Here is a 40,872-nt window from a genome sequence, read left to right on the forward strand (position 1 = left end):
TTTTCTTATTCTTTCAGCGCCGCGCGCGCCGCGGCGGCCTTCGCGCTTGCCGCCGGCCTTCTGACAGGCTCCCAAGCGTTTGCGGCTCCGCCCGCGCTAAATCCGGGCTGGAAGCTCTGTAAGTCGACCAATCCCGACGAGCGCATCGCGGGCTGCACGCAGGTCATCGCCGAGATCGCCAAGGAACCGAAGAAAAATCAGCTTGCCGCCTATGTGAACCGCGCCGGCGCCTATCAGGCGAAGGGCGATTATGCCCATGCGATCGAAGACTATGGCAAGGCGCTGGAGGTCGAGGCTTCCGCCGTCGTCCTGTTCGCGCGCGGCGCCGCGGAGCACGCAAAGGGCGACCTCGACGCGGCCATCGCCGATTATGGCAAAGCCATCGAGAAGGACAAGAAAAACGCCGCCGCCTTCATGGCCCGCGCGTCCGCCTGGCGCGTGAAAGGGGAGGCGGAAAAGGCGCTTGCCGACATCGAAGAAGCGCTCAAGCTCGACAAAAAATCCCCGGCCCCGCTCGCGGCGCGCGCCAATTACTATCATGCCAAGGGCGACCACGACCACGCGATCGCCGATTATTCCGAGGCGCTGAAACGCGATCCCAAGCTCGTCGCCGCTCTGATCGGGCGCGGCGGCTGCTATTACGCGAAGGCCGAATACGACAAAGCGCTCGCCGATTTCGACGCGGCTGTGAAAGCCGACGCCAGGAACGCCGTTGCCCTCCTCGACCGCGCCAACGCCTGGCGCGCCAAGAAGGAGTTCGAACGCGCCAAGGCCGATTATGACGCGGCGCTGGCGGTGAAGCCGGACCTCGCCGCGGCGAAGAAGGGCTCGGACGATGTAGCGAAAATCCTCGCCAGGAAGGCCGCCGGCGCCGCGCCGGCCGACGCCGCGCCGGCGGGCGCGGAGCATGAGCATAACTGACGATCTAGCCGGAAGCGTCGTTTCCGGCTGACCCCCTCCCTGTCCCTCCCCCGCTTCGCGGGAGAGGGGACGCTCACGATCGACATTGCTGATGAAGGCCGCCATCTGCTCCCTCTCCCGCGAAGCGGGGGAGGGTTGGGGAGGGGGCCCTTAGGTCGTCGATCTGCGAGGGGGCTACAGCCCCTGCGCCGCCGCCAGCACCGCCTCGGCGTGGCCCGGCACTTTCACCTTGCGCCAGATTTTCGCGATCTTGCCATCCGCGCCGATGAGGAAGGTCGAGCGTTCGACGCCCATATATTTCCGGCCGTACATGCTCTTTTCGACCCACACGCCATAGGCGGAGAGCGTCTCCTTGGTCTCGTCGGCGGCGAGCGGGAAGGCGAGCTCATATTTGGTGCGGAATTTGTCGTGGCTTTTGGCCGAATCTGGCGACATCCCGACAATACTCGCGCCGGCCTTGGCGAATTTGTCGCGCAGCGCATTGAACTCGATCGCCTCCTTGGTGCAGCCGGAGGTGTCGTCCTTGGGATAGAAGTAAAGAACGATCTTCTTGCCCGACAGCGCCGCGAGCGACAGCGTCTCGCCGCCGGCGCCGGGCAGCGTGAAGGCGGGCGCCGAATCGCCTTCTTTTAGTAGGATAAGAGAGGCCGCCGGAGCCGGGGCCGTCTTCGGCGCCGGCGCCTCCTTGGCGGGCTTTGCAGCCGTCGCTTTGGGGGTTGTGGCCTTCTCCGCCGGCTTTTTCTCTGTGGATTTAGCCGCCGCAGGTTTCGTCGTCGACGCTTTCGTCGCCATTGCGCCTTCCTTTCGTCGCAAGCGCATTTAGAATCCGGTTTGACAATGCAGAGACGGCGCCGGTCGGGCAAGTGCGCATCTCGAGGGGACGCGCCATTTTTCAGCGCGTCGAAATGACAGGGCGAAGCGAGGGTATTTGAGCGACCAGACAGGGCGCGAGCATCGCGACGATCGGCCGGCTGTCCAACGGCCGCCGAAACGGCGCCGGCGCGTGCGCGTCCCGCGGGCGGTTCGGACCGGGGCCTCCTGCGGGCTCGGCGGATTGGCGCTCGTTTGTCTCGCCATCGGCGCCTTCTTCCTGGCGCTGTCGCATGGGCCGATCGACTTTGGCTGGCTCACGCCGCGCATCGTCGCCGCGCTGGACGAACGCTTCGCGGGGCAGTTCGCCTTCCAGCTCGCGGGCGTCTCTCTGGCCAACTCGGACCATGGTCCGACCCTGACCGTCGACGGCCTCGTCGTAAAATCAGGCGACCGGGCCATTCTCGCGGCGCCGCGCGCCGAGCTCTCCCTCGATTGGCCGTCGATCTTGCTCGGCCGTCTCCAGCCCCGCCGTCTGGAGGCGCTCGACCTCGACGTGCGCCTTTCCGTCCAGGCGGACGGCGCCATCGCGGTTTCGGCGGGCGGAGACCCCGTGGCGACGGCCAGGGTCGCTCCACCGCCTGGGGTCCCGCAAAGCCCCAATGATTCACCGCTCCAGCCAAATCCGGACGCGCCGGCGCCGGTCGAACGCGTGGCCCTGCTGAAATCCGCCGCCGGCGCCCTGCGCGCCCTAATGGACCTCGCGATAAGTCCGGACAGCCCGATCGGCGGCTTCGACAAGCTCGGCGTGCTGCATGGGCGGCTGACCATCGACGACCGCACTATCGACCGCACGATCCAATACAAGGATGTTTCGCTGAGCCTCGCAAAGGCCCAGGGCAGCATGCGGTTCAGCCTGGCCGCGACGGGACCGTCACAGCGCTGGAGCGTGACGGCGGCGGCGAAAGGCGCGCCGGGCCGCAACCGCGCCCTCGTGGCCAAGCTGCGCAACATCACAATCGACGAAATCTCTCTCGTCGCGGGCGCCCGCAATCTTCATTTCGACACGGACTCGCCCCTCGGCGTCGATCTGAGCTTCTCGCTCTCGCCCGACGGCATCGTGCTCGAAGCGACCGGCGGCCTGGAGATCGGCAAGGGCTTCTTCCGTTTAGAGGAGCCCGACTATGAGCCGGTCATGGTCCAGCGCATCGCGGCCCAGGCCCGCTGGAGCCGACGCGAGCGCAAGCTCGTCGTCGCGCCTTTCGAACTCAAGGCCGGCGGTTTCGATCTGGCCCTTGCCGGATCGGCCGAGGCGCCGGCGGAGCTTCCTCCCGGCGCCGATCCGGGGGCCGACGCCTGGCTGATCAACGCCAAACTGGTGAAGCCCTCTCAAATCGCGCCGGATCGCGCCGGGGAGAAAAGCGTCCTTATCGAGGAGGCCGCGCTCCAGGCGCGCCTGATGCACGGTCAGGGGCGCTTGCTGCTCGACCGCTTGGCTGTCTCCGGCCCGGACTTGCACGCATCCGCGAGCGTTGCGGCGACCTATCGCGGGGCGCCGCGCGTGATCTATACGCTCGACGTCGACGACGTCGAGGCGCGCGCCCTCATGCGGCTTTGGCCGACCCATGTCGCGGCGCCCGTGCGCGCATGGTTTATCGACCACATTCCTGTCGGCGTGGTGAAACATGCGCATGCCACTGGCGACTTCGACGACGACGCGATTACCGCCATGCGCTACGAGCGTCCGCCGCCGGAGAAGTCCCTCGAGATCGTCGGCGACGTCGCGAATTGCACATTGATCGACGTCTTGCCAGGCTTGGCGCCGATGACCGGCGTCGCGGGGAAGCTCCGCGTCACCGGCCGGACCTCCGCCTTCGATGCGACATCCGGCATGATGGAGACCGCTCCGGGACATCGCCTCACTCTCTCCGAGGGGCGTTTCTCCGTCGCCGATAATGCGCTGCTGCCGACTCCCGCCGTGCTCGATCTCAAGGTTGCGGGCAACATCGAAGCCGCCGCCGATATTCTCTCCATGCCCATCGTCGCGGCGCATGCGACCGTTCCCGTCGACGGCGCAACGCTCAAAGGGCAGATCGACGGCCGCGTCAGGGTCGATTTCGAAATCGGCGACACGGCGCGCGGGGACCGCACTACCTTTGGCGTCGACGCGAACACGACCAATCTCGTCGTCGAGAAACTCATCGGCAAGGAGCGGCTCGAGGGCGCGGCCTTACATGTGCTCTCCGATCGCAGCGGCCTGCGCGTCAATGGGACGGGGCGGCTCTATGGCGCGCCGGCGACGCTCGAACTCAGGCGCGGCTTCGGCGAAAAGGGGCCGGCGCAGGCGCAATTGACACTGACCTTTGACGACGCCGCGCGGCAGCGGGCGGGCTATGCCGTCGCGGGGGTGAGCGGGCCGGTCTCGGCGATCGTGAAAACGCAGCTTCCTGTCGCCGACGACCTCAACGCCCATGTCGAACTCGACCTGACGCGCGCCAGCTTCGACAATCCCATTCCCGGCGTCGCGAAGCCGGTCGGCAAGGCCGCCAAAGCCACCTTTCTCGCGGTGAAGCGCGGCGAGTCCATTGCGCTCGATCAGTTCAGCTTCGACGCCAACCCCATGCAGGCGCAGGGCGTGATCGAACTCGCCAAAGAAGGCGGCTTCCGCAGCGCCCGGCTCGCTCCGGTGCGGCTCTCCACCGGCGACGACATGAAAGTCGATGTCTCGCGCAGCGGGGAGGCGACGAAGATTGTCGTGCGCGGCGCAAATTTCGACGCGCGGCCGATGCTTGCGTCGCTTATCCGCTCAGGGAGCGGCGGCGGCGCCGACAAGCCCTCGGGAAGCCAGAAGAGCGCGGGCGACGACGTCAGCGTCGACGTAAAACTGCCGATCGTCACCGGCCACGGGAAGCAAATTCTCTCGGGCGTCGTCTTCGAATATGAATCGCGTGGCGGGCGCCCGCGCACTGTGGCGCTCACGGGCAATTTCGGCCACGAGGACCTCGCCGTCGCGATGACGCGCGGTCAAAACGGCGCGCAGCAGCTCGACATATCGACGAATGACGCCGGCTCCTTCCTGGCTTTCCTCGATCTCTACCGCAAGATGGAGAACGGCGTCCTGAGCGCCAATGTCGCGCTCGGCCAGAACCGCGCCGACGGCGCCATCCGCATCCGTGATTTCTTTGTCAAAGGCGAGCCGACGATGCGTCAGCTCATGGCGCAGGGCGGGACGGCGCGCGCCGACGACCGCGGCAATCTGCGCTTCGATCCCGATCTTGTGCGCGTTGGCCGGCTACAATCCAATTTCACATGGAGCGGCGGGCGCCTGTCGGTGCGCGAGGGGGTGATGTCCGGCCCCGAGATCGGCCTCACCTTCGACGGCTTCATCGACTTCCCGCGCGACCGGCTCGACCTTTCCGGCTCTTACGTGCCCGCCTATGCGCTGAACAGCCTGCTCTCCAATATTCCGGTGCTCAATCTGGTCATCACCGGCGGGCAGAATGAGGGGATTTTTGCGCTGAACTACCGCGTGGCGGGGGCGCTTTCAGCGCCTGTCGTCAGCGTCAATCCGCTGTCGGCGATCGCGCCCGGCCTGATGCGCAAGATCATGGGCGTGCTGGATGGAACGGCGCGGATGCCGGAGACGCGGTAGCCGAGAACCGGCGCCATTCCCGACGCTCGCGCCGTTTGGACACACAGGAAATCACCGCCGTCATTGCGAGGAGGCGGAGCCGACGAAGCAATCCAGGGCCGCATCGCCGCCCTGGATTGCTTCGCTTCGCTCGCAATGACGGGCTCTGGGCAAAACCTGCGCTTTTTGTGGGTCTGGATCCCCGGTCGGGCCTTCGGCCCGCCGGGAATGACAGGCGCCAATGCGAGTTGTTCAAACGGAAATTATCGGAACATCGTCGAATCGAGCTCCACATTGATCGAGCCGACGACGCGCGAGTCGCACCAGTCGGAATAGCCCTGGCCCCAGACCGCCGCGGCGAAATTGCCGGCGGGATTGGCGACGTTGGTGAAGCAGCCGCGGCGCGTCAGCGTATTGTCGTGATAGCGGACGTCGAGAGTGATCGCTTTCCATTTATAGGAGGCGCCGATGTTCCAGGTGTTGTAGCTCGACAGCTTGAAGCCTTGGATGCCCTTGACGCCCGGCTGAATATAGCTCGGCCCATAGGTGGGATCGCCCATGCCGATGAAATAATGGCCGAAGGCGCCCGAGATCGACGCGCCCGTGCCGGGCAGGCTGAGCCTGGCGTTGCCGCCCGAATAGAGCGCATGGGCGTTGTAATTCGCCCAGCTCGGATCGTAGCCGATCTCGGCGCCGATGGTCAGGTAGTCGTTGAGCGCCCAGCTCGGCTTGGCGTAAATCTCCACGAAACTCTGGTCGAAGGGCGTCGTCGGCATGCCGCCGGGCGTCCAGTACGTGAGAACCGGCGACAGGCCGCCGAGGAAATATTGCTGCTGATTGCCCGGGCGGCCGTGATAGACGGCGCCGAAATCGAGCGTCAGCGGCCCCCAGTTCGGGCGCAGGCCGCCGTAAATGTCGAGCTGCGCGGCCGGCGACGTCGGCAGCGTGACGTTCAGCACATCGCCGCCGAGATAGAACCAGCCCTTGCCGATCTCGCCATAGGCCATCGCGCCGGGGCGGTGGTTGGTGATCGAAATGCCGCGCCAGATATTCTCCGACATGAAGGTGACGCCGGCTTTATATTGGAAAGGGCCGCCCAGAACGTCGAAATTGGGTTGCGGAAGCGCGAGAAGCGGGGAGGGGGAGAGGCTTGGCGCGGCCTCGGGGGCGGGCGCAGGGGCGCGGACCGCGCGGGCCATCGCTTCCGGCGCGGCGACGACGGCGGCAACGCCCAGAACATAAATCCACTTTTTCATTAGATAACTCCCGAATCGGATTCCCGACGCGGGAGAGAGTTAGCGGCAGCTCTGCCGTTGGATAATGGCGAAAGTCATGCCCGCAGCCGTTTTACACGGGGATTCGCGGCGTCATTCCCGACGCTCGCATGAGCGAGCAATCGGGAATCCAGAGTAAAACGCGCGCTTTTGTGGCTCTGGAATCCCGATCGGGCCTTCGGCCCCTCGGGAATGACAAGCGTCAATGCGAGCTATTCGCGCAAGTTTACTTAGTCGCGGGTCAGCAGCACGTGCTTCTTCTTGCCGAGCGAAAGTTTCGCCACGCCGTCCTTCTCGAAGTCCTTCTGCGAGAGCGTCGCGCGTTCGTCGGTCACGACGGCGTCATTCAAACGCAGGCCGCCGCCTTTGATCTGCCGCCGCGCTTCGCCGGTCGACGCGACGAGGCCGGCCTTCACGAAGGCGGAGAGCACGCCGAGCCCGGCGGCGATCTCCTCGGCCGAGACGGGAACCTTCGGGAGCGACAAAGCCAGCGCGCCCTCTTCAAAGGTCGCGCGCGCGGTTTCCGCCGCTTGTTCGGCGGCCTCGCGGCCGTGAACCAGCGCGGTCGCCTCCGTGGCGAGGGTTTTCTTGGCTTCGTTGATCTCAGCGCCGCCGAGCGCCGCCAGCCGGGCGACCTCGTCCATCGGCAGGAAGGTGAAGAGCTTCAGGAAGCGCGCGACGTCGGCGTCCTCGGTGTTGCGCCAGAATTGCCAGTAATCGTACGGCGACAGCATGTCGGCGTTGAGCCACACGGCGCCCGCCGCCGTCTTGCCCATTTTGGCGCCGGAAGCCGTCGTCAGCAGCGGCGAGGTCAGCGCGTAAAGCTGCGGCGTTCCCATGCGGCGCCCGAGATCGAGGCCGGTGACGATATTGCCCCATTGGTCGGAGCCGCCCATCTGCAGCAGCGCGCCATAGCGGCGGTTGATCTCGACGAAATCATAGGCCTGCAAGCACATGTAGTTGAATTCGATGAAGGAGAGTTCGTGCTCACGCTCGAGCCGCAGCTTCACCGAGTCCATCGTGAGCATGCGATTGACGGAGAAATGGCGGCCGACGTCGCGCAGGAAGTCAATGTAATTGAGCCCGGCGAGCCAGTCGGCGTTATCGAGCATCGAGGCGTCGGTCGGCCCGTCGCCGAAGGTCAGGAAGCGCTCGAAAACGCGCCTGATCGACGCCTTGTTGGCGTCGATCTGCTCGATCGTCAAAAGCTTGCGGCTTTCATCCTTGCCCGAAGGATCGCCGACGCGGGTGGTGCCGCCGCCCATGAGCGGCAAGGGCTTGCCGCCGGTGCGCTGGAGCCAGGCGAGCAGCATGATCGGCAGAAGCGAGCCGACATGAAGCGAAGAGGCCGTGCAGTCGAAACCGATATAGGCGGCGAGTCCGCCGGCAGCCGCCTTCTCGTCTAGCCCCTCGAAGTCGGAGCACTGATGCACGAAGCCGCGCTCCAGAAGAACGCGCAGAAAGTCGGATTTGGGGGAGAATGCGTCGGCCATAGGGCAGGGTGATAGGGTCTGGGGCGCATACGCGCAAGACGGGTCCTGTGGGTGGGCGGCAAATAGGCACAAGCAGAGACTTCCGCCTCGGTCGGCGAGTGTGTAAAAATGAAAGGAGAGCTTAGCTATAAGAGGAGAAAAATAATTTGAGACTGGAGCCCCGACTTTCGAATTTTCTCGACGGCGGCCGCTGGCTCTTCGCCTTTGTCGTCTTGATCGGGCACGAAACGCCGCTCTTCAATCGTTTTAGCGGTATGATGATTACGCCTCAGAGCGCGATCAATTACATTTGGTGGTTTGTCAGCCACTTTCAGTTCGCGCATTTTGCGGTCATCGGCTTTTTTGTCATTTCGGGTTTTCTCGTTGGCGGCAACGCTTTGACCGCGATCTTGCAAGAGAAATCCTTTTTGAAAAGCTATCTCATCAATCGTGTGACGCGCATTTACGTCGTCTTGATCCCGGCTTTATTGGTAACCTTCACTTTCGACACGCTCGGCCGCGCGCTGTTCCGCAAGTCTTTCTACGAGAACAAGCTCTTCGATGGGCATTTCGGCCTGAACCTGATTCCTCCTAATCTCTTGAACCTGCAGGAGATCTATTCGCCCTTTTATGGCACGAGCGCCCCTTTGTGGTCGCTGGCCTGCGAATTTTGGAGCTACATCGTTTTCCCGCTGCTGCTTTTGCCCCTGCATCGCGGGCTGAGCTGGCGGGCGAAAACCGCGGCTTTCACGGCGGGGGTCGCCCTATTTGCGGCGCTTTGCGCGCCGCAGACGCTGTTCGCTTTCTATTTCCTGATCTGGGTCATGGGCGCCGTCGCCCGCGTCGCGACACGTCCGCTCATTGGGAACTACAAGCTGGCGCTGGCGATTCTCATCGTATCGGTCGTGGTTACGCGTCTGACGGTGAGGGGACCGGCGCTGGAGGCGGTCCCTCAGCTTCAACAATTCGTCGATGTGCTCAACGCTTTCCTCTTCGCCAATGTGATCGTCGCCCTGCGTTTCGACCGATCTCCATTCCAGGAGGGCCGCGCGGCGGAGATCAATCGCAAGCTCGCGGATTTTTCCTATTCTCTCTATGCGGTTCACAATCCCGTCGTCTTCCTGGGCGCTGGCGCAATCCGTGGTTTCGCTGGCGAGGAATGGATGCCCCACGACTGCCCGGGGTCGCTGCAAATCCTTTCCTTTGCCTGCCTGACCGGGCTCGCCGTGGCCTTTGCATATGGCTTCTCGCGATTGACGGAGGCGCGGACGGAGGATGCGCGTCGCGCCTTGCGCGGGCTGGTCGACAGGGTGAGCGCGACGCACGGGCAAAGGATGGCGGACAAGATGGCGGTTCGGGAGACCGTGCTTTAGGCGTTGAGCGGCGCGTCCCAATAGCCTTCTTCGCGGGCGATGCGGGCATATTGGGCGCGCACCAGCGCCGGATTATAGATGCGCTCCAGGCGGCGCACCGCAAAATGGCCGCGCGCCAGCGTCTGAAAATGCTCGGTGAAGGCCAGATTGATCGCTGCGCCGCTGACCGCGCCGATGATCGGCACCGCCTGGGCGGCGACTTTCTGCGAGACGACGACGCCGAAGCGCGCCGAGAGCTGTCCGACAAGCCGCACCAGCGCGGGCGCGGCCTCCTGCGAGACCCCGCGCGTCGCAACATATCGCGCCGCATCGCTGACGGACTTGGCGAGCAGGCCGCGGACGGCGAGATAACCGCCTTCGAGCATATTGTCGCCGGCATGGCCGCCCAGCGCGAAGACCTCGAGACAGGCGAGCCCCGTCTCAGGGTTGCGCAGATTTTCGCCATGACTACGCGCGATGTCGGCGATCGAGCGCAGCATGATGGTGGTCGAAAGAGGCAGCTCCACAGGGAGGCTCGCCAGGCCGACCGCGCCGCCGACGCCGCCTGTGAGCGCAGCGAGGCGGCGGTGAAACCGCGTGGTGTCGCCTGGCGGCGCGCCTTCGAGGCTCGACAGCGCCACTCGCAAGGCGGTCGTCAGCGCCTTCTGCGCGGCCAATCCAGCCATTTCCTGGAGCTGCGGGGGCAGGGGACGGCTGACGAGCCCCATGCGCCGGCCGGCAAGGCGCGCGACGCGTCCGGCAAAGCTCTGGCGCTCCAGTGCGGCGACGGCCGCGCGCAACGCCTCGATGTCGGCGCTCGAAAGCTGTGATTCATACAAAACAGGGAGTTGCGCGCTCATCGCTCCGTCTCCGCCGCCGCGTCCAAGCGCCGCATAACAGGCCGCGTTGGCTTACCTCAAGATCGCCCGCCCGATCGCCGTTTGCAAGGGGCTGCAATCAAAGGGATTACTGGCGCGATCGTCGCTGCGTGCGACGCCGCACGTTCGAAATGGCGCCGTTCTCGTTACCACTGTAGCGATCCAGCCGGTTGTCATATACTGCGCCTTATGCGTAGCATTCTGCTGAAGTTTGCGATCGCGGTAAGAGCTTTAACGGCTCGAAGAGAAAAAGAGGAGGAGTTCTATGTCTATCCGTTTCAAACTGAGCCACGCGCTCGGCGGCGCCGCGATTTTGGCGCTTCTGGCTCCGGCAGCCGCTCTCGCCGACGGCCGCGTTGGCACGCTTCAGTGCAGGCTGCTGGGCAACGATCTGAGCGTCATCGTCGAAAACCAGCAGATCGACTGCGCCTATAGCGACGACGAGGAAGGCGCCCTCCCGGTCCATTACGTCGGCACGCTGACCAAGGTCGGCCCGAACATCACCGTGAACGGCCAGGGCGAGCTTGCCTGGGGCGTGATCGCGGCCACCGGCAAGGTCGGCCCCGGCGCGCTGGCCGGCAATTATGTCGGCCCGGGCGTTTCCGCCAAGATCGGCGTCGGCGGCGGCGGCGCGGTCCTCGTCGGCGGCTCGGACAACACCTTCTCGCTGCAGCCCTTCCAGATCGAAGCGGGCGCGGGTCTTGGCTGGAACGCGGGCGTCGAGAGCCTCACGCTCGCCTATGTCGCGGCGCCGGCGCCCGTGTTCCATAGGCATCACCACGGTCATCACCACCACCACCACCACCATCACCATCATCACCATCACTGATGGCCAAGCGCGGGGGCGACCCCGCGCTTTTCACGCCGGCGGGCGGAAGTCCATCAGCCGGTCGGTGGGGAAGTCATAGAGCCTCCCGGTCTCGCGCCAGTCGGGCGCCAGCAGCGGGAGGCATTTTTTTGCAAAATCCTCAGGCGCCGGCAGCGTCATGGGGTCTTCGCCCGGCATGGCCTGGGCGCGCATGCGGGTGCGTAACGGGCCCGGATTGGCGATCATCACCGTGACGCCGTCATTCTTCACCTCCGCCGCGTAGGTGCGCGCCATGGCGTCGAGCGCGGCTTTGGAGATGGCGTAGGGCCCCCAGAAGGGCTTCGCCTTGTGCGCTGCGCCCGAGGTGACGAAAAGGACGCGCCCAGCGCGAGACGCCCGTAGCAGCGGATCGAGCGAACGAATGAGCCGCCAATTGGCGGTGACATTCACCGCTACGACGCGGTTCCAATCCTTGACGTCCACATGGGCGAGCGGCGACAGCGGGCCGAGCACGCCGGCGTTGCCGACGAAGACGTCGAGCTTGCCCCAGCGCTCGAAGAGCGCCGCGCCGAGACGGTCGAGCGCGTCGAAATCCGTGACGTCGCAGGGCACGAGCGTCGCTTGCCCGCCGAGCGCCCGGATGTCGTCGTCGAGCTCCTCCAGCGCGCCCTGCGTGCGGGCAAGCGCCACAATATGCGCGCCCTGGCGCGCGAGTTCGAGAGAGATGGCGCGGCCGACGCCGCGGGAGGCGCCGGTGACGAGAGCGATGGTGGGAGAGGCTTCCAACTGATAATCCGGTTAGGGGAAGATGTCGGCGATCTCGATGGAGAGACCGGGTGGGATCAGCGCGATCGCGCCTTCCGTGACGAAGGCGACGGCGATCCGATCGCCGTCGCGGGAATAATGCAGGACGAGACGCCGTTTGGAGTCGACCACCAAATAATGCGCAATGGTCGGCACGCGAAAATAGTCCGAGAGCTTTGCGTTGGTGTCGAGACTTCGCGAGGAAGGCGAGATCACCTCGACAACGACAACCGGCGAAGTTGCGAGAAGTGAATCGGGCGCGACGGCGTCGCCGCAGTTCACCAGGGCGTCGGGCTCATAGACAGTGTAATCGTCGACCGCCACGCCGAGGCTATCGATAAAAGCCTCGCAGTTTGCGCCTGTGCGTTCGACGGCGTCGGCGAGCGCGCGCCAGATCCGCGCCTTGATCCGGCTGTGATCCGCGCGCTCCGGCGCCATAGCGATGACCTCGCCGCGGACCAGCTCGCAGCGCTTGCGCTCCGTCTCCTGCGCCCATTGGAGAAATTCGGCCGCCGTCATCGGCTTTTTTGCGGGTGCGGCCATGAGTTTGCCTCTGTCGATAAAAAGGCCTCAGCTCGCCTCCGCCAGCAGCGAGAGCTGCGCGCGGTTCTCCTCCACGAGGTCCGTCAGCGACGTCGGATAGTCGCCCGTGAAGCAATGGTCGGTAAATTGCGGATGCGTCTTGTCGCGACCCTCGAAGCCCATGGCGCGATAGATGCCGTCGACCGAGAGGAAAGACAGCGAATCGCAGCCGATATAGGCGCGCATCTCCTCCAGCGAATGCGTCGCGGCGAGGAGCTTTTCCTTCTGCGGCGTGTCGATGCCGTAATAGTCCGGATGGGTGATGGGCGGCGAGGAGATGAGGAAATGCACCTCGGTGGCGCCCGCGTCGCGCATCATCTGCACGATCTTCACCGAGGTCGTGCCGCGCACGATCGAATCGTCGATGAGGATGACGCGCTTGCCCTCGACCACGCAGCGATTGGCGCTGTGCTTCATGCGCACGCCGACCTCGCGCACCGATTGCGTGGGCTGAATGAAAGTTCGGCCGACGTAATGGTTGCGGATGATGCCCAGCTCGAACGGAATGCCCGACTCGCGCGAATAACCGATCGCCGCCGGAACGCCCGAGTCCGGCACCGGCACCACGACATCGGCGGCGATATTCTGCTCGCGCGCCAATTCGCGGCCCATGGCCTTGCGGACCTCATAGACGGGGCGACCCTGAACAAGAGAGTCCGGCCGAGCGAAGTAAATGAATTCGAAGATGCAGGGCCGCGCCACCCGAGCGGGGAAGGGTTCGATGCTCTCGATCCCCGACTCCGAGATGATGACGATTTCGCCGTTCTTGACGTCGCGCACGAAGCGCGCGCCAATGATGTCGAGCGCGCAGGTTTCCGAGGCCAGGATATATTTGCCGTCCAGCTCGCCGATCACGAGGGGGCGGATGCCGAGCGGATCGCGCGCGCCGATAAGCTTCTTGTTTGTCAGGGCGACGAGCGAATAGGCGCCTTCAATGGCGCGCAGCGCCTCGATGAAGCGGTCGATAAGCTGCGGCTTGCGGCTGCGCGCCACAAGGTGGAGGATGACCTCGGTGTCGGAGGTCGACTGAAAGATCGAGCCTTCCTTGATGAGGTCGCGGCGCAGCGCCTGCGCATTGGTGAGATTGCCGTTATGCGCGACGGCGAAGCCGCCCGTGTTGAGCTCGGCGAAAAGCGGCTGAACATTGCGTAAAATGGTTTCGCCGGTCGTCGCATAACGGACATGGCCGATCGCGGCGGAGCCGGGGAGGCGCTTGATCGTGCTTTCCTTGGAGAAGTGATCGCCGACAAGCCCGAGGCGCCGCTCGGCGTGGAATCGCCCGCCCGCGTCATAGGTGACGATGCCGGCGGCTTCCTGGCCGCGATGCTGGAGCGCGTGAAGGCCGAGAGCGGTGATGGCCGCGGCGTCCTCGAAATCGAAGACGCCGAAAACGCCGCAATATTCGCGCAGACGATCGCCGTCGAGATCGTCGGTGGTTTCGATCGGGCCGGCAATGGATTGGCTGTCTGTCATTGCGCTGTCTCCCCTATCGAAGCGCGGTGCTGCGCTCTAGCATCATCTTTGCCAATCGACGCGGACGCCGGCAAGTTTTTCGGCCCTTTGCGCGTCATCCCTCTTACTGCTTCTCGCCCGACGGCAGCGCCTTCTCGAGCTCGGATTCGGCGGGCGGGGTCTCTTCGACAGGCGCGCCGCCCTTCTTGGCTTTGATCTTGGCGACGATGCTGTCCATGTCGTCGGGAAGCCATTCGCGCAGCTTCTCGCCGCCCGCCTGTAGCAGCGGCTTGGCGCGGGCGCTGCGGACCCATTCCGGCTGATTGGGGTCGGGCACCAGCCAGCCGTAGAAAAGGAAGGCGACAACCGCGAGAAGCATGCCGCGGACGGCGCCGAAGACGAAGCCCAGCGAACGGTCGAGCGCGCCGATCTTGGAGTCCAGGATCACGTCGGAAAGCTTCACGGTGAAAATCGACACCAGCACCAGCGCCACGAAGAAAACGGCCGCGACCGACGCGGCGAGCGCGAGCTCGTCCTTGGCGAGGTATGGTTTTACATAGGGCAGCGCCATGGGGTGCAGATAGTAAGCCGCGAAGGCCGCCGCCACCCATGAGAGGATCGCCAGCACTTCGCGGGTGAATCCGCGCAGCAAGGCGAGCATGCCGGAGACCAAAACGATAATAATAACTGCCAGATCAAGGTACGACGGCATCGAAGTCCTCTTCGTTTCGCCCTGACGCTCGGAAATCCCAACGCTTCGCCGGCGCGCTTCGCGCGCGCGTCACGCCATTCGCTTTCGCAAGCGCGCTCTGCTGATCGAAGGCGGCTGGGTCGATGGCCGCGGGAACGTACGACGGCTTGCTTCTAGCGCAACTCAGCCGTCGGCGGGAAGTAGAAAGCTTAAATTTCAGCCTTAACGTGCCCGGGGCGCAGTTTGCGCAATCGCCGCGACGAGCTGGGCGACGTCGGCGCAGGGCCGCAAGATCAGCCCGGCGCGCCGCTCGTCGTCGTTGATCTGCTGGCTTTGCGCCAGCACCGCCTGGTGAAAGCCGAGCTTGGCGGCCTCGCGCAGCCGCATCCCGGCGTGGATGACGGGCCTGATGGCGCCGGACAGGCCGATTTCTCCGAAAAACGCCTGATCGGCGGGGAGGACGGCGCCCGTCAGCGAGGATACGAGCGCCGCCGCGGCGGCGAGATCGCCCGCCGGCTCGTCGGCGCGCAGGCCGCCAGCGACATTGAGATAAACATCGTGCATCCCGAGCTTCAAACCGCCATGCGCCTCCAGCACGGCGAGAATCATCGACAGGCGATTCTGGTCGAAACCAACGACAGCGCGCCGCGGCGTGCCCAGCGAGGTCGGCGCGACGAGCGCCTGGATTTCGATCAGCATGGGGCGCTGGCCTTCCATGCCGGCGAAGACCGCCGCGCCCGGCGCGGAGGCGTCGCGTCCCGCAAGGAAGATCGCCGAGGGGTTGGCCACCTCGGCTAATCCGAGCCCGGTCATTTCGAAGACGCCGATTTCGCCGGTCGCGCCGAAACGGTTTTTCGAGGCCCGCAACATGCGAAAGTGATGCGCCGCATCGCCCTCGAACGACAGCACTGCATCGACCATATGTTCGACGACGCGCGGTCCGGCGACCTGACCGTCCTTGGTGACGTGGCCGACAAGGATGATCGTCGAGCCGCTGGTCTTGGCGTGGCGGAGCAGCGCCTGCGCGCTCGCCCGCACTTGTGTGACCGTGCCGGGAGCCGAGGGCGCGACTTCCGTGTGCATGGTCTGAATGGAATCGATGACGATCAGCGCAGCGCGTTTGCCCGTCGCGCAGGTGGCGAGAATATCCTCGACCTGCGTGGCCGAGGCGAGTTCGACCGGCGCGTCGGCAAGGCTGAGGCGGGCCGCGCGCAGCCGCACTTGCGCCACGGCCTCTTCGCCGGAAATGTAAATGACCCGCTCCCCGCGCCGCGCGAGCGCCGCGCAGGCCTGGATGAGCAGGGTCGATTTGCCGATGCCGGGCTCGCCCCCGAGCAGCAGGACCGAGCCCGGCACGAATCCGCCGCCCGTCACCCGGTCGAATTCGTCGATCCCGGTGACGATGCGTGCGGCCGGCCGATCCGACCCGGCGAGCCCTTCGAGCTCGATCGCGCGCCCGCGCGTTACGCGCAGCGCCGTCGGACCCGGATCGCTTTCCTCGGCGATCGAGTTCCATTCGCCGCAAGATTCGCAGCGTCCCTGCCAGCGCGCGGCGACGGCGCCGCAGTTTTGGCAGACGAAGAAAGAACGGGACTTGGCCATAGGCGCTTGGCGCATGCGCCGGGAAGTCTTGTCAAGAGGCGCTTGCGCCCTCGCCGTCGCGAGGCGTCAGACCGTTCTCTCGTTCGGGGGGCTTTTCCCATTCGGCTTCGGGGCTTGGCCATTCTTGCCGGGCAAGGCCGCCGGCTCCTCCAAACCATTGTTGATGCGCGCGCGCAGCACGTTGGAGGGCTTGAAGGTCACGACCAGCCGCGCCGTAATTTTCGCCGACTCTCCCGTCTTGGGATTGCGGCCCTGCCGCTCCCGCTTGGCGCGAACGAGAAAAGCGCCGAAGGACGACAGTTTGACGTCTTCCCGCGAGACGATGCTTTCGAAAATCTCGTCGAGCACCATTTCGACATATTTGGAGGCTTCACTGCGGCCTAGACCAGTATGCTGATAAACTGCCTCGGCGAGATCCGCGCGCGTCGTCGTTCTGATCGATTGGTCGCCGTAGACAAAAGCGCTAGCGCCATCGCCGTTCGGCAAGAGGATTTGCTCCTGGGACATTTGGAACCTTGTAATTCTTCGTTGCAAAAATATTGGAGGCGGAGATAGTTTGCGCGGATAGTTGCTTTTACTGCAATCGGTCGGAGCGCAATCAGCAAATACCGCCAAAGAACCATTAGCCGTCGCCGAAGCCCGGCTCGCTCATCCGTTGTCGGAATTATTCAGAATTGCAGCAAAAAATCAAGCGCAAGTTGCAGCGCCCGAGCGTGAATCGGGCGCATTTCGGGGCCGAAAACAATTGCGTTGTCGTTTCGCCGACTTACCAGCGGATCAAAGCCGATCCCCAGGTGAATCCGCCGCCGACGGCCTCCAGCATGACGAGATCGCCCTGCTTGATGCGGCCGTCCGCCGCCGCGACCGAAAGGGCGAGGGGAATGCTGGCGGCCGAGGTGTTGCCGTGCAGATGGACGGTGGCGACGATCTTTTCCGGCGCGATGCCGAGCTTTTGCGCCGACATGTCGATGATCCGCCGGTTGGCCTGATGCGGCACGAACCAATCGAGCTCCGCGGCCGAGAGGCCCGTCGCGGCGAAAGCGTCGACGACGACGTCCGTCACCTTGCCGACGGCGAATTTGAAGACTTCCTGACCGGACATGCGGAGATGGCCGACCGTCTGCGTGGCGGAAGGACCGCCGTCGACATAGAGCTTCGTCCGATGCCGGCCGTCGGAGCGCAAATGCGTCGTCAGCACGCCGCGCTCGCTCAAGGCGCCGCTGGAGGGCCGGGCCTCCAGCACCATCGCGCCGGCGCCGTCGCCGAAGAGGACGCAGGTCGTGCGGTCTTCCCAGTTGAGGATGCGAGAGAATGTCTCCGCGCCGATGACGAGGGCGCGCTTGTGCGAGCCCGAGCGCAGGAATTTATCGGCGGTCGAGAGCGCGAAAACGAAGCCCGAGCAAACAGCCTGAAGATCGAAGGCGACGCCATGGGCGACGCCGAGGGCCGCCTGAATTTGCGTCGCGGTCGAGGGGAAGGTCCAGTCGGGAGTGGAGGTGCCGACGATGATCAGGTCGATGTCGTCGGGGGTGAGGCCGGCGTTCGCGAGCGCCGCGCGCGCCGCTTTCTCGCCGAGCATCGAGGTGGTTTCGCCCTCGGCGGCGATATGGCGCTCCTTGATGCCCGTGCGCTGGAAAATCCACTCGTCGCTGGTGTCGACGATCTTGGCGAGGTCGTCATTGGTCAGCGTCTTGGCGGGCAGATAGGAGCCCACGCCGAGAACGACGGAGCGGAGCAGGGGATGTGACGTCACTGAGCGGTTTCCTGCGACGGGCTGGCCGGATCGGCGGCGCCGCTTTCGAATTGGTGGGCGATCGCGACCGTGTCGCGAATGCGGTTCATGAGATCGTTCTTGGCCATTTCGTAGCCGATCTCGATCGCGCGGGCGAAGCCCACAGAGTCCGTTCCGCCGTGACTCTTGATGACGATGCCTTCGAGGCCGAGAAATACGCCGCCGTTGACGGCGCGCGTGTCCATCTTGCCCTTGAGCTCGGCGAAGGCGCCGCGGGCGAAGAGATAGCCGATTTTGGCGAAGAGCGAGCCGCTCATGGCGGCTTTGAGATAGGCCGCGATCTGCTTCGCCGTGCCTTCGGCGGTCTTGAGCGTGATATTGCCCGTGAAGCCTTCCGTCACGACGACGTCCACGGCGCCCATGCCGATGCCGTCGCCCTCGACGAAGCCCGCATATTCGAGGCCAGGAAGGTCGGATTCGCGCAGGATGGCGGCGGCGGCCTTGACCTCCTCGACGCCCTTGATCTCCTCGGTGCCGACATTGAGCAGGCCAACGGTCGGCCGCTCCAGGCCGAGGATGATGCGCGCCATCGCCGAGCCCATGATGGCGAGATCGACGAGGTGGCTGGCGTTGGCGCCAATCGAGGCGCCGACGTCGAGAACGATGGACTGGCCGCGCAGCGTCGGCCACAGGCAGGCGAGCGCCGGCCGGTCGACGCGGGCCATGGTGCGCAGACAGATTTTCGACATGGCCATCAGCGCGCCGGTGTTGCCGGCGGAGATTGCGGCGTCGGCCTCGCCCTTCTTGACCGCTTCGATCGCCATCCACATCGAGGAGACGCGCCGCCCATAGCGCAAAGCCTGGCTTGGCTTGTCATCCATGCGGATGTTGACGCTCGAGTGGCGGATTTCGGCGCGCTCGGCGAGGCGCGGATGGTTCGCGAGCTCGGCGCGGATCGCCGTCTCGTCGCCAAAGAGCAGAAACTGGCTGCCGGGCATGCGTTCGAGGGCGAGGGCGCAGCCGGGGATCGTCACCGACGGGCCGAAATCGCCGCCCATCGCGTCGACCGCGATCCGAACTTTCTCCGCCATTGCTTCCTGTTTCCCTCGCATGCCGGCGATACGCCGGCGCGCCCGCGGACAGCAGGCGAATGATCAGCTCGCGGGCGCGAGACTGTGACCGGCGACGCCATCTGGCCGAACCGACGATTCCGCCATGGCTCCGCGTTCTGCGCGGGTGATTGCCATTTGCTGCGCGGCCGCGCAAGTGCCACGTCGCGGCGCTTGCTTGACCGGGGCTACGCGTACAGAGGTTTCAAGCGCGCCTGAAGGCTCGCGGTCCGGGCGCCGCAGAGGACCGCGGGCCTTCAGGCCCGCGGCATACTACTTCCCCGCGGGTCGCAACTTCGCGAAAGGCGAAACCACGCCGCCTTCCTCCTCCGCCTCGGGAGCGGGCTCGATAAATTCGGCGCCGGGCTTACGCGGATAAGGATCGAGCGTCAAAGTGAGGAACTCCGAGACGACCGCTCCGAGATCGACGGCGCCGCCGATCAGCGGGTCGGGCGGATCGTCGTCGAGCATATTCTGTTCGATCGCCTCCGGCTCGGGCTCGTGGCGGCGCGAGCGGGGCTTGGGGGCCTCCTTTGGCGGCGCGAAGCGCAGCTCGATGGGCTCGACGACCTCGGAGTCGAATTCATCGAGCGTGACGACGCAGGTCTGGCGCACATGAGCGCGCAGCTCGCCGGCGACCTCCAGCCCGTCGCTGCGCCAGCGCCGTGCGCGGAGCGCCGCTTCCAGCGAAAGAACGGCGGGCAGGCCGTTCATCTGCGCAAGCGCCGCGCGCTCGGCGTCCGTGGCGGCGATTTTTATCTCGAGACCTTCCGGCGGAACTTCGGTCAGGGTCAGCGGGCGCGAGAATGGCGGCTTCTCGCCGAGGGCCATATTATGTTCGTCAATCATTTTGCCCTCTTTTCTCTCCTTCAGGCGCATTCATGGCTTTTAGATACGTTGGCCGCCTCATTGGCGCCAGTTCTCTGATCTATCCGGCCACGATCGTCTTGCTTTCGCGCCAATCGAAGGCTAGGCAAGCCGAATTGCGATGCAGGATACCGGCGCGCGTCGCGTCGCCGGCGGGAAAGTAGCTTGGAGATCGATATGGCGGGGCTGGGCTTGCGCGGTTTTTCGAGGGGCTGTTTCGGTTCGTCGGCCGTGAGAATGTTGGCGGCCTTTGGCGTCGCGGCCTCGCTCTCCGGCTGCCTGGGCTATGATGGCGTCATCAATCGCGGCGCGGTGATCGACTCGCGCAAGGCCATGCAGGTGAAGCCGGGCATGGCGGCGCCGCAGGTCATGCAACTGCTCGGCACGCCTTCCACGACGTCCACGATCGGCGGCGACGCCTGGTATTACGTCAGCCAGCGAGTCGAGCGCTCCATGGCGTTCATGCCGCAAAACATCACGGATCAGCATGTGCTCGCCGTCTACTTCGACAAATCGAGGAAAGTGACCCGCATCGCGGACTATGGGATGGAAGACGGCAAGCCCGTCGATTTCCTGGCGCGCACGACCCCTGTCGCCGGCCCGGATTATCATTTGATTCAGGCGTTGCTCTCCAAGGTGCCGTTCTGACAAGGAAGCGCCTGCCGGTTTGATGGCGCAAATAAGGCCGCACGCGCGTTGTCGCACCTAAAGCGTCCGGAACACACGGGTTTTTGCTGAATTTTCTCCAGCCCGCCGCCGCGCCGAATATGGCGCGGGGGTGGCGCGCGCCGTCGCTCTTTCGCCGTTCCTTCTGCGTAACTTCTTGTTAAGGCCGCTGTTGCGGCGCAGGGAGCCGACGAGAAGAATGACGGATTATTCGCAGCCCGCATTGGGGTCCGCGCCCGGCATGAGTTTGGGCGACCGCTGGGCGTCGATCCTTGAAGGCCGCGCTTTCCCGATCATTCTTCGCACGGCTTGTGTCGGCGTCATCCTTTCGACGCTCGCGGCGCTGAGCTTCTCGGTCAAGCGCGTGGCGGCGCCCCGCTATGAGCGCGTCGCCCGCGCCGCGAAGCCGCACGCGCCCCCGACGCCTTTCATGCAATTGACGCGGGGTGACGACGAGGCCGCGCTCGACAGCGACTTCTCGCTCGAGCAGGCGGCGCTGACCTGGGCGCATCGCCTCGGCGCGGAGGGCGAGACCGCCTCCGACGCGCCCGGCGTGATGCGCTTCGGTTCGGTGAAGGTGCACAAGTCGATCGTCGAGCGCGTCGTGAAGGCCGCGAACCAGACCGAGATGGACCCGGCGCTGCTCATGGCCATCGCCGACAAGGAATCCGCCTTCTCGACCACCGCCAAGGCGCGCACCTCCTCGGCGAGCGGGCTCTTTCAATTCGTCGAGAAGACCTGGCTTCAGGCGGTCAAGAATTTCGGTCATCTCTACGGCCGCGAGGAGGAGGCGAACGCCATCGCCGACGGCGCAGACGCCATCGGGCGCGTCGCGCCGCAGCAGCGCGCCAAAATCCTCAGCCTGCGCAACGATCCCTATCTTTCGGCGGCGCTGGCGGCGCAGATGCTGAAGAAGGACGGCTCCAAGATCGCCGAGAAGATCGGCCGCCAGCTCACGCCGGGCGAGACCTATCTCATCCACTTCCTCGGGCCGGAGGACACCGAACGCTTCATGCAGGCGCTGATCGAGAAGCCGACGATGTCGGCCGCCGCTTTGCTGCCCAAGCCCGCCCGCGCCAACAGGCCGATCTTCTACGCCCAGCAAGGCCGCAAGCTCAAAGCCAAATCGGTGAGCGAGGTGCACGAGGCCTTCGAGACCATGATGGGCACGCGCACCAGCCGCTACGAGGATGTGGCGCAGAAGCTGCCGGCGGGCGTGACGGCCTATACGGAATGAACATGATGCGCGCCTGAAGGCGCGCGGTCCGGACGCGGCCATGGACCGCGGGCCTTCAGGCCCGCTTGCCGCCGCCGATCCATCAGATCGAGACTCTGCACCGCCGCGCCTGACGCGCGCTTGCCGAGATTGTCGAAACGCGCAACCAGCACGGCATGGCGCCGCGGCTCATTGGCGAAGACGAAAACCTCCATGTCGTCGGTGCCATTAGGGAGTGATGCCCGTGCGCGCCTGAAGGCGCGCGGTCCGGACGCCGCCATGGACCGCGGGCCTTCAGGCCCGCTTGCCGCCGCCGATCATCAGATCGAGATTTTGCACCGCCGCGCCTGACGCGCCCTTGCCGAGATTGTCGAGACGCGCAACCAGCACGGCGTGGCGCCGCGGCTCATTGGCGAAGACGAAAACATCCACGTCGTGATGCCCGTGCGCGCCTGAAGGCGCGCGGTCCGGACGCCGCCATGGACCGCGGGCCTTCAGGCCCGCTTGCCGCCGCCGATCATCAGATCGAGATTTTGCACCGCCGCGCCCGACGCGCCCTTGCCGAGATTGTCGAGACGCGCGACCAGCACGGCGTGACGCCGCGCCTCATTGGCGATGACGAAAACCTCCATGTCGTCGGTGCCGTTGAGCGCGAGCGCGTCAAGGCGGCCGGCCGCCGGCGGCGGCACGACGCGCACATGCGGCGCGCCCTCGTAATGGCGCCGATAGGCGGCCTCGACATCCGCCGCCTCGGGCTTGCCCGGCAAAGCGTCGAGCGCCAGCGGGATCGACACAAGCATGCCCTGGCGGAAATTGCCGACTGACGGCACGAACAGCGGGCGCACGGAGAGCTTCGCATAGGCCATGATCTCGGGCAGATGCTTGTGCTCAAGAGAAAGCCCGTAAAGCTCGAAGGCCGGAGCCTCGCCCTTCTCGTAAGACTCGATCATCTGCCGTCCGCCGCCCGAATAGCCGGAGACTGCGTTGATCGTAAGTTGCTGGTCGGGCTGAATAAGGCCGGCGTCGACGAGCGGGCGCAGCAGCGCGATGGAGCCAGTGGCGTAGCAGCCGACATTGGCGACGCGCGCCGCTTTGGCGATCGCCTCCGGCTGGCCGGCGCAGAGCTCCGGAAAGCCATAGACCCAGCCGGGCGCGACGCGATGCGCGGTCGAGGCGTCGAGCAGGCGCGGGGCCTTGTCGCCGAGCGCGTCGCAAAGGGCGACCGTCTCCTTGGCGGCGTCGTCGGGTAGGCAGAGAATGGCGATGTCGACGGCGGCGAGGATGGCGCGCTTGGCCTCGACATCCTTGCGCTTTTCGGCGGGAATCGCGACGATTTCGATGTCGGCGCGGCCAGCGAGCCGCTCACGGATTTCGAGGCCCGTTGTGCCGGCGTCGCCGTCGATGAAGATCTTGGTGGTCATTGGCCCTGTCATCCCGCGGAAAGCGCGCGTTTATGAGCGGGTTGGATGATGGCTGCGTGACGCCTTGTCAACATAGAGTGTGTTCAGGTGAGGAAGCAGCTCCTTCTCATCGCGCATGCGCCTTCCGCCAATCTGCGGCGCATGCGCGACGCGCTTGTCGAGGGCGCGAGTGCGCCGGAGTTCGAGACGGTCGAGGCGCGCCTCCTAAACCCCTTCGAGGCGCAGCCAGAAGACGTGCTGGCGGCCCAGGCGGTCATTCTCCTGACGCCTGAAAATCTGGGCTACATGAGCGGCGCGCTGAAGGACTTCTTCGATCGCTGCTATTATCCCTGCCTCGACCATTCGCAGGGGCTTCCCTACGCGATGTGTATCCGCGCCGGCAGCGACGGGACCGGCGCGCGGCGGGGCGTCGAGACGATCGTCACGGGGCTGAGATGGCGGGCGATTCAGCCGCCGCTGATCTGCCGAGGCGACTGGCGCGAGGATTTTGTCCAGCAATGCCGAGAGTTGGGGACGTTGGCCGCAGCGGGATTGGACGCCGGGGTGTTTTGACCGCCCGCGGACGACTTTGGTTCGCAATCCCCGATACGACAAAACCCCCAGCTTCGCTTGCGCGAAAGCCGAGGGTTGCGTTGAAGAGAACCCGGCCGGGAGGTCGGGTTCTTGTCGGCCGGAAAGCCGTATCAGTATTTCGCGAGGACCGGAGCCGACCCGCCGAACAGGTTGAAGTGATAGTTCACGCCCGCGCGAACCGTGTGGAAGCGGGTGTGGTTGTTGACGTTGTTCAGCCCGAAGCCGGGGTTGAAGAACTGGTTCTGGTTGTTGCCGCTGATATCCGTGTAGAGATATTCGGCCTTGGCCGACCAGTTCGGCAGGAACAGCCACTCGACGCCGCCGCCGGCGGTCCAGCCGGTCTGCACGACGCTGTTCTGGTTCCACCAGAAGTTACGCTGCACGTCGCCGTAAGCGAAGCCGCCCGTGCCATAGACCAGCAGGGTGGGCGTAAAGAGCCAGCCCAGACGGCCGCGAACCGTGCCGAACCAGTTGATGCGGGCCGTGGCGTTGAGGCCGCCCCAGCCGCCCCAGGGACCGAAGCCGCCCCAAAGCCAGGGGTTGTTGTTGTTGCCGCCCGAGCCGATGCTCGTGCCCTGGAAGTCGGTCTCGATGCCGACGAGGAAGCTCTGGCCGAACTGATAATTATAGCCGATCTGGCCGCCGCCGACGACGCCGCCGGTGTTGTTTCCGCCATTATTCCAGCCCCAGCCCCAGACATTGGAGGAGGTGTGGTCCTGCCAGCCGCCGCCGAGGTTCAAACCGGCGTAGAAACCCGTCCACAACGGCGGCGGGGGGGGCGGCGGGACATAAACGGGGGCTTCCTTGCGGGAGGGAAGATCCGCGGCCAGCGCCGACCCGAGCGCGAGGAGTGAGGCCGTCGCAATTAAGAATATTCTTTTCATTTTATTGCCCTTTCTCTGAATTTGAGGAGGCGGTCCGCTTGGGGGCCGAACACTCATGCATCCGTTTCTTAGCCCAGAATTGGTTTGAATGGTGTTTCCAGGTGAGGGACTCGGTCAGTTATTGTATTGATGTGGCATATTTGATACAGATAGCCTGTGGCTTTGCTATTCGTTTTAAAGCATTACTAAGTAACAATCCGTATTGCGACCGTGACCTTTGGTTTAAACAATCGCAAGCTTTGCTGCTAAAGCATTATGAATGCACAGAATCACGCTCGCGCGGCGGCCTCTGGAAATGTACACGAAGCCGGCTGTCTTCCCGGCCATCCGCGCGGGCTTCCGGGCCGCTGGCGCCACAAGCTCGAGCCTATTTTCTCGCCGGGCGCTTTTACTGGTTCTGCTTCTTTTTATACCATTTCGGTTTGAATAGCTCCCGTCGGGCGCTTGTCATTCCCGACGGGCCGAAGGCCCGATCTGGAATCCAGAGCCGCAAAAGCGCTGGTTTTGCCCAGAACCCGTCACTGCGAGCGAAGCGAAGCAATCCAGGGCAGCGATGCGGCCCTGGGTTGCTTCGTCGGCTCCGCCTCCTCGCAATGACGGCGGTGATTTCCTGTGCGTCGAAGCTGCGCGTCGGGAGTGGCGCCTAACAGCGGACCTCGTATTATACCTATGAAGTCGCTGCACAGCCCTATCGTTGAAAGGAGATCAACGCGCGCTCATGCGGGCTCCCACGCCTGCTTGGACGCAAGCTTTTCCGCCTGTGCGGCGGCGCGCCGCCGTGCTGGGCGATTTTCCAAGCCGCTCCAATAAGCCTCGAACTCCGGGCGCTTGTCGATCACGCCGACGCGCATTCCAAAGCCGATCATCGAACCAACGTAAGCGTCCGCGGCGGTGAAAGCGTCGCCGGCAATATAACGACGACCCGCCAAAGCCCTTGCCAGCGTTTCGATCACGGCGTCGTAAGAGCCATAGCCAAAGCGCGCCCGCATGTCCGGCGCTGGATCCCAGCCGGCAGCGTGATTGCTCATCGCCGGCTCCACGCAGCCGGCCGCGAAAAACAGCCAGCGATAGTAGTCGCCGCGCGCCTCAGGCGCCGGCGCGAGCCTGGCTTGCGGGAAGGCGTCGGCGAGATAGGCGCAGATTGCGGCGGTTTCCGTCACCACCGTATCCCCGTGCCGGATAGCCGGGACTTTGCCCATCGGATTGATGGCCAGATACTCCGGCGCTTTCATCGTTGTTCCGTATTCCTTCACGTCGATCGAATAAGGCGCGCCGATCTCCTCCAACACCCAATGAACGACCATGCCGCGCGATTGCGGATGGGTGTAGAAAACAAGCTCCTTCGTCATGGCTGATCCCTTCGTCTGTGCTGAGACGCGGCGACCATAAGCAAGCACACTGTCAGCTTCTGTCAGCATATTTTGCCGCCACTCCTTCAACAGCGTTTGACGCCGTCGCGGTGGGCGTTCCTCTAAAATCCGCGCGGTTTCGATCCGGTCGGAGCGGAAATGACGGAATGCTCCCCGCAACTCACACCAGCCGGCGAGAACGCGGGCGGACTCGAAAAAGCCGAGCGCCACTGGCCACACGATCCGCTCTGTACGCAGGCATTTCTCGTCGCGATAGGACAAAGCGAGTTTGCGCTCTTCGCGTAACGCCCGCCGTAGCGCCGCTAATTCGACATGCTGCGGTCGTTCCCTTCCCGAGCCGACGATAAGCGCGTCGTCGTCCAATCGAGCTTTTAGGTCTCGAGGCAGAACGGCCGAGATTTTAGCTATGGCGTTGCGCGCCGCGTCGGAAAGCGAATCGTCGGTGCGTCGCGCCACCCATTTTGCGCCAAGCGCCAGCGCTTCGATCTCCTCACGTGAGAACATGAGCGGGGGCAGAAGGAAACCGGGCCGAAGCACATATCCGACGCCTGGCTCGCCTTCGATTTCAGCCCCTAGCGCCTGCAAGGCGGCGATGTCGCGATAGAGCGTTCGCAGAGAGACGCCCGCCTCACGCGCGAGCTCCGCCCCGCTCACGGGCCCGCGGCGGCGGCGCAGCATCTGCAAGAGTTCGAATAATCGATGCGTGCGAGACATGACGGCAGAATATCATCGTCTCTGGTCAGGACTTGGCAGTTTGATCCCCTCGCTCGAGCCGGCAAACTGAATCCCGATTTCCAAAACAGCTCGCAAGACGGGTCGCCGTTGGCGCAGTGAAATGCCGGCTTATCGTTTCTCTACTTCTTCGGCAGCAGGATCACATGTTCCTGCTCCTCGCCGTCATTGCGCGCCACGATGGCGATGGCCGGCTCGGTCTTGCTCAGATTTGTCGGCTGATGCGGCACGTCGGCGGGGATGTAGATGAAATCGCCGGCGACATTCACGACGCTCTTTTCGAGATGCTCGCCATATTTGGTTTCGACCGTCCCTTGCAGCAGATAGATCGCCGACTCATAGCCCTTGTGGACATGCGCCTGCGCCGAGGCGCCCGGCGGAATGACCACCTTGAGCAAAGACAGCCCCTTGGCGCCGGCGTTTTTCCCGGAAATCCCAGGGAAGAAGGGCAGGGCCTGTTTCGAGGTCGAGGCCTCCCCCACGCGGACAGTGACGACGTCCTTGCCGTCCTTGGAGCCGATGATTTGTGGATCGCCGGCGAGGGCCGGGGCGGCTATGGCGAAGAAGGCGAGCGTGACGATCGAAAGGCGCATGGGCAAGCTCTGGACAGATTGATTGAGTTGGAAGGCGACGGCGACCCATCTCGCCGAGAAAAAGGCAAGGCGCCGCCAGTCTTTGATTTTATCGTAACCGAGCGAGTTCTTACGGTTTTTCGATGGCGCAACGCAAGGCTCTGTCCCCGCTCGTCATTCATGGTCGGCCGGGCGCTGCTGCCGGCTCGAGTGCGCCGAGCTGTTCCAGCGCCATATTCAGGGGCGCCGCGGACATTCTGATCAGGCCACGATTGGGCGTGTCGAGGTCGAGGGTCAATAGGATAGCCATGGCCATGCACAGCGCCACCACCGTCATTGTGCCGATCGCCGTAGCGTTGGACGGCGCCACGACTCCATAGCTGACGAAAACGCCGCAAAGCCAGAAGATCAGAATGGCTAGAAACGGCCATTGTATCCGCCCATCCGAGCCGGAATATTTCAACCAACGATACGCGCCGAGATCATTCGCGAGGCCGAGCGCCGTCGAGCGAAGCCATGTTTCACGCTCGTTTTGCGGCGAGAGCTGCAAAAGTTTCAACTGAAGCTTGTTGACGCCGATTCCCTTCCGCGTCTTCTCCGTATTGAACCCTTCCGCCGCGGCGATGTCGATCCGCTCGACGCCGCGTTTCACAAGATCACGCAGCATCTGCCTGCTCTCATTGGCGGCTGCGCCATATTTCGCAAGGGTGGAATCGAGCGCGATGATCTTGGACGCGCTGTCCTCTACCTCATTGCTGCGCTGCTCGAACGACGTGGTCGCGGAAGCGATGATCAGACCAAGCGTCAGCGACGCGAGCGCCACCAGCATGCGGCGGGCTTCCTTGATGAGGTCGCGATTGCGGTCCGTCATCTGCGTGTCGGGCAGATTATGCGCGAGCCACAGGCCGCCGAGCGAGGAGGCCATGAAAGCGAGGAAGGATAGAACGCTGACGAACAACGGGTTCATCAGTTACTCCAATTTGACCGCGGGCAGACCGCCTGCATGCCGGGAGCTGGCACTTTACCTGTTCAATGTGCGCCGAGGTAGAGCTTGCCGTGTCGCTGGAGTTCTGCGCGCTCGACGGAGGGTAACCGAAATTTGGGAAAACGCTCGGTGAGGGGCCTTGTCATTCCCGGCGGGCTGGAAGCCCGACCGGGAATCCAGAGCCCCAAAAGCGCTGGTTTGGCTCTGGATTCCCGATCGCTCGCTTTGCGAGCGTCGGGAATGACAACGAACCAATCGAGCGGATCTCGTATAAAAGCAAAAAAGCCGGGCAGAGCCCGGCTTCGTCGCCTCGGTGTGTCGAGGAAGGCGCCGCGGCGCCTGTCGCTTTAGCGCTTCGAGAACTGGAAGCTGCGGCGAGCCTTGCGCTTGCCGTATTTCTTGCGCTCGACCACGCGGGAGTCGCGGGTGAGGAAGCCTTCCTTCTTGAGCGCCGAACGCAGCTCGGGCTCGTAATGGGTCAGCGCCTTGGCGAGGCCGTGGCGCACCGCGCCGGCCTGACCCGAGAGGCCGCCGCCAGCGACCGACACCATGACGTCGTACTGGTCGACGCGCTTGGCGACGCCGAGCGGCTGCTGCAGAATCATGCGCAGCACCGGACGGGCGAAATAGACTTCGATGTCGCGGCCGTTGACCGTGATCTTGCCTGAGCCCGGCTTGATCCACACGCGGGCGACGGCGTTCTTGCGCTTGCCGGTGGCGTAGGCGCGGCCATATTTGTCGAGCTTCTGCTCGTATCTCGGCGCTTCGACCGCGGCGGCGACGGCCGCCTGATTGAGGTCGGCGAGCGAGGAAAGGGTGGTCTCGGCCATAATCAGGCGCTCCGGCTATTCTTGGCGTTCAGGGCGGCGACGTCGAGCGTCACGGGGCTCTGCGCCTCGTGCGGATGCGTGGCGCCCTTGTAGACGCGCAGGTTTCCGAGCTGCTGACGGCCGAGCGGGCCACGCGGCAGCATGCGCTGCACGGCCTTCTCCAGGATGCGCTCCGGGAAACGGCCTTCGAGAAGGAACTTGGCCGAGCGCTCCTTGATGCCGCCCGGGAAGCCCGTGTGATAGTGATAGACCTTCTGGTCGCGCTTGCGGCCGGTCAGCACCACCTTGTCGGCGTTGATGACGATGATGTTGTCGCCATCGTCCATATGGGGGGTGAAGGTGGCCTTGTGCTTGCCGCGCAGGCGCAGCGCGATGAGCGAAGCGAGGCGGCCGACGACGAGCCCGGAGGCGTCGATCAGCACCCATTTCTTTTCGATGTCGGCGGGCTTCGCCGAATAGGTCTTGCCAAACATGGGATGCGAGTTCCGTCTGAACGAACTGTTCGGATGCGGGTGGATAGGGGATGCGGGGGCGGGGGTCAAGCAAATAATATGGATTGTTCGGTCTGTGTCGCCCAGAAAACAAGGTGCGCCAGCGTTATGGTGTCTTAATACCGTATATTGCGGCCACGCCATGATCTGGGCTATCTTACCGCGTCTTACTTTTGAGGTGGTCAAATGGGTTCCGCCGAAAAGCGAACGGTGCGGCTGTCGACGAAAGGGCAGGTTGTCCTTCCCAAATCAATCCGAAAAAGCCGGAATTGGGATGCTGGGGCCGCTTTGACCGTAGAGGAAACGCCCGAGGGCGTTTTGCTGAAAGAGGCCCCGCTCTTTGCCCCTACGCGTGTCGAGGATGTCTTCGGCATGCTCGAATACGCCGGCCCCGCCAAGACGATCGAGGAGATGGACGCCGCCGTCCTTGCAGAGGCGAAGCGTCGTCATGCTCGCGATTGATCCGAATGTGCTCGTGCGCTTCCTGGTGAAGGATGATCCCGAGCAGTCGCTGAAGGCGCGGGCGCTGATCGAGCAGGAAACGATTTTCGTGGCGTTGACCGTGTTGCTCGAAGCCGAATGGGTTCTACGCAGCGCCTATCGGTTCGAGCGGGAGCGGCTCCTGAAAGCCTTCCGCGCATTCGCGGGCCTAAAAACCGTCGTGATCCAGGACCCGCGCGCGCTGTCGAAGGCCATCGCGTGGGCGGAAGCCGGGATGGATTTTGCTGACGCGCTGCATCTCGCGCAAATGGGGCAGAGCGAGGCCTTCGCGACCTTCGATGCGCGACTAGCGAAAGCGGCGAAAAGGATGGGCGCGGCGGAGGTGCGGGGGCTATAGGCGCCGGGAGTTGGTCGAAAAACGAAGGCCCTCCCACCGGCTTCCCGGAGAGAGGGCCATTTTTACATACACCGGCCCGCTACTGATGATGCAGCGCCTCGCCATGCAGCGCGATGTCGAGCCCCTCGCGCTCGTCGTCGCCGGTCACGCGCAGGCTCGTGAAGAGCGACACGATCTTCAGCGAGATCAGCGTCCCGATCGCGCACCAGCCGATCGTCACGCCGACGCCGATGGCCTGCACCACGAATTGATGCGCGTCGCCTTCCAGCAGTCCCGCGACGCCGGGATCGCTGTCCGAGGCCGTGATCGCGCGGGTCGCGAAGACGCCGGCCATCAGCGTGCCTATGATGCCGCCGACGCCATGGACGCCAAAGACGTCGAGCGAGTCGTCATAATTGAATTTGTGTTTGGCGACCGTGCAGAACCAATAGCAGACGCCGCCGGCGATCAGCCCGATGACCACGCCGTGCCAGGGCAGCACATAGCCCGAGGCCGGGGTGATGGTGCCAAGCCCCGCGACCGCGCCGGAGATGACGCCGAGCACGGAAGGCTTGCCGCGTTCAAGCCACTCCAGCCCGCTCCACACCAGCGCGCCCGAGCAGGCGGCAAGATGCGTGGCGACGATGGCGAAGACCGCGCGCGAATTGGCGCCGAGCGCCGAGCCGCCGTTGAAGCCGAACCAGCCGACCCAAAGAAGCCCGGTGCCGACCACGGCGAGCGAGACGTCGAAGGGGGAGAGGTTCTCGCGCCCAAAGCCGACGCGATTGCCCATCACCAGCGCGCAGACGAGGCCCGCGACGCCGGCGTTGATATGCACCACCGTGCCGCCGGCGAAATCCAGGAGGCCCATCTTCTGCAGGAAGCCGCCGCCCCACACCCAATGCGCCGAGGGCACATAGACGATAAAGAGCCAGACGACGCTGAAGACGATGAAGGCGGAAAATTTCATGCGCTCGGCGACCGAGCCGCCGACCAGCGCGCAGGTGATGACCGCGAAGGTCATCTGATAGGCCATGAAGAGGATTTCAGGGATGGTCTTGGCGAGCGGGCTCACCGTGTCGATCCCGACGCCCGAGAGCAGGACGCGCGCCGTATCGCCGATCAAGGGGCCGTCGCCGGAGAAGACGAGGCTGTAGGCGATCGCGATCCACAGCAGCGAGACGACCGCCGTGGCGATGAGGCTCTGCGCCATTGTCGCCAGCACGTTCTTCTTGCGCACCATGCCGCTGTAGAACAGCGCGAGCCCGGGCAGCGTCATCATCAGCACGAGCGCGGTCGCGACGATCATGAAGGACGTGTCGGCGCCGTCGATCTTGGGGGCGTCCTGCGCAAGGGCAGGGGTGGCGATGAGGGCGCCCGCAAGCGCCGAGAACAGTTTCTTCATTGGGGGCTTTCAGCTTCTTGGTTGATTTTTGAGCGTTTCTTCGGGCGCCGCCGTCATTGCGAGGAGCGAAGCGACGAAGCAATCCAGGGCCGGGATGACGCTCTGGATTGCTTCGCTGCGCTCGCAATGACGGTCGGCTGTTACAGGCGGCGTCCTACAGCGCCTCCTGGTCCCTCTCGCCGGTGCGGATCCGGATCGCGCTTTCGAGCGGCGTGATGAAAATCTTGCCGTCGCCGATATGGCCGGTGCAGGCGGCCTTGCGGATCGCCGCGACGACGCCCTCGACGCGGTCGTCGGTCGTGGCGATTTCAATTTGCAGCTTCGGGAGGAAGGAGACCATATATTCCGCGCCGCGGTAGATCTCGGCGTGGCCCTTCTGGCGCCCATAGCCCTTGACCTCGGTCGTCGTCATGCCATGGACGTCGACGGCCAGAAGAGCGTCGCGCACTTCATCGAGCTTGAAGGGTTTGATGATGGCGGTGATGATCTTCATTCGAGCATTTTGCTTTCATTGCCAGCAGGATGGGCGTTTTGTCAGCAATGCTCGTGCCAGCCTGCGCAATATCTATACGAGGCGACGCCTATCAGGGCGTCAGCCTGCCCGCTTGATCGTCACACGGGCGCCTTGCGCTTAAAAATTCCACAAATTGTTCAAGAAATTGGCTGTGACTGACCGCTCTGCCGCCTTTTGCGTCCCCGCATCGTTCAGCATAGGTTCAGCGGAAGACGCTGAATAACAAGAAGAAGCTTCGGGTCGGCGACTCCAGGGGAGCCAGGGGAGATTGAGTATGCTTCGAATTCGAGCGCTTTTGGCGGCAGCGGCCGCGCTGTTGGCGCTTGCCGCCGGATCAGGCGCCTTGGCCGCCGAACGGCGGCTTGCGCTTGTCATCGGCGAGTCGGCCTATCCGGCCAAGCCGCTGCCCACGGCCGCGAATGACGCCGGGCTCGTCGCGCAGACCTTGCAGGCGGCGGGCTTCGACGTCACCGGCGCGCGCGATCTCGACGAGGCGGCGCTGAAACAGGCGTTCCGAGATTTCCTGGACAAGGCCGCCGCGGCGGGGCCGGACGCCGTCGCCTTCGTCTATTTCTCCGGCTACGGCCTGCAGCTCGAAGGCGAAAATTACCTCGTGCCGGTCGACGCCGCTTTGGCGCGCGATGTCGACATCCCCATGCGCACGCTGCGCGTCTCCGACTATTTGAAGCCGCTTACGGCGTCGGGCGCAAAGCTCGCCGTTGTCGCGCTCGACGCCGCGCGCGCCAATCCCTTCCAACTGGCGGGCCAGCCGCTCGCCGGCGGCCTTGCGCTTTATGAGCCGGGGGGCAGGGCGCTGCTGGCCTATAACGCCGCGCCGGGGACAATCGCGCCGGGCGAGACCGGCGACTATGGCGCCTACGCCCATGCGCTCGCGGAAATGATCCGCGACGGCGGCCGCCCGCTCATGGACGTCTTCGAAAACACCCGCCTGCGCGTTTCGGATGTCACCAAAGGCGCGCAAATCCCGTGGAACTCCCAGCGCGTCGACACGGATTTCCTGTTTTTCCAGCGTGAGGCCAATGCGCCTGTGCGCAGCGAGGATGTGGCGCGGCTGGCGAAGCCGATCAGCGCGCTCGGGCCGGAAGCGGGTTTCTCGGCCGCGATCCGCCGCGACACGCTGCAGGGATACCAGGATTACGTGGCGACCTATCCCGCGGCGCCCTACGCCAAGCGGGCGCGGGCCATTCTCGCGGCGCGGCGCGAGGCCCTGACCTGGCGCCGGTCGCGCGTCGTCGATACGCCCAACGCCTATTGGACCTATCTACGTCGTTACCCCAAAGGCCCGCATGCCTGGGACGCGCGCCGTCGCCTTGCCGAGCTGCGCTATGAGCTCGAGCCGCCGCCGCGTTTCGCGATGATCGACTATGATTATCCGCCGCCGCCGCCCGACGAGATCATCTATGTCGAGCAGCCGGTCGTCTTCTTCGACGATCCGATGTGGGGCTTCGCGCCGCCGCCGCCTCCGCCGGTCTATCTGCTGCCGCCGCCGCCGCCGGATTTCGTGGTCCTGCCGCCGCCCGTCGTCATCGCGGAGCCCTATGCGCTACCGGCGCCGCAATATGTCCCGATCCCCGTCTGGCAGCGGGCGCCCGATTACATCGCCCCGCCGCCGGATAATTTCATCTACGCCAATGCTCACAACTCCGTGGTCGTGGACCCGCAGGCCAATAATGTCATCGTGCGCAAGCCGGGCGGCGGCGTGATCTCGACCGAGACGCTCACCGCCGCCGGGGTAGGGGCGGCCGCAGTCGCCGTCGGCGCGGCGCTGCCGAACTTCATCGCCAAGCGCAACGCGATCCAGCCCGCCGGCGTGGCCCAGCCGCCCGTCGGCGCGCCGGGGGCTATTCCAACAGCGCCGGCGCCGGTCGCTCCTGCCTATGTGACACCGACGCCACAGGCGCCGGGAGGGACGGCAGGCGTTCCTGCTGGCGCTGCCCCGGCGGCTCCGATCGGCGCCGCTCCGCTGGCGCCGGCACCGGCGGCTGTCGCGCCAAATGCGCTGCCGCCTGCCGGGTCGGGAGCGCCTAACCCAAACGCGCCCGTCGGTGCGCCGCACGGAATCGGCGCGCCCGCGACCTTGCCGGCGGGCCCCGCCGGAGCGACGTCGCCGGGCGCCCAGCCGTTGAAGGATCATGCTCTGCCGCTTCCGCCGGCCGCAGGCGGCGCGGCCCACGATCCCAACGGCGCGCCGCAGGTCGGCAAGCCGGGCGCCCCGCTCACGCCGCCGCCGGCGGCCGAGGGCGCGCTCAAAAATCAGGTGCTTCCCACGCCGGCTGGCGCTGGCGCCGCTGGTCTGGGCGCCTCAGAAAAGGCGGCGCCTCTTTCGCCTCCCGGCGGGCACACGCCCGCCGCAGCGGAGATGCCGGGTCAAGCCTTGCCCGCGCGCCGCAACGCGGCACCGGGCGCGGCGCATCAGCCGGAGCAGCTTCCGTCTGGCCGCGAGCCGATCGGCGGCGCTAGCGGACGCCATGCGCCCTCGCCCCCCGTTGGGTCGGGCGGGCTTCCCCCGCTTGGCGGCGAACCAGCGGGAACAGTTGGCGACAAGCCGGCGCGAGGGACGCCCGCGATAGGTCCGGCGCGCGGGCTCGATCCTTCCGGCGCGATGGCGCCCCATGGGCCGGGACCGAAAAACCTCGCGCCCGGCCAGCCGCATCCGCCGGCGCCGCAAGGCGTCCTCGGCGGCCCGACTGCGGCGCCGCATCGGGCGATCGAGCCTGCACATGAGCCGATGATGCGCGGTCCGGCGGGCGGACAGCCCCATATGGCGCCCTCGCCGATGCGGGAGCCTCCGGGCGGTTTGCGGGAGACGGCGCCGCGCGGCGCGGTTCCGCCGATGCGGGCCGCTCCGAATGACGCCATGCCCCCGCGGCCGGAAGGCGCGGCGCCGCATGTTCGCGCCGCGCCGCCGCCCGGCTATGGCATGCCGCCGCAGACGCATCAAATTGCGCCGCCCGCGATGCATGCGCCGCCGCCCGCGCCCTCGCCGACGCCGCCCGCCGCCTTCATGCGACAACCGCCCGCGCCGCCGCCTCAAGCCGCGCCGCCGGCGCCGCGCCCAGCCGCAGCCCCGCCGCATCCCCAGCCGAATAAAGAAGGCCCGGGTCCGCATGGCGGTGGGGGAGGTTTTGGAGGACCGCCGCCCGGATTTGGCGGAATGCATTAGCCAATAAAGACTTCGCCAAAAACTTGAGCCCGGCCGCAACGCCGGGCTTTTTCGATGCTGCCGAGCATTCGCGAGAGGACTCCAATTCTCGTTGTTTACATTCAAACTGGAGAGTAGAGTTAATAGCAATATTCTCTTTCTTTCTTTTGCAACCCCGCGTTTTGCATCATGCACAGCGACGATTTCTTCGATCTCATCGATCGGCTGGCTCAGGCCGATCGTATTGAAACAGCCTCGAAAATTATGGAGCGTTTCCTGCAGGAGCGGGGGCTTCATAATGGCGCTTACGCCGCATTGAACATGCCGACGCCCGGCGGCGCGCGGCCGCTCCTTGCGCTCACCTATTCCGGCGAATGGCAGAAGCATTACGCCCAGAGCGGCTACGTCGATCTCGACCCGATCGTTCGCGCTGGACTGGGCGGCTTTCTGCCCATCGACTGGGCGGAGATCGACCGCAGCGACCCGGTCATCCGAAAATTTTTCGGCGAGGCGCAGGAATTGGACGTGGGCCTGAATGGCCTCTCTATTCCGATGCGTGGCCGCGCGGGAGAATTTGCGCTCTTTACCGTTACGAGCAATGAGACCGGCGCGGCCTGGCGGTCCCTGAAGCAGGAATTGCTGCGCGATCTCGTCATGCTGGCGTTCAACTTCCATGCAGCCGCGCTGCGCTCATGCGCGCCTGGGCCGGAAGCCCCTATTCATTTGCCGCAGCGCGAAGCCGCCTGTCTGCGTTGGAAGGCGCTCGGCAAGACGGATGACGAGATCGCCCGCATTCTCGGCATCAGCTCGCATACGGTCCGTTTCCACCTCGAATCTGCGCGCGCCCGGCTCAATACCGCCAACACGACGCATACGGTGGCGAAGGCGCTCGCGCTCGGTCTCATCAGTATGTCCTACGAGCCGAACCATCTGCTCGCGAAGAAACGTAATCGACCGGATAACGGCGGACCTCCCATTTCTGGGAGGTGATTAAATAGTTAAGTTCAAGTCAGCTTTCGCCCGCAGAAACGCAAGCGGGGTTGGGAAATGATCAAGATCATACCCGGAGAGTGGCGCGGACGTTTCCCGCGTCTTATCGATGAAATGCACAAGCTGCGGCGCGGCGTCTTTTACGAGCGTCTCAAATGGCAGGTGACGGTCATCAACCGTTGGGAAATAGACGGCTATGACGCGCTCGATCCGCTCTATGTCCTGTCCCTGGACGAAAATGAGCGCGTCATCGGCGGGCTGAGGCTCTTGCCCACCACCGGCTTCAACATGCTCAACGACACCTTCCCGCAACTGCTGCCGGAGGGTGCGCGGATTCAAAGTCCGCTCATTTGGGAGTCCAGCCGTTTCGCCGTGCGAATGACCGGAGACGTCGGGATCGACTCGCGGATCATCAGCCGCGCCACCGCCGAGCTCGGCATGGCGCTCAACGAAATCGGCAAGGCGGCGGCGCTCACGCATGTCGTCACCGTTTACGACCGCGTCATGCATCGCATGCTGATGCGCGTCGGCTGCGCCGGCGAGCCGCTGGGCCCTCCGCAAACCATCGGCGGCGTGGAGACCTACGCAGTCCTCTATGAAGTCGGGCCCGGTTGGGATCCGCATGTGGGGCGCCTGGCGGGCGGCAGCGTCACGCTCGAACCTGAGGACAGGGCGGCCGTACTGGCGCGGCGGGGTCCGGCCTTTTCCTCACAGGCGAAAGGAATTTCCGGCGGCGAAGGAGGCCAAGCATGTTTCAGGATGTGACGCTCAAAAGATCGGCGCGACGCGACTCGAAGCTGGAGGACGCCTGTCGGCGTCCGCGCGGCCCAAACGCGCAAGGCTTTTATCCCTGCGCTCTGCTCGACGCGTTGGATGAGCGCGCGCTTCTGATCGCGCTGCTCGATCGGCGGCGACGTTATGAGAAGGGCCGCAACTGGCTGAGAAATTTGCGCAGGGACGTGGACGCTTTGGCGCAAAGCTCGAGAGAGCCGGGCGGTCGGCGGCGAAGCCCATCGCGGAGGGGAGGGCGCGCGACGCCAGCGGCGCCGAGGGAGCGCCCGCGGCGCCGGGAGCCGTGAGATCATCGACGCGCGTCCGCCGATGGACGCGCGTCTCCGTATCAGTTGACGTAAGCGGTAATCGCGAAGGTAACGGCCGCGGCGGCGGCAAGGATCGAGACGATGGCGGCGAACGAGTTCATGGCGCTTCCCTCTGCCTTTTGCTTTGCCGTTGACGGTTTTTTGTTTTTGGATTCCATCAAGGGCGCGACGAAATAACGCGCCCCTTTCCCGAAAGGCGCAAGCGGGAAAAGTTGTTGCGATGCACGCCAAAAGAGTATTCGAGCGCCGTTCCGAGCGGCAGCGTCGCGGGCCGAGCGTCAACGAAATGAACGCTGAACGACGCACGCCGCGCCGCAACGACGATCCCCAGTGGGGACTGACGCAGATCAAGCGGCTGCCCAAAGCTTTGTTTTGAATAAGGTGCAAAACAGGGGTTTTGAGGCTGCCTACAAATTAGGCTGGAGAGTAATGGCCCAAAAATATGCCTAAGAAATAATCTGCAACCTCATAATCTTTCGCACGCGCGGGGATGTTTCCACGGGTCTTCGGGAGCTGGCCCTGAAATTGCGTTGTTGGGCTCGAGAACACGCTCGGGGGGCTGCCTCAATGACCTGACCTGCACTGCAGCAATTGAATCTTAGGCGAATTATGGATCTGATTTGGCTAATTCGCCATCCTGACCTAGGATGAGGGCAACCACATATCCAGGCAGGCGAGGGCTATGCCCTCAGCCGCAGGGCTAATAATCGGACGAAGCGCCCCCCAGATACAGCGGGTCTCGTCCCAGGAGGTGCAAATGAAGGCGAATTGGAAGAAATATTTGCCTTGGGTCGTCTTCGTCGCCGTCGCAGGCATTCTGTTTGCCATGTTCCAGCAGCAGCAGACCCGCACGCCGGCGCGTGAGATCACGTTCAGCGAGCTGCTCGTGCAGATCGACGAGGGCCGCGTTCATGACGTCGTGATCTCGGGCAATGAAATCTCCGGCCATTTCAGCGACAATCGCAGCTTCACGACCTATGCGCCGAATGATCCGTCGCTGGTGCAGAAGCTCGAAGCCAAGAAGGTGCAGATCAGCGCCAAGCCGGCGGGCGACAATCCAAGCTGGCTGTCGACGCTGCTCGTGAATGGTCTGCCGCTGCTGCTCTTCATCGGCGTGTGGATCTATATGGCGCGTCAGATGCAGGGCGGGGCCGGCGGCCGGGCCATGGGCTTCGGCAAATCCAAGGCCAAGCTCCTCACCGAGTCTCAGGGCCGCGTCACCTTCGAGGACGTCGCCGGCGTCGACGAGGCCAAGGAAGATTTGCAGGAGATCGTCGAGTTTCTGCGCGATCCGGGCAAGTTCCAGCGGCTCGGCGGACGCATCCCGCGCGGCGTGCTGCTCGTCGGCCCGCCCGGCACGGGTAAGACGCTGCTCGCCCGCGCCATCGCCGGCGAAGCGGGCGTGCCCTTCTTCTCGATCTCGGGCTCCGACTTCGTCGAAATGTTCGTGGGCGTCGGCGCGAGCCGCGTGCGCGACATGTTCGAGCAGGCCAAGAAAAACGCGCCCTGCATCATCTTCGTCGACGAAATCGACGCGGTCGGCCGCCATCGCGGCGCCGGCCTTGGCGGCGGCAACGACGAGCGCGAGCAGACCTTGAACCAGTTGCTCGTCGAGATGGACGGCTTCGAGGCCAATGAGGGGATCATCCTCATCGCCGCCACCAACCGCCCGGACGTGCTCGACCCGGCGCTGATGCGTCCCGGCCGCTTCGACCGCCAGATCCAGGTGCCGAACCCGGACTTCATCGGCCGCGAGAAGATCCTCAAGGTCCACGCCCGCAAGGTGCCGCTGGCGCCGGACGTCGACCTCAAGGTGGTGGCGCGCGGCACGCCGGGCTTCTCGGGCGCCGATCTCATGAACCTCGTCAACGAGGCGGCGCTGCTTGCGGCGCGGCGCTCGAAGCGCATCGTCACGAACCAGGAGTTCGAGGACGCGCGCGACAAGATCATGATGGGCGCGGAGCGCCGCACCCTGTCGATGACCGAGGAGGAGAAGAAGCTCACGGCCTATCACGAGGGCGGCCATGCGCTGGTGCAGCTGACGGTCCCCGGCGCGATGCCGATCCACAAGGCCACCATCATCCCGCGCGGCCGTGCGCTGGGCATGGTCCAGGGCCTGCCGGAACGCGATCAGGTCTCGCAGACCTTCGAGCAGCTCACGGCGATGCTGGCCATCGCCATGGGCGGCCGCGTGGCCGAGGAGCTGGTGTTCGGCCATGACAAGGTGACCTCGGGCGCGGCCTCGGACATTCAGCAGTGCACGCGGGTGGCGCGCGCCATGATCACGCAGCTCGGCTTCTCCGATAAGCTCGGCACGGTGGCTTACGCCGAGCCGCAGCAGGAGCAGTTCCTGGGCTATTCGCTCGGGCGCCAGCAGAGCCTGTCGGAGCAGACGCAGCAGACGATCGACGCGGAAGTGCGGCGTCTGGTGCAGGAGGCTTACGACAAGGCGACGCAGATCATGACCGAGAAGCGCGCGCAGCTCGACATGCTGGCCAATGGCCTCTTGGAGTTCGAGACGCTGACGGGCGAGGAGATGAAGGGCCTGCTCACCGGCAAGCGTCCGGTGCGCGAGGACACGAGCGCCCCGACGCCGCAGCCGCCGCGCGGCTCGGCTGTGCCCACGACCGGGCAGAAGCCGGAGCCGGATGTCGATGGTGGGGTCGCGCCGCAGCCGGTCTGATCGGCCCCGACTTAAGCGATAGAGGGCCCGGCCATGCGCCGGGCCCAGTCTTTTAACAAACCTCCGAGGCGGCCTCGTCCTTCGAGACGCGAGCGTCGCTCGCTCCTCAGGATGAGGCCTAAGTGTTTGAGGCAGATGCAGAAGCTCCTCATGCTGAGGAGCCTGCGCAGCAGGCGTCTCGAAGCGCGAGGGGCGTCATCGCCACTTTCTCAACAGTCTGAGCCCGGCCACGCGCCGGGCCTTTTCTTTTGCGCCGACGGATAGCCGTTTTTTCCTTTGCGTCGGCGACAAAGTCGCTGTCGAACCGGCTTGTGACGCGCAAGCTGCGTCAGCTTCGGGGGCGAGCCCCTCGAGAGCGATTCAAGGAGAAATCTTATGAGTTCGACGACAAGCACCGCAGCCGGCGCGGCTGCCGAAACATCCGTAGTCGATCTGCGCGGCATGTGGATCGGCCTTGCGGTTCTGAATGTTTTCT

The 40,872-nt window shown here is 64.7% G+C and carries 37 protein-coding genes and 1 pseudogene (1 of these 38 only partly in view); 13 read left to right on the top strand and 25 right to left on the bottom strand.

From position 1 onward, the window contains the following. Positions 1-921, top strand: partial view of a tetratricopeptide repeat protein gene (locus JJT62_RS11020; protein ID WP_202072797.1) — the 3' portion only. Its footprint begins 3 nt before the window's first position; the window shows 921 of its 924 coding nt (coding positions 4-924); its start codon lies beyond the left edge, outside the window; it ends in the stop codon at positions 919-921. Positions 922-1,095: 174 nt separating this feature from the next. Here JJT62_RS11020 and JJT62_RS11025 read toward each other — a convergent pair whose 3' ends face one another. Continuing rightward, the gene (locus tag JJT62_RS11025) at positions 1,096-1,560 is read right to left on the bottom strand and encodes a peroxiredoxin (protein WP_370568523.1); all 465 of its coding nucleotides are present in this window, start codon (positions 1,558-1,560) and stop codon (positions 1,096-1,098) included. 289 nt (positions 1,561-1,849) lie between these two features. Between JJT62_RS11025 and JJT62_RS11030 the strand changes: the two genes are divergently transcribed. Beyond that, on the top strand, positions 1,850-5,383 hold the full coding sequence (locus tag JJT62_RS11030) for an AsmA-like C-terminal region-containing protein (protein ID WP_210340626.1): 3,534 nt from the start codon (positions 1,850-1,852) through the stop codon (positions 5,381-5,383). A gap of 242 nt (positions 5,384-5,625) precedes the next feature. Here JJT62_RS11030 and JJT62_RS11035 read toward each other — a convergent pair whose 3' ends face one another. Both JJT62_RS11035 and tyrS read right to left on the bottom strand, forming a co-directional pair. Then, the gene (locus JJT62_RS11035) at positions 5,626-6,618 is read right to left on the bottom strand and encodes a hypothetical protein (protein WP_202072799.1); all 993 of its coding nucleotides are present in this window, start codon (positions 6,616-6,618) and stop codon (positions 5,626-5,628) included. A gap of 248 nt (positions 6,619-6,866) precedes the next feature. Then, the gene (gene tyrS, locus JJT62_RS11040; RefSeq protein ID WP_202072800.1) at positions 6,867-8,129 is read right to left on the bottom strand and encodes a tyrosine--tRNA ligase; all 1,263 of its coding nucleotides are present in this window, start codon (positions 8,127-8,129) and stop codon (positions 6,867-6,869) included. A 146-nt stretch (positions 8,130-8,275) separates the two neighbouring features. Here tyrS and JJT62_RS11045 point away from each other — a divergent pair, with 146 nt between their 5' ends. After that, the gene (locus JJT62_RS11045) at positions 8,276-9,481 is read left to right on the top strand and encodes an acyltransferase (RefSeq protein ID WP_202072801.1); all 1,206 of its coding nucleotides are present in this window, start codon (positions 8,276-8,278) and stop codon (positions 9,479-9,481) included. Here the strand turns inward: JJT62_RS11045 and JJT62_RS11050 are convergent. Then, on the bottom strand, positions 9,478-10,320 hold the full coding sequence (locus JJT62_RS11050; protein WP_202072802.1) for an EcsC family protein: 843 nt from the start codon (positions 10,318-10,320) through the stop codon (positions 9,478-9,480). The two genes, JJT62_RS11045 and JJT62_RS11050, sit on opposite strands and share 4 nt — an antisense overlap. 283 nt (positions 10,321-10,603) lie before the next feature. Here JJT62_RS11050 and JJT62_RS11055 point away from each other — a divergent pair, with 283 nt between their 5' ends. Next, positions 10,604-11,167, top strand: a complete 564-nt coding sequence (locus JJT62_RS11055) for a DUF992 domain-containing protein (RefSeq protein WP_202072803.1) — start codon at positions 10,604-10,606, stop codon at positions 11,165-11,167. A gap of 30 nt (positions 11,168-11,197) precedes the next feature. Here JJT62_RS11055 and JJT62_RS11060 read toward each other — a convergent pair whose 3' ends face one another. The 9 genes from JJT62_RS11060 to JJT62_RS11100 form a co-directional block, all read right to left on the bottom strand. Then, complete coding sequence (locus JJT62_RS11060) at positions 11,198-11,932, bottom strand: SDR family oxidoreductase (RefSeq protein ID WP_202072804.1); 735 nt, start codon at positions 11,930-11,932, stop codon at positions 11,198-11,200. Positions 11,933-11,944: 12 nt separating this feature from the next. Next, positions 11,945-12,493 (bottom strand): Uma2 family endonuclease, encoded by a 549-nt coding sequence (locus JJT62_RS11065; protein ID WP_202072805.1) that lies wholly within the window; start codon positions 12,491-12,493, stop codon positions 11,945-11,947. Between the two features lie 27 nt (positions 12,494-12,520). Continuing rightward, on the bottom strand, positions 12,521-14,005 hold the full coding sequence (gene purF / locus JJT62_RS11070) for an amidophosphoribosyltransferase (RefSeq protein ID WP_202072806.1): 1,485 nt from the start codon (positions 14,003-14,005) through the stop codon (positions 12,521-12,523). Between the two features lie 103 nt (positions 14,006-14,108). Then, a complete protein-coding gene (locus JJT62_RS11075; RefSeq protein WP_202072807.1) occupies positions 14,109-14,696 on the bottom strand; it encodes a CvpA family protein in 588 nt (195 codons plus the stop codon). A 201-nt stretch (positions 14,697-14,897) separates the two neighbouring features. Beyond that, positions 14,898-16,277: a DNA repair protein RadA gene (gene radA / locus JJT62_RS11080; RefSeq protein ID WP_202072808.1), complete on the bottom strand. Its 1,380-nt coding sequence runs from the start codon at positions 16,275-16,277 to the stop codon at positions 14,898-14,900. A 66-nt stretch (positions 16,278-16,343) separates the two neighbouring features. After that, positions 16,344-16,784, bottom strand: a complete 441-nt coding sequence (locus JJT62_RS11085; protein ID WP_202072809.1) for an integration host factor subunit alpha — start codon at positions 16,782-16,784, stop codon at positions 16,344-16,346. A gap of 259 nt (positions 16,785-17,043) precedes the next feature. Then, on the bottom strand, positions 17,044-18,030 hold the full coding sequence (locus JJT62_RS11090; protein ID WP_202072810.1) for a beta-ketoacyl-ACP synthase III: 987 nt from the start codon (positions 18,028-18,030) through the stop codon (positions 17,044-17,046). Continuing rightward, the gene (gene plsX, locus JJT62_RS11095; protein ID WP_202072811.1) at positions 18,027-19,100 is read right to left on the bottom strand and encodes a phosphate acyltransferase PlsX; all 1,074 of its coding nucleotides are present in this window, start codon (positions 19,098-19,100) and stop codon (positions 18,027-18,029) included. The genes JJT62_RS11090 and plsX overlap by 4 nt, the downstream gene beginning before the upstream one ends. Positions 19,101-19,391: 291 nt before the next feature. Next, a complete protein-coding gene (locus JJT62_RS11100; protein WP_202072812.1) occupies positions 19,392-19,967 on the bottom strand; it encodes a DUF177 domain-containing protein in 576 nt (191 codons plus the stop codon). 195 nt (positions 19,968-20,162) lie between these two features. Here JJT62_RS11100 and JJT62_RS11105 point away from each other — a divergent pair, with 195 nt between their 5' ends. Next, the gene (locus JJT62_RS11105; RefSeq protein ID WP_202072813.1) at positions 20,163-20,633 is read left to right on the top strand and encodes an outer membrane protein assembly factor BamE; all 471 of its coding nucleotides are present in this window, start codon (positions 20,163-20,165) and stop codon (positions 20,631-20,633) included. 217 nt (positions 20,634-20,850) lie between these two features. Next, entirely contained in the window at positions 20,851-21,888 is a 1,038-nt protein-coding gene (locus tag JJT62_RS11110; protein WP_202072814.1) for a transglycosylase SLT domain-containing protein, read from the top strand. A gap of 80 nt (positions 21,889-21,968) precedes the next feature. Here JJT62_RS11110 and JJT62_RS19555 read toward each other — a convergent pair. The 3 genes and pseudogenes from JJT62_RS19555 to argC form a co-directional block, all read right to left on the bottom strand. Beyond that, a pseudogene (locus JJT62_RS19555) lies at positions 21,969-22,097 on the bottom strand (N-acetyl-gamma-glutamyl-phosphate reductase); the annotation flags it as partial. Between the two features lie 64 nt (positions 22,098-22,161). Then, positions 22,162-22,299 (bottom strand): hypothetical protein, encoded by a 138-nt coding sequence (locus tag JJT62_RS11120; RefSeq protein ID WP_370568520.1) that lies wholly within the window; start codon positions 22,297-22,299, stop codon positions 22,162-22,164. Between the two features lie 62 nt (positions 22,300-22,361). Further along, a complete protein-coding gene (gene argC / locus JJT62_RS11125) occupies positions 22,362-23,288 on the bottom strand; it encodes an N-acetyl-gamma-glutamyl-phosphate reductase (protein ID WP_202072815.1) in 927 nt (308 codons plus the stop codon). Positions 23,289-23,375: 87 nt separating this feature from the next. On the opposite strand from argC, the gene JJT62_RS11130 reads away from it, so the two are divergent. Next, on the top strand, positions 23,376-23,840 hold the full coding sequence (locus JJT62_RS11130) for a flavodoxin family protein (RefSeq protein WP_370568521.1): 465 nt from the start codon (positions 23,376-23,378) through the stop codon (positions 23,838-23,840). 131 nt (positions 23,841-23,971) lie between these two features. On the opposite strand, the gene JJT62_RS11135 is transcribed toward JJT62_RS11130, so the two are convergent. The 6 genes from JJT62_RS11135 to rplM form a co-directional block, all read right to left on the bottom strand. Then, positions 23,972-24,745, bottom strand: a complete 774-nt coding sequence (locus JJT62_RS11135) for an outer membrane protein (protein WP_202072816.1) — start codon at positions 24,743-24,745, stop codon at positions 23,972-23,974. A 716-nt stretch (positions 24,746-25,461) separates the two neighbouring features. Beyond that, complete coding sequence (locus JJT62_RS11140) at positions 25,462-26,829, bottom strand: HTH domain-containing protein (RefSeq protein ID WP_202072817.1); 1,368 nt, start codon at positions 26,827-26,829, stop codon at positions 25,462-25,464. A gap of 140 nt (positions 26,830-26,969) precedes the next feature. After that, positions 26,970-27,440 carry a cupin domain-containing protein gene (locus JJT62_RS11145; RefSeq protein ID WP_210340627.1) on the bottom strand — a complete coding sequence of 157 codons (471 nt, stop codon included), beginning with the start codon at positions 27,438-27,440 and terminating at the stop codon, positions 26,970-26,972. 157 nt (positions 27,441-27,597) lie between these two features. After that, positions 27,598-28,386, bottom strand: coding sequence for a hypothetical protein (locus JJT62_RS11150; RefSeq protein ID WP_202072818.1), 789 nt, complete (start codon positions 28,384-28,386; stop codon positions 27,598-27,600). Positions 28,387-28,751: 365 nt separating this feature from the next. After that, positions 28,752-29,234, bottom strand: a complete 483-nt coding sequence (rpsI, locus tag JJT62_RS11155) for a 30S ribosomal protein S9 (RefSeq protein WP_202072819.1) — start codon at positions 29,232-29,234, stop codon at positions 28,752-28,754. A gap of 2 nt (positions 29,235-29,236) precedes the next feature. Beyond that, on the bottom strand, positions 29,237-29,707 hold the full coding sequence (gene rplM, locus JJT62_RS11160; RefSeq protein ID WP_202072820.1) for a 50S ribosomal protein L13: 471 nt from the start codon (positions 29,705-29,707) through the stop codon (positions 29,237-29,239). Between the two features lie 204 nt (positions 29,708-29,911). Between rplM and JJT62_RS11165 the strand changes: the two genes are divergently transcribed. Together JJT62_RS11165 and JJT62_RS11170 are read left to right on the top strand one after the other, a co-directional pair. Then, positions 29,912-30,187 (top strand): AbrB/MazE/SpoVT family DNA-binding domain-containing protein, encoded by a 276-nt coding sequence (locus JJT62_RS11165; protein ID WP_202072821.1) that lies wholly within the window; start codon positions 29,912-29,914, stop codon positions 30,185-30,187. Next, positions 30,174-30,563: a type II toxin-antitoxin system VapC family toxin gene (locus tag JJT62_RS11170; RefSeq protein WP_202072822.1), complete on the top strand. Its 390-nt coding sequence runs from the start codon at positions 30,174-30,176 to the stop codon at positions 30,561-30,563. Before JJT62_RS11165 ends, JJT62_RS11170 begins: the two co-directional genes overlap by 14 nt. A 79-nt stretch (positions 30,564-30,642) precedes the next feature. Here JJT62_RS11170 and JJT62_RS11175 read toward each other — a convergent pair whose 3' ends face one another. Then, a complete protein-coding gene (locus tag JJT62_RS11175) occupies positions 30,643-31,947 on the bottom strand; it encodes an ammonium transporter (protein ID WP_202072823.1) in 1,305 nt (434 codons plus the stop codon). A 154-nt stretch (positions 31,948-32,101) separates the two neighbouring features. Next, positions 32,102-32,440, bottom strand: a complete 339-nt coding sequence (locus tag JJT62_RS11180; RefSeq protein WP_202072824.1) for a P-II family nitrogen regulator — start codon at positions 32,438-32,440, stop codon at positions 32,102-32,104. Between the two features lie 295 nt (positions 32,441-32,735). Between JJT62_RS11180 and JJT62_RS11185 the strand changes: the two genes are divergently transcribed. From JJT62_RS11185 to JJT62_RS11195, 3 genes are all read left to right on the top strand, one after another. Further along, positions 32,736-35,645: a caspase domain-containing protein gene (locus JJT62_RS11185; protein WP_202072825.1), complete on the top strand. Its 2,910-nt coding sequence runs from the start codon at positions 32,736-32,738 to the stop codon at positions 35,643-35,645. Positions 35,646-35,813: 168 nt separating this feature from the next. Next, complete coding sequence (locus JJT62_RS11190; protein WP_202072826.1) at positions 35,814-36,614, top strand: autoinducer binding domain-containing protein; 801 nt, start codon at positions 35,814-35,816, stop codon at positions 36,612-36,614. Positions 36,615-36,671: 57 nt separating this feature from the next. Continuing rightward, positions 36,672-37,379, top strand: a complete 708-nt coding sequence (locus tag JJT62_RS11195; protein ID WP_202072827.1) for an acyl-homoserine-lactone synthase — start codon at positions 36,672-36,674, stop codon at positions 37,377-37,379. Between the two features lie 355 nt (positions 37,380-37,734). Here JJT62_RS11195 and JJT62_RS11200 read toward each other — a convergent pair whose 3' ends face one another. Beyond that, complete coding sequence (locus JJT62_RS11200; protein WP_202072828.1) at positions 37,735-37,872, bottom strand: hypothetical protein; 138 nt, start codon at positions 37,870-37,872, stop codon at positions 37,735-37,737. A 599-nt stretch (positions 37,873-38,471) separates the two neighbouring features. Between JJT62_RS11200 and ftsH the strand changes: the two genes are divergently transcribed. Further along, the gene (gene ftsH / locus JJT62_RS11205) at positions 38,472-40,397 is read left to right on the top strand and encodes an ATP-dependent zinc metalloprotease FtsH (RefSeq protein ID WP_202072829.1); all 1,926 of its coding nucleotides are present in this window, start codon (positions 38,472-38,474) and stop codon (positions 40,395-40,397) included. The last annotated feature ends 475 nt before the right edge of the window (positions 40,398-40,872 follow it).

Origin of the sequence: Methylocystis sp. Sn-Cys, from assembly GCF_016745395.1 — a bacterium.
Lineage (GTDB): Bacteria > Pseudomonadota > Alphaproteobacteria > Rhizobiales > Beijerinckiaceae > Methylocystis > Methylocystis iwaonis.

Coding starts and splice junctions, on each gene's coding strand:
- JJT62_RS11035 (WP_202072799.1), bottom strand. CDS start 6,618: ATGAAAAAGTGGATTTATGTTCTGGGCGTTGCCGCCGTCGTCGCCGCG.
- tyrS (WP_202072800.1), bottom strand. CDS start 8,129: ATGGCCGACGCATTCTCCCCCAAATCCGACTTTCTGCGCGTTCTTCTG.
- JJT62_RS11050 (WP_202072802.1), bottom strand. CDS start 10,320: ATGAGCGCGCAACTCCCTGTTTTGTATGAATCACAGCTTTCGAGCGCC.
- JJT62_RS11055 (WP_202072803.1), top strand. CDS start 10,604: ATGTCTATCCGTTTCAAACTGAGCCACGCGCTCGGCGGCGCCGCGATT.
- JJT62_RS11065 (WP_202072805.1), bottom strand. CDS start 12,493: ATGGCCGCACCCGCAAAAAAGCCGATGACGGCGGCCGAATTTCTCCAA.
- purF (WP_202072806.1), bottom strand. CDS start 14,005: ATGACAGACAGCCAATCCATTGCCGGCCCGATCGAAACCACCGACGAT.
- JJT62_RS11075 (WP_202072807.1), bottom strand. CDS start 14,696: ATGCCGTCGTACCTTGATCTGGCAGTTATTATTATCGTTTTGGTCTCC.
- radA (WP_202072808.1), bottom strand. CDS start 16,277: ATGGCCAAGTCCCGTTCTTTCTTCGTCTGCCAAAACTGCGGCGCCGTC.
- JJT62_RS11085 (WP_202072809.1), bottom strand. CDS start 16,784: ATGTCCCAGGAGCAAATCCTCTTGCCGAACGGCGATGGCGCTAGCGCT.
- plsX (WP_202072811.1), bottom strand. CDS start 19,100: ATGGCGGAGAAAGTTCGGATCGCGGTCGACGCGATGGGCGGCGATTTC.
- JJT62_RS11100 (WP_202072812.1), bottom strand. CDS start 19,967: ATGATTGACGAACATAATATGGCCCTCGGCGAGAAGCCGCCATTCTCG.
- JJT62_RS11105 (WP_202072813.1), top strand. CDS start 20,163: ATGGCGGGGCTGGGCTTGCGCGGTTTTTCGAGGGGCTGTTTCGGTTCG.
- JJT62_RS11110 (WP_202072814.1), top strand. CDS start 20,851: ATGACGGATTATTCGCAGCCCGCATTGGGGTCCGCGCCCGGCATGAGT.
- argC (WP_202072815.1), bottom strand. CDS start 23,288: ATGACCACCAAGATCTTCATCGACGGCGACGCCGGCACAACGGGCCTC.
- JJT62_RS11135 (WP_202072816.1), bottom strand. CDS start 24,745: ATGAAAAGAATATTCTTAATTGCGACGGCCTCACTCCTCGCGCTCGGG.
- JJT62_RS11140 (WP_202072817.1), bottom strand. CDS start 26,829: ATGTCTCGCACGCATCGATTATTCGAACTCTTGCAGATGCTGCGCCGC.
- JJT62_RS11145 (WP_210340627.1), bottom strand. CDS start 27,440: ATGCGCCTTTCGATCGTCACGCTCGCCTTCTTCGCCATAGCCGCCCCG.
- JJT62_RS11150 (WP_202072818.1), bottom strand. CDS start 28,386: ATGAACCCGTTGTTCGTCAGCGTTCTATCCTTCCTCGCTTTCATGGCC.
- rpsI (WP_202072819.1), bottom strand. CDS start 29,234: ATGGCCGAGACCACCCTTTCCTCGCTCGCCGACCTCAATCAGGCGGCC.
- rplM (WP_202072820.1), bottom strand. CDS start 29,707: ATGTTTGGCAAGACCTATTCGGCGAAGCCCGCCGACATCGAAAAGAAA.
- JJT62_RS11165 (WP_202072821.1), top strand. CDS start 29,912: ATGGGTTCCGCCGAAAAGCGAACGGTGCGGCTGTCGACGAAAGGGCAG.
- JJT62_RS11170 (WP_202072822.1), top strand. CDS start 30,174: ATGCTCGCGATTGATCCGAATGTGCTCGTGCGCTTCCTGGTGAAGGAT.
- JJT62_RS11175 (WP_202072823.1), bottom strand. CDS start 31,947: ATGAAGAAACTGTTCTCGGCGCTTGCGGGCGCCCTCATCGCCACCCCT.
- JJT62_RS11180 (WP_202072824.1), bottom strand. CDS start 32,440: ATGAAGATCATCACCGCCATCATCAAACCCTTCAAGCTCGATGAAGTG.
- JJT62_RS11185 (WP_202072825.1), top strand. CDS start 32,736: ATGCTTCGAATTCGAGCGCTTTTGGCGGCAGCGGCCGCGCTGTTGGCG.
- JJT62_RS11190 (WP_202072826.1), top strand. CDS start 35,814: ATGCACAGCGACGATTTCTTCGATCTCATCGATCGGCTGGCTCAGGCC.
- JJT62_RS11195 (WP_202072827.1), top strand. CDS start 36,672: ATGATCAAGATCATACCCGGAGAGTGGCGCGGACGTTTCCCGCGTCTT.
- JJT62_RS11200 (WP_202072828.1), bottom strand. CDS start 37,872: ATGGAATCCAAAAACAAAAAACCGTCAACGGCAAAGCAAAAGGCAGAG.
- ftsH (WP_202072829.1), top strand. CDS start 38,472: ATGAAGGCGAATTGGAAGAAATATTTGCCTTGGGTCGTCTTCGTCGCC.